Annotated in this window: 51 protein-coding genes; 30 read left to right on the top strand and 21 right to left on the bottom strand. The window is 75.1% G+C overall.

Annotated elements, in window-relative coordinates:
• The first annotated feature begins 83 nt into the window (after nucleotides 1-83).
• Together BM048_RS15855 and BM048_RS15850 are read left to right on the top strand one after the other, a co-directional pair.
• Nucleotides 84-935, top strand: coding sequence for a DUF2382 domain-containing protein (locus BM048_RS15855; protein WP_090034521.1), 852 nt, complete (start codon nucleotides 84-86; stop codon nucleotides 933-935).
• Nucleotides 936-1,146: 211 nt separating this feature from the next.
• Complete coding sequence (locus BM048_RS15850) at nucleotides 1,147-1,926, top strand: mechanosensitive ion channel family protein (RefSeq protein WP_090034519.1); 780 nt, start codon at nucleotides 1,147-1,149, stop codon at nucleotides 1,924-1,926.
• An 85-nt stretch (nucleotides 1,927-2,011) separates the two neighbouring features.
• Here BM048_RS15850 and BM048_RS15845 read toward each other — a convergent pair whose 3' ends face one another.
• A complete protein-coding gene (locus BM048_RS15845) occupies nucleotides 2,012-2,752 on the bottom strand; it encodes a TetR/AcrR family transcriptional regulator (RefSeq protein WP_090034517.1) in 741 nt (246 codons plus the stop codon).
• A gap of 225 nt (nucleotides 2,753-2,977) precedes the next feature.
• On the opposite strand from BM048_RS15845, the gene BM048_RS15835 reads away from it, so the two are divergent.
• The 5 genes from BM048_RS15835 to BM048_RS15815 all read left to right on the top strand — a co-directional run bounded on the left by BM048_RS15835 (nucleotide 2,978) and on the right by BM048_RS15815 (nucleotide 12,337).
• A complete protein-coding gene (locus BM048_RS15835) occupies nucleotides 2,978-4,903 on the top strand; it encodes a glycerophosphodiester phosphodiesterase (protein ID WP_139224503.1) in 1,926 nt (641 codons plus the stop codon).
• Between the two features lie 171 nt (nucleotides 4,904-5,074).
• Entirely contained in the window at nucleotides 5,075-6,586 is a 1,512-nt protein-coding gene (locus BM048_RS15830; RefSeq protein WP_090034513.1) for a C2 family cysteine protease, read from the top strand.
• Nucleotides 6,587-6,664: 78 nt separating this feature from the next.
• The gene (locus BM048_RS15825; protein ID WP_090034511.1) at nucleotides 6,665-8,200 is read left to right on the top strand and encodes a DUF3375 domain-containing protein; all 1,536 of its coding nucleotides are present in this window, start codon (nucleotides 6,665-6,667) and stop codon (nucleotides 8,198-8,200) included.
• The gene (locus BM048_RS15820) at nucleotides 8,193-8,981 is read left to right on the top strand and encodes a DUF4194 domain-containing protein (RefSeq protein ID WP_090034509.1); all 789 of its coding nucleotides are present in this window, start codon (nucleotides 8,193-8,195) and stop codon (nucleotides 8,979-8,981) included. The genes BM048_RS15825 and BM048_RS15820 overlap by 8 nt, the downstream gene beginning before the upstream one ends.
• 2 nt (nucleotides 8,982-8,983) lie before the next feature.
• Complete coding sequence (locus tag BM048_RS15815; RefSeq protein ID WP_425319178.1) at nucleotides 8,984-12,337, top strand: ATP-binding protein; 3,354 nt, start codon at nucleotides 8,984-8,986, stop codon at nucleotides 12,335-12,337.
• A 2-nt stretch (nucleotides 12,338-12,339) separates the two neighbouring features.
• Here BM048_RS15815 and BM048_RS15810 read toward each other — a convergent pair whose 3' ends face one another.
• On the bottom strand, nucleotides 12,340-12,645 hold the full coding sequence (locus BM048_RS15810) for a type II toxin-antitoxin system Phd/YefM family antitoxin (RefSeq protein WP_239078991.1): 306 nt from the start codon (nucleotides 12,643-12,645) through the stop codon (nucleotides 12,340-12,342).
• A 121-nt stretch (nucleotides 12,646-12,766) separates the two neighbouring features.
• Here BM048_RS15810 and BM048_RS15805 point away from each other — a divergent pair, with 121 nt between their 5' ends.
• Nucleotides 12,767-13,717 carry an ABC transporter ATP-binding protein gene (locus tag BM048_RS15805; protein WP_090034503.1) on the top strand — a complete coding sequence of 317 codons (951 nt, stop codon included), beginning with the start codon at nucleotides 12,767-12,769 and terminating at the stop codon, nucleotides 13,715-13,717.
• A complete protein-coding gene (locus tag BM048_RS15800) occupies nucleotides 13,714-14,709 on the top strand; it encodes an ABC transporter permease subunit (RefSeq protein WP_090034502.1) in 996 nt (331 codons plus the stop codon). The genes BM048_RS15805 and BM048_RS15800 overlap by 4 nt, the downstream gene beginning before the upstream one ends.
• Before the next feature lie 9 nt (nucleotides 14,710-14,718).
• Here the strand turns inward: BM048_RS15800 and BM048_RS15795 are convergent, their stop codons facing one another.
• Both BM048_RS15795 and BM048_RS15790 read right to left on the bottom strand, forming a co-directional pair.
• Complete coding sequence (locus BM048_RS15795) at nucleotides 14,719-15,510, bottom strand: GntR family transcriptional regulator (protein ID WP_090034501.1); 792 nt, start codon at nucleotides 15,508-15,510, stop codon at nucleotides 14,719-14,721.
• Between the two features lie 45 nt (nucleotides 15,511-15,555).
• The gene (locus BM048_RS15790) at nucleotides 15,556-16,911 is read right to left on the bottom strand and encodes an aspartate aminotransferase family protein (RefSeq protein ID WP_090034499.1); all 1,356 of its coding nucleotides are present in this window, start codon (nucleotides 16,909-16,911) and stop codon (nucleotides 15,556-15,558) included.
• Between the two features lie 350 nt (nucleotides 16,912-17,261).
• On the opposite strand from BM048_RS15790, the gene BM048_RS15785 reads away from it, so the two are divergent.
• The 5 genes from BM048_RS15785 (at nucleotide 17,262) to BM048_RS15765 (ending at nucleotide 24,052) form a co-directional block, all read left to right on the top strand.
• The gene (locus tag BM048_RS15785) at nucleotides 17,262-18,323 is read left to right on the top strand and encodes a phosphotransferase enzyme family protein (protein ID WP_090034497.1); all 1,062 of its coding nucleotides are present in this window, start codon (nucleotides 17,262-17,264) and stop codon (nucleotides 18,321-18,323) included.
• Nucleotides 18,324-18,385: 62 nt separating this feature from the next.
• Entirely contained in the window at nucleotides 18,386-19,840 is a 1,455-nt protein-coding gene (gene eat / locus BM048_RS15780) for an ethanolamine permease (RefSeq protein WP_090034495.1), read from the top strand.
• Between the two features lie 263 nt (nucleotides 19,841-20,103).
• Entirely contained in the window at nucleotides 20,104-21,855 is a 1,752-nt protein-coding gene (locus BM048_RS15775) for a hypothetical protein (RefSeq protein ID WP_139224501.1), read from the top strand.
• On the top strand, nucleotides 21,852-23,327 hold the full coding sequence (locus BM048_RS15770) for a hypothetical protein (RefSeq protein WP_090034491.1): 1,476 nt from the start codon (nucleotides 21,852-21,854) through the stop codon (nucleotides 23,325-23,327). The genes BM048_RS15775 and BM048_RS15770 overlap by 4 nt, the downstream gene beginning before the upstream one ends.
• Before the next feature lie 134 nt (nucleotides 23,328-23,461).
• The gene (locus tag BM048_RS15765; protein WP_090034489.1) at nucleotides 23,462-24,052 is read left to right on the top strand and encodes a DUF4190 domain-containing protein; all 591 of its coding nucleotides are present in this window, start codon (nucleotides 23,462-23,464) and stop codon (nucleotides 24,050-24,052) included.
• A gap of 94 nt (nucleotides 24,053-24,146) precedes the next feature.
• Here the strand turns inward: BM048_RS15765 and BM048_RS15760 are convergent, their stop codons facing one another.
• The gene (locus tag BM048_RS15760) at nucleotides 24,147-24,683 is read right to left on the bottom strand and encodes a hypothetical protein (RefSeq protein WP_139224500.1); all 537 of its coding nucleotides are present in this window, start codon (nucleotides 24,681-24,683) and stop codon (nucleotides 24,147-24,149) included.
• A 118-nt stretch (nucleotides 24,684-24,801) separates the two neighbouring features.
• On the opposite strand from BM048_RS15760, the gene BM048_RS15755 reads away from it, so the two are divergent.
• From BM048_RS15755 to BM048_RS15725, 7 genes are all read left to right on the top strand, one after another.
• Nucleotides 24,802-25,131, top strand: coding sequence for a hypothetical protein (locus tag BM048_RS15755; RefSeq protein WP_203708961.1), 330 nt, complete (start codon nucleotides 24,802-24,804; stop codon nucleotides 25,129-25,131).
• Complete coding sequence (locus BM048_RS15750) at nucleotides 25,128-25,715, top strand: NUDIX hydrolase (protein ID WP_090034555.1); 588 nt, start codon at nucleotides 25,128-25,130, stop codon at nucleotides 25,713-25,715. The genes BM048_RS15755 and BM048_RS15750 overlap by 4 nt, the downstream gene beginning before the upstream one ends.
• Nucleotides 25,716-25,855: 140 nt before the next feature.
• Nucleotides 25,856-26,563: a hypothetical protein gene (locus BM048_RS15745; protein WP_090034486.1), complete on the top strand. Its 708-nt coding sequence runs from the start codon at nucleotides 25,856-25,858 to the stop codon at nucleotides 26,561-26,563.
• 32 nt (nucleotides 26,564-26,595) lie between these two features.
• A complete protein-coding gene (locus BM048_RS15740) occupies nucleotides 26,596-28,740 on the top strand; it encodes a sensor histidine kinase (protein WP_090034485.1) in 2,145 nt (714 codons plus the stop codon).
• Nucleotides 28,731-29,411 carry a response regulator transcription factor gene (locus BM048_RS15735; protein WP_090034484.1) on the top strand — a complete coding sequence of 227 codons (681 nt, stop codon included), beginning with the start codon at nucleotides 28,731-28,733 and terminating at the stop codon, nucleotides 29,409-29,411. Before BM048_RS15740 ends, BM048_RS15735 begins: the two co-directional genes overlap by 10 nt.
• Before the next feature lie 56 nt (nucleotides 29,412-29,467).
• Nucleotides 29,468-29,764, top strand: coding sequence for an Rdx family protein (locus BM048_RS15730; protein WP_090034483.1), 297 nt, complete (start codon nucleotides 29,468-29,470; stop codon nucleotides 29,762-29,764).
• A 19-nt stretch (nucleotides 29,765-29,783) separates the two neighbouring features.
• Nucleotides 29,784-30,545, top strand: a complete 762-nt coding sequence (locus tag BM048_RS15725; protein ID WP_090034482.1) for a DUF899 domain-containing protein — start codon at nucleotides 29,784-29,786, stop codon at nucleotides 30,543-30,545.
• 21 nt (nucleotides 30,546-30,566) lie between these two features.
• Here the strand turns inward: BM048_RS15725 and BM048_RS15720 are convergent, their stop codons facing one another.
• Nucleotides 30,567-31,571: an RDD family protein gene (locus BM048_RS15720; protein ID WP_090034481.1), complete on the bottom strand. Its 1,005-nt coding sequence runs from the start codon at nucleotides 31,569-31,571 to the stop codon at nucleotides 30,567-30,569.
• 270 nt (nucleotides 31,572-31,841) lie between these two features.
• Nucleotides 31,842-32,570, bottom strand: a complete 729-nt coding sequence (locus BM048_RS15715) for a hypothetical protein (RefSeq protein ID WP_090034480.1) — start codon at nucleotides 32,568-32,570, stop codon at nucleotides 31,842-31,844.
• A gap of 147 nt (nucleotides 32,571-32,717) precedes the next feature.
• Here BM048_RS15715 and BM048_RS15710 point away from each other — a divergent pair, with 147 nt between their 5' ends.
• The 4 genes from BM048_RS15710 to BM048_RS15695 all read left to right on the top strand — a co-directional run bounded on the left by BM048_RS15710 (nucleotide 32,718) and on the right by BM048_RS15695 (nucleotide 35,230).
• On the top strand, nucleotides 32,718-33,848 hold the full coding sequence (locus BM048_RS15710; protein ID WP_090034479.1) for a sensor histidine kinase: 1,131 nt from the start codon (nucleotides 32,718-32,720) through the stop codon (nucleotides 33,846-33,848).
• A 36-nt stretch (nucleotides 33,849-33,884) separates the two neighbouring features.
• Nucleotides 33,885-34,532 (top strand): response regulator, encoded by a 648-nt coding sequence (locus BM048_RS15705; protein WP_239078987.1) that lies wholly within the window; start codon nucleotides 33,885-33,887, stop codon nucleotides 34,530-34,532.
• A 75-nt stretch (nucleotides 34,533-34,607) separates the two neighbouring features.
• Nucleotides 34,608-34,829 (top strand): type II toxin-antitoxin system Phd/YefM family antitoxin, encoded by a 222-nt coding sequence (locus BM048_RS15700; protein WP_090034477.1) that lies wholly within the window; start codon nucleotides 34,608-34,610, stop codon nucleotides 34,827-34,829.
• Nucleotides 34,820-35,230 (top strand): type II toxin-antitoxin system VapC family toxin, encoded by a 411-nt coding sequence (locus BM048_RS15695; protein ID WP_090034476.1) that lies wholly within the window; start codon nucleotides 34,820-34,822, stop codon nucleotides 35,228-35,230. The genes BM048_RS15700 and BM048_RS15695 overlap by 10 nt, the downstream gene beginning before the upstream one ends.
• Nucleotides 35,231-35,978: 748 nt before the next feature.
• Here BM048_RS15695 and BM048_RS15690 read toward each other — a convergent pair.
• The 12 genes from BM048_RS15690 to BM048_RS15635 all read right to left on the bottom strand — a co-directional run bounded on the left by BM048_RS15690 (nucleotide 35,979) and on the right by BM048_RS15635 (nucleotide 47,955).
• Nucleotides 35,979-36,365, bottom strand: a complete 387-nt coding sequence (locus BM048_RS15690) for a VOC family protein (protein WP_090034475.1) — start codon at nucleotides 36,363-36,365, stop codon at nucleotides 35,979-35,981.
• The gene (locus BM048_RS15685) at nucleotides 36,331-36,666 is read right to left on the bottom strand and encodes an ArsR/SmtB family transcription factor (protein WP_090034474.1); all 336 of its coding nucleotides are present in this window, start codon (nucleotides 36,664-36,666) and stop codon (nucleotides 36,331-36,333) included. Before BM048_RS15685 ends, BM048_RS15690 begins: the two co-directional genes overlap by 35 nt.
• A gap of 268 nt (nucleotides 36,667-36,934) precedes the next feature.
• On the bottom strand, nucleotides 36,935-37,516 hold the full coding sequence (locus tag BM048_RS15680; protein WP_090034473.1) for a hypothetical protein: 582 nt from the start codon (nucleotides 37,514-37,516) through the stop codon (nucleotides 36,935-36,937).
• Between the two features lie 347 nt (nucleotides 37,517-37,863).
• Nucleotides 37,864-39,027: a Wadjet anti-phage system protein JetD domain-containing protein gene (locus BM048_RS15675; protein ID WP_090034472.1), complete on the bottom strand. Its 1,164-nt coding sequence runs from the start codon at nucleotides 39,025-39,027 to the stop codon at nucleotides 37,864-37,866.
• Nucleotides 39,028-39,104: 77 nt separating this feature from the next.
• Nucleotides 39,105-42,497, bottom strand: a complete 3,393-nt coding sequence (locus BM048_RS15670) for an ATP-binding protein (protein ID WP_090034471.1) — start codon at nucleotides 42,495-42,497, stop codon at nucleotides 39,105-39,107.
• Entirely contained in the window at nucleotides 42,494-43,309 is an 816-nt protein-coding gene (locus BM048_RS15665; protein ID WP_090034470.1) for a DUF4194 domain-containing protein, read from the bottom strand. Before BM048_RS15665 ends, BM048_RS15670 begins: the two co-directional genes overlap by 4 nt.
• Nucleotides 43,306-44,763: a DUF3375 domain-containing protein gene (locus BM048_RS15660; RefSeq protein ID WP_090034469.1), complete on the bottom strand. Its 1,458-nt coding sequence runs from the start codon at nucleotides 44,761-44,763 to the stop codon at nucleotides 43,306-43,308. The genes BM048_RS15665 and BM048_RS15660 overlap by 4 nt, the downstream gene beginning before the upstream one ends.
• Nucleotides 44,764-44,856: 93 nt before the next feature.
• On the bottom strand, nucleotides 44,857-45,117 hold the full coding sequence (locus tag BM048_RS15655; protein ID WP_090034468.1) for a type II toxin-antitoxin system RelE family toxin: 261 nt from the start codon (nucleotides 45,115-45,117) through the stop codon (nucleotides 44,857-44,859).
• Complete coding sequence (locus BM048_RS15650) at nucleotides 45,114-45,437, bottom strand: type II toxin-antitoxin system Phd/YefM family antitoxin (protein ID WP_203708962.1); 324 nt, start codon at nucleotides 45,435-45,437, stop codon at nucleotides 45,114-45,116. Before BM048_RS15650 ends, BM048_RS15655 begins: the two co-directional genes overlap by 4 nt.
• 98 nt (nucleotides 45,438-45,535) lie before the next feature.
• Entirely contained in the window at nucleotides 45,536-45,967 is a 432-nt protein-coding gene (locus BM048_RS15645) for a hypothetical protein (protein WP_090034466.1), read from the bottom strand.
• Nucleotides 45,968-46,063: 96 nt separating this feature from the next.
• Nucleotides 46,064-47,350: a vWA domain-containing protein gene (locus BM048_RS15640; RefSeq protein WP_090034465.1), complete on the bottom strand. Its 1,287-nt coding sequence runs from the start codon at nucleotides 47,348-47,350 to the stop codon at nucleotides 46,064-46,066.
• Nucleotides 47,351-47,355: 5 nt separating this feature from the next.
• Nucleotides 47,356-47,955 carry a dual specificity protein phosphatase family protein gene (locus BM048_RS15635; protein WP_175499586.1) on the bottom strand — a complete coding sequence of 200 codons (600 nt, stop codon included), beginning with the start codon at nucleotides 47,953-47,955 and terminating at the stop codon, nucleotides 47,356-47,358.
• A gap of 320 nt (nucleotides 47,956-48,275) precedes the next feature.
• Here BM048_RS15635 and BM048_RS18315 point away from each other — a divergent pair, with 320 nt between their 5' ends.
• The 4 genes from BM048_RS18315 to BM048_RS15615 all read left to right on the top strand — a co-directional run bounded on the left by BM048_RS18315 (nucleotide 48,276) and on the right by BM048_RS15615 (nucleotide 53,030).
• Nucleotides 48,276-48,617 carry a sigma-70 family RNA polymerase sigma factor gene (locus BM048_RS18315; protein ID WP_090034463.1) on the top strand — a complete coding sequence of 114 codons (342 nt, stop codon included), beginning with the start codon at nucleotides 48,276-48,278 and terminating at the stop codon, nucleotides 48,615-48,617.
• Between the two features lie 95 nt (nucleotides 48,618-48,712).
• On the top strand, nucleotides 48,713-51,409 hold the full coding sequence (locus tag BM048_RS18535; RefSeq protein ID WP_090034462.1) for a helicase domain-containing protein: 2,697 nt from the start codon (nucleotides 48,713-48,715) through the stop codon (nucleotides 51,407-51,409).
• Nucleotides 51,410-51,474: 65 nt separating this feature from the next.
• Nucleotides 51,475-52,617, top strand: a complete 1,143-nt coding sequence (locus BM048_RS15620) for a hypothetical protein (protein ID WP_090034461.1) — start codon at nucleotides 51,475-51,477, stop codon at nucleotides 52,615-52,617.
• 113 nt (nucleotides 52,618-52,730) lie between these two features.
• Complete coding sequence (locus tag BM048_RS15615; protein WP_139224495.1) at nucleotides 52,731-53,030, top strand: hypothetical protein; 300 nt, start codon at nucleotides 52,731-52,733, stop codon at nucleotides 53,028-53,030.
• 60 nt (nucleotides 53,031-53,090) lie between these two features.
• Here BM048_RS15615 and BM048_RS15610 read toward each other — a convergent pair whose 3' ends face one another.
• On the bottom strand, nucleotides 53,091-54,767 hold the full coding sequence (locus BM048_RS15610) for a nuclease-related domain-containing DEAD/DEAH box helicase (protein ID WP_090034459.1): 1,677 nt from the start codon (nucleotides 54,765-54,767) through the stop codon (nucleotides 53,091-53,093).
• Between the two features lie 202 nt (nucleotides 54,768-54,969).
• On the opposite strand from BM048_RS15610, the gene BM048_RS15605 reads away from it, so the two are divergent.
• Nucleotides 54,970-56,076 carry an HNH endonuclease signature motif containing protein gene (locus BM048_RS15605; protein WP_090034457.1) on the top strand — a complete coding sequence of 369 codons (1,107 nt, stop codon included), beginning with the start codon at nucleotides 54,970-54,972 and terminating at the stop codon, nucleotides 56,074-56,076.
• 217 nt (nucleotides 56,077-56,293) lie between these two features.
• Here BM048_RS15605 and BM048_RS15600 read toward each other — a convergent pair whose 3' ends face one another.
• Nucleotides 56,294-56,800 carry a very short patch repair endonuclease gene (locus BM048_RS15600; RefSeq protein WP_175499585.1) on the bottom strand — a complete coding sequence of 169 codons (507 nt, stop codon included), beginning with the start codon at nucleotides 56,798-56,800 and terminating at the stop codon, nucleotides 56,294-56,296.
• Nucleotides 56,801-57,009 lie beyond the last annotated feature (209 nt).

Here is a 57,009-nt window from a genome sequence, read left to right as displayed (position 1 = left end):
CACCCGAGAGACGCCTTTACGTTGTAAGTCGGCGGGCCCGCCCGGGCACCGCCTCGTCAGCAGCGACAGAGAGCGAGCGACGCATGATCGACACCAGTGAGATCCAGGCCCTCATGACGTCCGGCGCGACGGTCGTCGGCAGCGACGGGGACAAGATCGGCAAGCTGGGCCAGGTCTTCCTGGACGACCAGACCGGCGAGCCCCAGTGGATCACCGTCTCGACGGGCTTCTTCGGCACCAGCGAGTCCTTCATCCCGCTGGACCAGGCCACGGTCCGCGGTGACCAGATCGTCGTGCCGTTCGACAAGGACAAGGTCAAGGGCGCGCCGCGCATCGACGCGGACGGCCACCTGTCCGAGGCCGAGGAGGACGAGCTCTACACGTACTACGGCGTCGGCGGCACCTCGGCCGGCTACGGCACCGCGGACTACGCGACGACGGGCACCGCCGGCTACGGCACGACGGGGACCTCGGACCTCGACGCCGCCGGCACGGTGGGCCACGACACCAGCGGCCCGACGACGGACGACGCCATGACCCGCTCGGAGGAGCGTCTGAACGTGGGCACCGAGCGCGTCGCCACCGGTCGCGCCCGCCTCCGCAAGTACATCGTCACGGAGAACCAGACCGTCACGGTGCCCGTGACGCGCGAGGAGGTCCGCCTGGAGCGCGAGCCGATCACCGACGCCAACGTCGGCGACGCGCTCGCCGGCCCGGACCTGTCGGAGGAGGAGCACGAGGTCGTCCTCACCGAGGAGCGTGCCGTCGTGACCAAGGAGACCGTCCCGGTCGAGCGCGTCCGCCTCGACAAGGACGTCGTCACCGACACCGAGACGGTGAACGAGACCACGCGCAAGGAGCGCATCGAGCTCGAGGGCGACGTCACGTCGGCCACGGACGGCCGTGCTGACGGCACGGGCACCCGCGGGATCTGACCCTGACCGGTCCGGCCGTCGCCAGGACGGCCGTCGACCACCAGGAGCACGACGGGCGGAGGGCGGGGCGCGCACGACGCGCCCCGCCCTCCGCCCGTTCCGGTTGCGGGCCTGACTTACGCCGTAAGGCTGTCATCCGTCGGTCCCTCGGGCCGACGCCGGGGCGCGCACCGACGCCGCACCGGCGAGGTCCGAACCAGGAGAACAACCCATCCGCGACGCCCTCGAGGACGCCCTGGCGACGGTGGCGGTCTTCGTCCCGAAGCTCGTCGCCTTCCTCGTCATCCTCGTCATCGGCCTGATCGTCGCGAAGCTCATCTCGAAGGCGCTCGACAAGGTCCTCGACCGCGTCGGGTTCGACCGCCTCGTCGAGCGCGGCGGCGTGAAGAAGGCCCTGGCGCAGAGCAAGTACGACGCGTCCGACGTCGTCGCCAAGATCGTGTACTACGCGCTCGTGCTCGTCGTCCTGCAGGCCGCGTTCGGCGTCTTCGGCCGCAACCCCATCGGCGACCTGCTCGCCAGCATCATCGCGTTCCTGCCGAAGCTCGTCGTGGCGATCGTCATCGTCGTCGTGGCCGCCGCGATCGCCACGGCCGTCCGCGAGCTCATCGTCGGCACCCTCGGCGCCCTGTCCTACGGCAAGGTCCTCGCCAACATCGCCGCGGTGTTCGTGCTCGGCCTGGGCATCATCGCCGCGCTCAACCAGGTCGGCATCGCCACGACCGTCACGACGCCGGTGCTCGTCGCCGTGCTGGCGACGGTCGGCGGGATCCTCGTCGTCGGCGTCGGCGGCGGGCTGGTCAAGCCCATGCAGTCCCGGTGGGAGGCCTACCTGACCAAGGCGGAGGCCGAGGCCCCGAAGGCCAAGCGCCAGGCGGAGGCCGCCCCGTCCGTCCGCGACCAGGCCGCCGGCCTCGCCGCGAGCGCGCAGGGCACGACGGGCACGACCGGCACCACCGGCGCCACGGCCCGCTCGCCGCGCCTGCCCTGACCCGTCGCGGCGCCGCACGGCGCCGACCGGTCCGCCCCGCAGCCCCTCCTCGACGGACCCGTCCGTCGGGCGAGGGGCTGCGGCGCTACTGGCTGACGAGCAGGTCGAGGCGGTCGAGGAGGCTCTCCAGCGCCACCTCGAACTCCTCGTCGTCGTGGTTCTGCGACAGCAGCTCCCGCAGCCGTTCGGTCTGCGGGTAGTCGCGCAGGTCGGTGTCGTCCTGGGGGACGTCGGCGTCCCCCTCGTCGAGGGGCTCCTCCACCGGCGCGGTGCTCGCGCCGCGCGAGGCCGCCTCGAGCAGCAGGTGGCCGAGCAGGAAGCTCGAGAACGCGCGGTAGGCGGCGACGGCTGCCTCGTCGGAGAACCCGCGCGAGGTCAGGGCGCCGAGGAAGTCCTCGACGACGTCGAGGCTCCGCAGCGGGGGCCGCAGCCACGGCGCGGCCGGGTGCCGGGTGGCGACGAGCGGGAAGGCGTTCGGGTGGTCGTGGGCCAGCGCCCGCACCCCGTGCGCGAGCCACTGCAGGTAGCCCTGCCAGCCGTCCGCCGGCGCCAGCTCGTCCGCGGGGTCCAGGCGCAGGCGGCCGACGAGGTGGTCGACCACGGCCTCGAGCAGGTCCTCCCGGCCGTTGACGTACCGGTACAACGACATGGCCTCGACGCCGAGCGACTGACCGAGGCTGCGCATGGTGAGACCCGGCAGGCCCTGGGCGTCGATGTAGGCGATCGCTGCCTCGACGACGACCGGCCGGCTGAGGGGGGCGCGATCCGTCGTGCGTGCGGGGAGACGGGACCTCGAGGGCGCCCCGTCCGGCGTCGTCCGTGCCATGCCCGCCCCTTCCCGCACCGCCGTCGCGGCGCCGTGCCAGTCTGCCGCCGCACCGGCTGCGCGGCGACCGCCGGACGGTGGACGCGGCTCAGCCGTGCCGGGAGGCGAGCGATCGTCGCCGCGGCGCCGACCGCTCGCCGGGAACCGTTCTCCGGCACGTCCCAGCCCGTTCACCAGCGCTTCCTAGCGTCGGGGCCCTCCCCACCCCCGCACCCAGGAGGACCTGTGCCCGCCCCCGGTCGTACCCGCACCGCCCCTGCCGCAGCCGCCGCCGCGCTCGTCGCCGGCGTCGTCGCCGTGCCCCTCCTCGCCCCGTCCGCGGCCGCCGCGCCCGCCGCGCCGGCCGCCGCCGCACCCGCCGCCCCCGCGCTCGTCGCCTCGGCCGCCGTCGGCGAGGTCGCCTACGCCCAGGACTTCGACGACGTGGCCGACGGCGCCCTGCCCGCCGGGTGGCGCGCGGCCGCCGGGAGCTGGGCCGTGCAGGACGGCCGCCTCGTCGGGCAGCCCGGGAGCATCACGCGCATCACCTTCGGGCCGCACCTGGAGAACTACCGGCTCGAGGCGACGGTCCGGTTCGACGCCGTCAGCAACGCCACGCGGTGGCTGGCGGCGGTGCTCGACATCCCCGCGTCCGGTGCCGTGCCGTGGTCGCAGGCCGCCATGCGCACGACGACGACCGCCGGCAACGGCATCGAGCTCGCGCAGCGGACCGCCGCGAACACCTGGGACGTGCCGTTCACGACGCCCGCCCCCCGCGACGCCGGGGTCGGCCGCGACGTCCGCATCGCCGTCGAGGTGCAGGGCGGCCGCGCGACCTGGCTCTACGAGGGGCAGGAGGTGCTCAGCGGCCGCATCGCCCGGAGCGCCGACGGCGTGCTCGGGTTCTCGGCGGACGGCGCGCGCGTGAGCATCGACGACGTGGTCGTCACCGAGATCGCGCCGTGGACGCCCGTGCTCGACGGCGACGAGCTGCCGGTGACGGTGGCGCACCGCGGGTACTCCTCCGTGACGCCCGAGAACACCTTGGCCGCGTACGAGGCGGCGGTGCGCTCCGGCGCCGACTACGTCGAGATCGACGTGCAGACGGACGCCGACGGCGTGCCCTCCGTCGTGCACGACAACACCGTCGACCGCACCACCGACGGCACGGGCGACCTGTCGACGTTGCCCACCCGGACGGTCGAGGGCCTCGACGCCGGCTCCTGGTTCAGCCCGGCCTTCGTCGACGAGCCGCTGCCCACGCTGGCCGAGACCCTCGCGCTCGGCGCCCGCGGGACGACCCCGATGCTCCTGGAGATCAAGGGCCCGGAGACGCAGGCGCAGGTCGAGCGCATCGTCGACGTCGTCCTCGCCTCCGCCATGGCCGACCGCGTTGTCGTCCAGTCCTTCGACACGAGCATCCTGCGCTGGGTGAAGGCGTACGCGCCGCAGCTGACCACGGGCTACCTGGGGAACGTCGCGGCCGACCCCGTGGCGCACGCCCGCGAGCTGGGCGTCGGGCTGTACAACCCGTCCGCGGCCTCGCTCGCCACGCGGCTCGACGCCGTCGAGGCGCTCAACGCCGCCGGCATCGGCGTCTTCGTCTGGACCGTCGACTCCGCCGCCCAGTGGCGGCAGTTCGCCGAGGCGGGCGTCGACGGCGTGATCACCAACCGCCCCGGCGCGTTCGTCGGCTGGAAGTCGGCCGTCGCGCAGGAGCAGCCGGCGCCGGCGCCGGCCGACGAGCCGACCGTCACCGTGCTCGCCCCCACCGCCGCCGCCCGGGTCGAGCGGGGCGACGAGGTCGTCCTGGCCGCTTCCGCGACGGACGCCGACGAGGTGACGCTCACGCTCGACGGCGAGCCGGTCGCCAACGGTGCCTCCGTGCCGGCCGCCGATCTCGCGTTCGGCGAGCACGTGCTCGTCGCGCGCGCCACGGGTGCCGGCGGCACGGCAGAGGCCACGACGACCTTCTCCGTGACGGTCACGGCCGAGGGCCTGCGCAGCCGGCTGGCGGCCCTGCCGGTCACCACCGGGCAGCTGCAGCAGCTGCTGACGGCGCTGGACGCCCGGGACTGGGCCGGCCTGACCGACCGCGTCACGCGCCTCGTGCCCGACGAGGCCGTGCGTGCGGAGCTCGTCCGCCAGGTGGAGGTGCTCGCCGCGGGCTGAGCCGTCCCCCGTCGGCCTCCGCGGACGCCCGTCCCCGCACCCCGGGGGCGGGCGTCCGTCGTGCCGGGCGACGTACCGGGTGACACGTCAGGCGACGTATCAGGGCGGGCACCGCCGTGCTCCTCCTGGTCACCGGCACCGGCAGCGGTGCCCCGACCGAGAGGCAGCACCATGACCACCACCGCACCGCGCCGGGCCACGGCCGCCGCCGCCCGCCGCGCCGCATCCGGCGACCGCGCCCGCGACCGCGACCGCGACCGCGACCGCCAGGACACCGGGGCCGCGCCCTTCGTCACCGCGCGCAACCCCTACGCCCTCACCGAGCTCGTGCTCGGCCACCCCGTCGACTGGGCGGCCGTGACCGACCCGCTCGGCCTCGTCGAGGACACGCTGCTCACCCCGCGCGAGCAGCTCTTCGATCCGCGCTGGGGCTCGCCGGTGTACCTGGGCTTCGGGCTCGGGGAGCGCGACGAGGTCGTCCCCGTCGAGCTGCCCCGTGGCGGCAAGGCCGTGGAACCCGAGTCCGAGGACGCTCCCCGCCTGCCCGACGAGCCGCGCACGCTCGCCGACCTGCGTGCGGTGCTGGGCGACCTCGACGCGGTCACGCTGCGCGCGGCGCGGCCCACGCGGGCCGGCGGCTGGACCGTCGAGGTGGCCCCCGCGGGGTCGCCCGTCAGCAGGCTCGTCGACACCGTGGTGGACCGGTCCGTGCTGGAGCGGCTGCTGCGGCTCGTCGTGCTCGACACCGGCTGGACCCCGGCCGGCGCCGAGTGGCGGGACACGGGTCGCTTCTTCGACGAGGCGGCCGAGTTCTCCGACCCGGTCCAGGGCGGCCTCGGCGACTGCTGGCTCATCGCCGCGATGTCGTCCGTCGCCTGGGCGCTGCCCGGGCGGATCGCCGACGCGGCCCGCGCCACGGGCGTGCCGAACGACCGCTTCACGCACCGCTTCGAGTACCGCGACCCCGGCGACGGCTCGCAGCGGGTCTTCGAGGCGTCCGACGAGACCCTCGTCTGGTCCGGCACGACGAGCCCGCTGTACGCCCGCAGCGCCGAGCCCGGCGAGATCTGGCCGGGCGTCGTCGAGAAGGCCTTCGCGCAGTGGCGGCAGGGGACGACGCACGACCACCCGGACCTCACCGTCCTCAACGGCGGCGACCCGGTGTGGGCCAGCGCGGCCCTGTCGGGACGGACGCCGCAGTACACGTGGCACGCCGGCACCACGGCCGCCGCGCTGCGCACGCTCGTCAAGAGCCACAGCCGGTCCTACCGGACGGTCGACCCCATGACCGCGTGGACCTACGGCACCGCCCCGGACGGCCTGAGCTACGCCGACGCGACCATCGTCGGCAACCACGCGTACTCCGTCCTCGGCTGGACTACGGGGACCGTCCTGCGCCGGGCGTTCGACCGGCTGCTGGCCCGCTCGTCGTCGGCCGCCCGCCTGGCGTTCGAGCCCCAGGGCGCCGCGCTGCTCGACCTGCGCCTGCTCACCCGCGACTACGTGATCCTGCGCAACCCGTGGGGCAGCACCGAGGCGACGGTGGGGGCGCGGCACGGGGCGATCACCGTGCGCGACGAGGGATTCTGGCGCTCCATCGACCTCGACGTCGTCGACGGGGTCTTCGCGATCGACTTCCCCACCTACCAGCAGTACTTCGCGGGGACGGGGGTGGCGGTCTGACCTCCCGCCCGGCCGGGGCCCCGGACGCCGCCCGGGGCGGGCACGGGTGGGCACGGCGCCGCGTACGCTCCTCCCCCGATGAGCACAGCGACGGTGGAGGGCGCCTACGAGGGGGCGCTCCGGGCGTTCCGGAACCCCCTGCTGGGTCTCCTGCACGGGTCGTCGGCACCGTTCGTCGTCACGGTGCTGGCGCTCGTCTTCACCGCGCAGCGCCCGCAGGTGCCGGTGGCCGAGGTGCACGCGGAGATCGACGCGGCCCTGGCCCGGCTGCGTGCGGCGGGGTACGGCGAGGACGGTACGGCCCCGCTGCCCGCCGGCGTGGCGCGCGACCTCTGCCGCGGCTGGGTGCGCGCCGGCTGGCTCACCCGCCAGGCGCACGAGGGCGTGGAGGTCTACCAGGTGTCCGCGCACGGGGTGGCGGCGCTCGAGGTCGCCGGGCGGGTCGGCGGCGTGCGGACGCGCGTCTCGCAGTCGCGCGTCCGCACGCTGCTCGACGCCGTCGAGGGGCTCGCGCAGGACGCCGACCCCGACGTCATGACCCGCATCGCCCGGATCGACGCGGAGATCCGCGAGCGCCAGGAGGAGGTCCGCCGGCTGGAGCGCACGGGTGTCGTCGAGCCCGTGCCCGACGACCGCCTGCTCGAGGAGGCGGAGAACGTCCTGCACCTGGCGCGCGAGCTCCCGGCGGACTTCGCCCGCGTCGTCGAGACGATCGTGCAGGTGCAGCGGGACGTCGTCACCGACCTGCGGCAGGACGTGCGGCCCACGGGCGAGGTGCTCCGCGAGTACCTGCAGCGCGGGCGCGACCTCATGGAGTCCACGCGCGAGGGCCGGGCCTTCGCCGGGGCGCTGGCGCTCATCGGGCGCGCGGAGCACATCGACGCGCTCGCCGCGCACCTGCGCACGATCCTCGGGCACCCCTTCGCGGCCGGCCTCACGGCGTCCCAGCGGCGCGAGCTGCGCGACGTCGCGCGCCGGATCGAGCAGGGCGTACGCGACGTGCTGGAGGCGCAGCAGCGGGCCTCGCACGTCATCACCACGCAGATCCGCACCCACGACCCGCTGCGCGACCGCGAGGTCGACGCCCTGCTGCGCGAAGCCATGGCGGGGCTGCAGCGGTGGATGCCCACCTCGCGGCGCCGGGAGCCGGTCACGCCGGTGCGACGCATGCCGGTGGCGGACGTCGCCCACCTGCGGCAGCGCACCGACGACCTGCGCCCCGCCGCTCCCCCGGCGCCGCTGGAGCCCGTGGTCGTCGGGGACGTGGCCGACGACGACGCCCGCGCGTGGGGCGGGCCGCACTACGTCGAGCTGGAGCGGCACGTGGCGGGGCTCGTCGCGGGCACGTCGGACCGCGTCCCGGTCGCCGAGGCGTTCACCGCCGCGCCGGAGGGCCTGCGCCGCCCCGTCGACCTGCTGGGGCTGCTCGAGATCGCGCACCGGCACGGCATGGTGGAGGGCGACGAGGTCGTCACCGTCGAGGCGGTCCGGCCGGACGGCACCCGTCGGCGGTTCGCGTTCGGCGCGGTGGCGCTGGCGGGCCCGGCGAGCGCGGGCGGGGACGACGACGAGCACGACGACGAGGGCGCACGGGACGAGGGACGGCATGACTGACACCACGGACGTCGACGTGACCGGCGACGTGGCCGACGACCTCGGCACGGTGGACGACCGTGTGACCGACGTCGACGGGTTCATCGAGCCCGTCGCCATGGAGGACGACGCCGCCGAGCTCTTCGCCGGCGACCGCGGCACGCTCGAGCCCGACGTGCGGCGCGTGCTGGTCCGGCTGCTGCAGCGCCGGTTCCTCACGGCCGAGCGCAGCCCCGCCCAGTGGCGCACGCTGCTCGAGCACCAGTCGGTGCTGGAGTCCCGGCTGCACGACCTGTTCGTGCGCCTCGTCGTCGACCACGACCGCGGGATCGCGTGGAAGGAGCAGGTGCGCTCGGGGGAGCTGGACGTGCCGATCCTCCTGCGCGACGAGGCGTACACCCGCGCCGAGACGCTCGTGCTCGTCCACCTGCGCTCGGTGCACCAGCACGAGGCCGCGTCCGGCGGCACCGCCGCCCGCGTCGACCTCGAGGAGGTCGAGCAGGGCGTGCTGACCTACTTCGACCTGCGCGACGGCGACGTCTCGCGCGCCCAGCGCGAGATCCGCGACGCGGTGACCCGGCTCGCCGCGGAGGGCCTGCTCGACGAGGAGTCGACCGGCCGCTACCGCATCACGCCGCTGGTCGAGGTCGCGCTGGACACCGCGCGTCTCGTCGAGCTGACGCGGTGGTTGGCGGAGCAGACCGCCACGCGGGAGGCCGGCCCCTCGTCACCGGGGACGGTCGCGCCCGACGAGGACCTGCCTGACGAGGACGCGAGCGACGAGGAGGACCCGCAGCCGTGACGATGATCGAGACGCTGTGGGGCCTCGTCCCCGAGCGATCCACCGGCCAGCAGTGGGTGGCCGAGAGCCTGCAGCTCGTCAACTGGGGCGGGTACCACGGCCACCACCGGGTGCGCTTCTCCCCGGGCGCGACGCTGTTCAGCGGCGGGTCGGGGTCGGGCAAGTCGACGCTCATGGACGCGTCGATCGCGCTGCTCATGCCGCACACGACGCCGTTCAACGGGGCGTCCAACGGCGGCGTCACGGGCAAGCCGCGCGGCACGGAGCAGCGCAACATCCTGTCCTACGCGCGCGGCAAGCTCGACGAGACGCGGGTCGACGGGCGCACGGAGGTCCGCGTGCTGCGTGGCGACCGCGAGGACACGTGGTCGGCGGTCGCGATGACGTGGCGCGACCAGGCGGGTGCGGCCTTCACGGCGGTCCGCGCCTGGTACGTGCCGGCCTCCGCCCGCACGCTCGAGCACGTCGTCGCCGTGCGGGCCACGTGCGAGGGCCCCTACGACCTCACCGCGCTGGAGGAGGCGGCCGCGCACCGGCTGGACCGGCGCCTCGTCGCCCGCACCGGCCTGACCTGCCTCGACACCGACCGCGACTACACCGCCCGGCTGCACACGGCCCTCGGCATCGGCGCAGCCGGCGACGGCGCCAAGGCCGTCGCGCTGCTCGGCCGCATCCAGGCCGGCCAGCAGATCACCACGGTCGACGCGCTGTACAAGACGATGGTGCTGGAGGAGCCGACGACCTTCGCCACCGCCGACGCGGCTGTCCAGCAGTTCGACGAGCTGTCGGCGACCCGCGAGCGCATGGTGACCGCGCGGCAGCAGGTGCGGGCCCTGGCGCCGATCCGCGAGCACCGCGCCGCCATCGACGCGGCCCTCGACCGGCTCGCGGTCCTCGACGCGGTCGGCCGCTTCACGGACGCCTCGTCGCCCGCCGCGCTGTGGCTGGCGGGGCAGCGGCTGGACCGGCTGCGCGCGCTCGAGACGGACCTGCAGCGTCGGCACGCCCGGTCGGTCGAGGAGGCGGCGGAGCTGGGCGAACGGGTGGCCGCCGCGCGCAGCGAACGGGCGGCCGTCCGGGACGTGCTCGTCGCGACCGGCGGGGACCGGCTGCGGCGCGCGCAGGACGAGGTCGACCGGCTCTCGGCGCGGGTCGAGCCCGTGACGGCGGCGCGGGCGCGGCTGGAGCGGCAGCTCGCCGTGCTCGACGAGCCGGTCGCCGACGCGGGGGCGTTCGCGGCCCTCGTCGGGCGGGCGCAGGCGGCCCTGGCGGACACGGGCGGGCGTGACGCGCTGCGGACGCGGTTCGGCGCGGCTGCGGCGGAGCAGGCGCAGGCGCGCGACGCGCTGGCCGCGGCCCGGGCCGAGCGCGACGCGGCCCGCACGCGCAAGGACAGCATCCCGTCCGACCTGCACCGGGCGCGGGCCGCGCTGGCCGAGGCGGCGGGCATGACGCCCGCGGAGCTGCCGTTCGTCGGCGAGCTCGTCGAGGTGCGCACGGAGTTCGAGCCGTGGCGGGCGGCGTTCAACCTGGCGCTGGGCGGGTTCGCGACGGAGCTGCTCGTCGACGCCGCGCGCCTGCGGGCGTTCCGCACGGCCATCGACGCGGTACCCACGGCCCGGCGCATCCGGTTCCGTGGCGTCCCCACCGGCCGCCGCGACGACGTCGTCCTGGCCGACCGCACCCTGCCCGCGCGGCTGGACTACCGGCCCACGCGTTTCACGGGGTGGCTGCAGCAGGAGCTCGCGGACCGGTACGCGTACGTGTGCCTGGACTCGGCGGCGGAGCTCCCGTCGCACACGAAGGCGCTCACCATCTCCGGCCAGACCTCCGACGGTGCCCGCGGCGCGCACGGCGGGCAGGGCGTGGCCAACGTCCTCGGGTTCTCCGGCGCACGGCGGCTGGGCGAGCTCGAGGAGGCGGTCGTCGCGGCGGAGGCGCGGCTGGCGGCCGCCGTCCGGGCGCTCGACGAGGCCACGCGCGCGCTCGACGCCTGGGAGGGGCGGCAGGCCGCGCTCGCGGCGGTCGTCGAGGTCCGCTGGGACGACGTGGACGTGGACGCCGTGCACGCCGAGCTCGCGCGGTGGACGGCGCTCGTCGTCGAGGCGACGTCGGGGGACCCCGAGGTCGTCCGCCTCCAGACCCGGCTCGACGCGCTGGAGCGGGACGTCACCGCCCTCACCGAGGCCGCGGGCGTCGCGAAGGCGCAGGCTCGCGCGCTGGAGGAGGCGTGGCAGCGCACCGCCGACGAGGTCGACGGCGCGCAGCGGACCCTCGACGCCGCCGAGGCCGCCGGGACCCAGGTGCGCGCCGAGCACGCCGAGCTCCTCGCCGGCCTGTTCGCCGCCGAGGTCCCGGCCGGCGCGACGCCCGAGGAGGCGCGCACCCGCTTCGACGCGGCTGTCGAGGGCGCGGCGGCCCGCCTGCGGGACGAGGTGCGCCGGGCGCAGGAGGTGCTCGGCGCCCGCCGCCGGGACCTCCGCACGGTGTTCGAGACGTTCGGCGAGCGGTGGCCGAACCCCAACCTCGGCACGGACCCGGGCACCTCCTACGACGACCACGAGCGCGTGCTCGCGGACCTCGAGGCCGACGGCCTGCACGAGCTCGAGGCGGAGTGGCGCGACAGCCTGCTGCGGCTGTCCGGCGCGGACCTCACGCAGCTCGACTCCGACATCTCGACGGCGGTCCGGGACATCCGCGACCGCATCGAGCCGGTCAACGAGATCCTCGCCGGCCTGGACTTCGCCGACGAGCACCACACCCTGCGCATCGAGCTGCGGGACACCGCGTCGCCGGTGCGCACGCGCTTCCGCGCCGACCTGCGGGCCGTCCGCACGGCCATCGCGGAGGCGCGCACGGACGAGGACCGTCAGCGCGCCTACGCCCGCATGGCGAAGGTCGTCGACCGGATCCGCCGCACGGCCCCCGAGCTGCACGAGCTCATCGACGTGCGCACCCACGTCCGCATCAGCGCGGAGAAGGTCACGCGCAGCGGCGAGCACGTGGCGGTCTACGACCACATCGGCGAGAAGTCCGGCGGGGAGTCGCAGGAGCTCGTCGCGTTCATCGTCGGGGCGGCGCTGCGCTACCAGCTCGGCGACGCGGGGGCCGAGCGCCCGCGGTACGCGCCGGTGTTCCTCGACGAGGCGCTCATCAAGGCCGACGCGCACTTCACGGGCCGCGCCATCGCCGCGTGGCGGGGCCTGGGGTTCCAGCTGATCATCGGCGCGCCGAACGACAAGCACAGCGCCATCGAGCCGCACGTCGACGCGAGCTACGTCGTCCTCAAGGACGCGACGGGCCGCTCCTTCACACGGCTCGTCGTCGGGTTGGAGGCGTCAGGCACCGCGACCTGACGTCAACGGCTGGCGTCCTCCTCCGACGGCGCGGCGAGGCCTCCGCCCGCCTCGAGCTCCGACTTCAGCTCGTCGAGAGACGTGGTGCGGCCCTCGTCGTACGCGAGACGAGCGGCCCTGCCGTCCACGAGCGCGCCCGTGGCGACGAGCTCCACGGACTCCTCGAGGGCTGCCAGATCGTCGACGGAGATCAGCACGGCTTCCGCCACGCCGTGACGTGTGAGGACGACCCGCCCCCGGGTCGCCCGCACCTCGGCGACGAGGTCCCCGAGCCGATCAGCCGCGTCCTCGAGCGGCAATGACCGCATGCGATCCACGACGCGAACCTACCCGGCGCTGGTGACGCTGCCACGCCTTCCGAGAACCGGGCGCCGTCCCGGTCAGGACGGCTAGGTTGACGGCCAGCCGACGACGACAGGAGGCCGCCGCGTGGACGTGACGGAGGGGTTCGCGATCACCACGCGGGGTCTGCGCAAGACCTACCGCGGCCGACGCGGCGTGCACGTCGCGGTCGACGACCTGAACCTGCGGGTGCCGGTCGGCGGGGTGCACGGCTTCCTCGGGCCGAACGGGTCCGGCAAGACGACGACCATCCGCATGCTGCTCGGGCTGGTCCGCGCCGACTCGGGGCACATGCGCCTGTTCGGCCAGACCGTGCCGGACGCGCTGCCGCAGGTGGTCGGGCGCGTCGGCGCGATCGTCGAGAGCCCGACGTTCTTCCCGGCGTTCTCCGGGCGGCTGAACCTCGAGCTGCTGGCCGGGGCCATCGGCGCCCCGCGCACCCGGGTGGACGAGGTGCTCGACGAGGTCGGCCTCCTCGACCGCGCCCGCGACCGGTACAGCGGCTACTCCCTGGGCATGAAGCAGCGCCTCGCCATCGCGGCGACCCTGCTCAAGCAGCCGGACCTGCTCATCTTCGACGAGCCGACCAACGGCCTCGACCCGGCGGGCATCCACGAGATCCGCGGGACGATGCGCGCCCTGGCCGACCAGGGGCGGACCGTGCTCGTCAGCTCGCACATCCTCGCGGAGGTCGAGCAGGTGGCCGACACCGTCTCGATCATCGCGCGCGGGCGGCTGCTGGCGACCGGCCCGCTGGCGGAGGTCGTCGGGCGACGAGGGGCCGCCGCGCGGGTCGTCGTGCCGGACGCGGCGGCGGCGCGGGCGGTGCTCGTCGCCGCCGGGATGCAGGTGGAGCACGACGGCGACGGCCTGCGGGTGCTCGGCGAGGAGGACCCCGGCCGGATCACGTGGGCGCTGGCGCAGGCGGGGATCTTCCTGCAGGCGCTCGTGCCCGAGCGCGCCGGGCTGGAGGAGGCGTTCCTCGCGCTGACGGCGGGGACGGCCTCCGCGTCGGGCGACGAGGGGGTGCCCGCGTGAGCCGGCTGCTGCGGGTCGAGCTGCGGCGGCTGCGCGCGCGGCGGCTGGTGCTCGTCGCACACGTGGGCGTGCTCGTCGTCGTCGGGCTGCTGCTGGCGTCCCTGTGGAGCAGCGTCCAGCCGCTGTCGGCGGCCGAGGTGCGGCAGGCCGAGGAGTTCTACGCCCAGGCCGCCGAGGAGTGGGAACGCACCGGGGAGCAGCAGGTCGCCGACTGCCGCGAGCAGGAGCGACGGGAGGAGGAGATCACCGGCCGGGACGCGGACTACCACTGCGAGGACCTCGAGCCGCGGCCCGAGTGGTTCCTGCCGACGCCGCCCACCCTCGCCGAGTCGCTGCGGTCGGCGCTCGGCAGCATCGCGCTCGTCCTGGGGCTGGCCGCGCTGGGCATCGGGGCGACCTTCACGGCCGCCGAGCTCAGCACCCGGTCGATGAGCACGTGGCTGACGTTCGAGCCGCGGCGGCTGCGGGTGTACGGCAGCAAGGTCGCGGCGGCGGCGCTGGGGGTGGTGCCGCTGGCCGTGGTGACGACGGCGCTCGTCGTCGGCGGGGTCGTGGCGGTGTACGTGGCTCTCGACGTGCCGGCCGCCGGCGGGGCGGCTGACGGGGTGGGGAGCGCGACCGTGCTGCAGGCGCTGCGCGTCGTGGCGCTGACCGCGGTCGCGGCGGCGGGCGGGGCCGCGCTGGGCATCCTGCTGCGGCACACGGCCGCGGTCATGGGGGCGGTGCTGGGCTGGGTCGTGGCGTTCGAGGCGATCCTCGTGACGCAGCTGCCGCACCTGTCGGTGGTCTCGCCCCGCGTCAACGCCACGGGCTGGGTGGACGGCGGCACGGCGTACTACACGGAGACGTGCACCACCGGCGCCGATGGGACCATCTGCGAGGGCGTCGAGCACGCGATCGGCGCCGGCCAGAGCGCCCTCGTCCTGAGCGTCGGCCTGGCGGTGCTGGTCGCCGTCGCGGCCCTCGTGTTCCGCCGGCGCGACGAGGGCTGAGCCACCGGGTCAGCCGCCGGCGCCGGCCGTCCGGGCCAGCGCGACGTAGCCGACCTTGCGGGTGTGCAGCCGCGTCCGGTCCGCCCGGAACAGGTCGACCGCGTACTCGAGCGGCACACCCGTCCCCGTGCGTGCCACGCGGACCACCCGCACCACGGGCGCGCCGGCCGGGATGCCCAGGTGGCCGGCCTGCTCGTCGTCCGCCTGCACCACGTCGATCGTCTCCTCGGAGACGTCCGGTCCGAGCCCGTAGTGCTCGTGCAGCACGCGGTACAGCGACGTCGACAGGTCGTGCTGCAGCAGCCCGGGCGCCAGGTGCGCGGGCACGACGGACGTCTCCAGCGACCACGGCACGCCGTCCGCGCTGCGGGTGCGGACCACGCGCACGACGTGGGCGCCCGTGCGGACGCCGCCCCCGTCGTCGTCCAACCGGAGCGCCCGCACCTCGGTCGGCGTCGCCGTCGCCAGCCGTGCGGACAGCACCGCCGTGCCGCACGTCATGCCCTGCCGCCGCAGGATGTCCGGCACGGACTCGGCCGTGTCCACCTGCCGCTCGATCTTGCCGTCGGAGGCGAAGACCCCGCCCTCGCGACCGATCTTGCGCCGCACGCGGCCCTCGCGCTCGAGGACCTCCAGCGCTCCCCGCAACGCCGAACGCGGGACGCCGAGCCGCTCGGCCAGCCGGCGCTCGTCGCCGATGCGCTCGGTCGGCCGGTACCCGCCGTCCGCGACGAGGCGCCGCAGCCGCACGACGACGGACGCCACCGCCGGCGACGGCTCCCGCTCAGCCGGGTCGGCCACGGTGACCTCCGCACGCCGGGGCCGCGAGCGCCGCCCGCGCGCCCGTCAGGCCCGCAGGGCCGTGAGGGTGTCGTCGAGGGCGCCGACGAGCCAGTCGATGTCCGCCTCCGCGAACGTGAGGGCGGGACGCAGCTTGAGCACGTTACCGCCGGGACCCGCGACAGAGGTCAGGACGCCGCGCTCGCGCAGCTCGTCGACGACCCGCAGCGCCAGCGCCCGGTCCGGCGTCCGCGTGGCGCGGTCGGTCACCAGCTCCAGCCCGACGAACAGCCCGGCGCCGCGCACGTCGCCCACCGCCTCGTGCCGCGCACCCAGCCCCCGCAGCTCCTCGAGGAGCCGGCCGCCGAGCTTCAGCGCGCGCCCCTGCAGGTCCTCCGCGCGCAGGGTGTCGAGCACCGCCTGCGCCGCCGCGATGGAGACCGGGTTGCCGCCGAAGGTGTTGAAGTACGGGAACCGCTCGGCGAAGGCAGCCAGCACGTCCGGCCGCGCGGCCATGCCGGCCACGGGGATGCCGTTGCCCATGGGCTTGCCCGTCGTCACGACGTCTGCGTCCGGCGTGTGCCGCGCGAAGCCCCAGAACGCCTCGCCCGTCCGCGCGAACCCGGGCTGCACCTCGTCGGCGACGAACAGCCCGCCCGCCGCGTGCACGGCGTCCACGGCTCCCTGCAGCGCCCCCGCCGGACCGGGCTGCACGCCGTCGGAGGAGAAGATGCTGTCGACGAGCAGCGCGGCGACGCCCAGCCCCGCCGCGTCCAGGTCCGCGGCCGCCGCCACGACGTCCGCGACGAAGCGCGCGGCGGCGCCCTCGCCCTCCCGGTACGGGTCCGGCGCGGCGACGAGCCGCACGAAGTCGCCGATCACCACGCCGGACCCCAGCGCCGGCGACACCTGCGCGGTCAGGTCCGTGGCCCCGTGGTACGCCTCCGTCGTCACGATGACGCCCTGGTGCCCGGTCGCGGCGCGCGCCACCCGGATCGCCAGGTCGTTCGACTCCGAGCCCGTGCACTGGAACATGACGTGCCCGACCCGCTGCCCCTCCGACGGCGTCGGCATCGTCACCAGCAGGTCCTCCGCGTACCGCAGGATCGCCTCGTGCAGGTAGCGCGTGTGCGTGTTGAGCACCTGCATCTGCCGGTGGACCGCCTCCACGACGGCCGGGTGGCAGTGCCCCAGCGAGACCACGTTGTTGTAGACGTCCAGGTAGCGGCGGCCGTCGGCGTCCCACACGTGCGACCCCTCACCCCGCACCAGGTGCACGGGGTGGGAGTAGAAGAGGCGGTACGCGGGGCCGAGCAGCTCCGCGCGGCGGCGGGTCATCGCGAGGGTGCGCTCGTCGGCCGCGGTGCCCGGCGCGTCGGGGCGGAACGCGTTGGTGTCCATGATGCTCGACAGCTGTGCCACGGGAGGTCCTCTGTACGGGGGGGGTGCGCGCGGTGCGCGGGATGCGCGGTGCGCCTTCTGCCTGAGGGAGCCGCCCGGCCCCTCCCCGCCGGGTGCCCCCGGCGTCGGCACCATCCTGGGCGCGCACGCCCCGCTCGTCGGGCGCCCGCCGTGACATCGACGTAACGGACGCCACCACGGGTGTGAACGGTTCGTTGCCGCGCCCGGCCCCGGTAAAACCTGCGTTGCGGCGGCCCCGCGGGGCTGGACGGCGAGCCGCGCGCCCCGCCAGGGTGCGTCCCGAGCCGCCCGCTCCCCTCCCGCAGGACCGTCCCGCCCACCGGCGGGCGCCAGGACTGCCGAGGAGCACCATGACCGCCACCGCCGCCGAGCCGGCCCCGCCCGTCGGGGCGCCGTCGCTCGCCGCCTTCGACGCGCTGACCAAGGGCGCGCCCGCCCCCTACTGGCTGCACCGCGGCGTCTGCGCCGCCTGGGGCCTGCAGTGCGAGCGCGTCGACGTCACGCTCATCACCGTCTCGGAGAACGCGACGTTCCGCCTCGACCTGGACGGCCGGCCCGTCGGCGTCGTCCGCGTCTCGCAGCCCGGGTACGTCGGCGGGCCGGAGGCCATCGCGTCGGAGTTCGCCTGGCTCGGGTCGCTGCACGACCTCGACGACGTCGACCTCATCGCCCCCGTGCCCACGCAGCGCGGCCCCTTCCACGCCGTCGTGCGCGACGACCGCGGGCACGGCTGGACGGTCGTGTCGACGCGGTTCGTCGAGGGGACGGTGCTCGAGGACCTGGCCGACCCGACGCCGTACTACCGGACCATCGGCCGGTGGAGCGCCCTGTTCCACCAGCACTCGCGCACGTGGCAGCCGCCCTACGGGTTCACGCGCTTCACGTGGGACCTGCCCGACATGGTCGGGCCGACCGCCCGCTGGGGCCGGTGGGAGGACGCCGTCGTCGACCCGGGCCAGCACGCCCTCCTGGCCGGCGCGCAGTCCCGCGCCCTGTCGCTGCTGGCCGACCTCGAGCGCACGCCGGCGACGTGGGGCCTCATCCACGCCGACCTGCGGCCCTCCAACATCATGGCCGGGACCGACCACCTCACCGTCATCGACTTCGACGACTGCGGCTGGTCGTACTACCTGTACGACTTCGCGGCGTCGCTGTCCTTCGTCGACGCCGAGCCGTACGCGCCGGCCATGGCGCAGGCCTGGGTGGCCGGCTACCGCGAGGTCGCCCCGCTCACCGCGGCCGACCTGCGGCACGCGGGGGCGCTGGCCATGCTGCGCCGCCTGCAGATGCTCGGCTGGACCACGACGCACCGCATCGACGCGCTCCCGCCGGCCCTCCAGGACCAGCTCACCGGCGCGCTGCTCTGCGCCGAGCGCTTCCTCGCCAGCCCCACGTGGCTGCTCGACGCCTGACGCGCATCCCCTCCTCTACCCCCCGCTCGCACCCGCTCCCCTTCCCCCTCGGAGGACCCCTCATGTCCGCAGTCCTGGACCGCCCGGCGGGCGGCAGCTCGTCGGGCGACTCGCCCGCCGGTGACGACTACTTCGCGCAGCGCTCGCTGCGGAAGGGTGCCGCCGGCTGGCTGCTGCTCGCCGGCCTCGGCATCTCCTTCGTCATCTCCGGCGACTTCTCCGGGTGGAACCTCGGGCTGGCCGTCGGCGGGTGGGGCGGCATGCTCGTCGCCTTCGTCCTCATGGGCGTCATGTACACGTGCCTGTGCCTGGGGCTGGCGGAGATGTCGTCGTCGCTGCCGACGGCGGGCGCGGGCTACGGCTTCGCCCGACGAGCGCTCGGCCGGCTGGGCGGGTACGTCACCGGCGTCGCGATCCTCGTCGAGTACGTGCTGGCGCCCGCGGCCATCGCCGTGTTCATCGGCGGCTACGTCGAGTCGCTCGGGCTGTTCGGGCTCACGTCGAGCTGGCCCGTGTACCTCGCGTGCTTCGCGCTGTTCATCGGGATCCACCTCGTCGGCGTCGGGGAGGCGCTGAAGGCGATGTTCGCCATCACGGCGGTCGCGCTGCTGGCACTGCTGGTGTTCGGCGCGGGCGCGATCGGCGCCTTCGACCCGGACAACCTCTTCGACATCGTGCCCGACGAGGCCGCGGCCGGGTCCTCCGCCTTCCTCCCCTTCGGCTGGGCCGGTGCGCTCGGGGCGCTGGTGTTCGGCATCTGGTTCTTCCTCGCCATCGAGGGCGTGCCGCTGGCCGCGGAGGAGGCGAACGACCCGGCCAAGGACATGCCGCGGGCGATCCTCGGCGCCATGGGCGTGCTGACGTTCACGGGCCTGCTCGTGCTCGTGCTGGTCCCGGGCATCGGCGGCGCCGAGGCGATGGGCTCGTCGGGCTCGCCCCTGCCGGACGCGCTGAACGCCGCGGGGTCGCCCGCCCTGGCGACGGTGCTCAACTACGTCGGGCTCGCCGGGCTCGTCGCCTCGTTCTTCTCCATCGTCTACGCGTACTCGCGGCAGCTGTTCGCGCTGTCGCGGGCCGGGTACCTGCCGCGGTGGATGTCGCGGACGAGCAGCCGCAAGACCCCGGTCTGGGCCCTGCTGGTGCCCGGCGCCATCGGCTTCGTGCTCGCCGCGGTCATCGACAACGGCGACCAGCTCATCAACATCGCCGTCTTCGGCGCGGCCGTGTCCTACGTGCTGCTGAACCTCTCCCACATCGTGCTGCGGATCCGCGAGCCCGAGCTGCCGCGGGCCTACCGGGCACCCGGCGGGGTGGTCACCACCGGCATCGGCCTCGTGCTCTCGCTGGTCGCGGTCGCCGCGACGTTCGTCGTCGACCCGCTGGCCGCCGGGATCACCGCGGGGGTGATGGTGGCGTTCGTCGCCTTCTACCTCCTGTGGTCGCGGCACCACCTCGTCGCCAACGCCCCGGAGGAGGAGTTCGCGATGCTCGCGGGCGCGGAGGCGGAGCTGCGCTGACCCGCAGCTCGTCGTCGGGCAGCACCGGGTGGCGCCCTGGTGCGGAGTGCGCGGCAGGCCCCGGCGTGCCCTGAGCGGCACGCCGGGGCCGAGCGCGGCCGGCACCCCGCTCCGCACCGGGCCGCCACGCACCGGCCGCGGGTGACCGGAGGGCGGCCGCCGCCGAGCCGGTGACCTCGCACGCGCATGTATCAGGGCGGCGCCGCGGCTGCTCCTCCCCGTCAGCACCGGACGGACCGGTGCTGGTGACGACGGAGGACACCATGCCCGGAGACGACCTGCCCGTGACCGGTGCCGTGAGCAAGGCACTGCTCGACGCGCTGGACCAGATGCACGACGCGGTCACCGCGTCGCTCGTCAACCCCGACGGCTCGCCGTCGACCACCGCGGTCTACATGCAGCTGCCCATCGGCCAGCCCGTGGACCCGAAGATGTACGCCAACCCGTGGACCCCGGCGGGCGGCAGCGCCTACGCCGCCGTCAGCAGCACCGGCGTCTTCGCGCCGCCGCCGGTGACGACCGCGCCGACCGGCCCGGAGACCGCGCCGACCCCCGCCGCCCAGGCCGCGGCCGCCGGCCCGGACCCGAGGCTCCAGCTCGCCATCTCCAGCGCGTTCAACACCGCCCGCCGGGTCGACGACATGCTCATGGTCACCGACAACGGCGTCGCGGTCGCGTGGCCGCAGCGCACGGTGAGCATCGAGTACTTCGCGGCGCTCAAGGGCATGCAGGCCGAGCCCATCCCCGAGCCGGCGCAGGACGTCAAGGACCGGATCGCCGCCGCGCAGGCGACGCTCTACCTCCAGGACGCCAACGGCAACCTCACGGGCTACACGCCGCTGTACACGCAGTACCGGCGCAACCTCAAGACCCTCGCCGACGCCCGCGCCGCCTTCGCCAACGCCTACTCGCGGGCGATGAGCGACCCCGTGTCCGGCCAGTCGTGGCCCGTGACCAGCGCCTCGCTGCAGGACGCCGTCGACCAGGCCTACAACGACCTCAAGGCGATGGGCGGCCAGAAGATCGAGGACGCGCTGGCGACGCTGCAGTCCATCGGCGGCAACGCGGCGGCCTCGCTCATCGCCAAGGCCAACCAGCTCTACGACGCCTACAGCGTCGGGCTCGGCGGGTCGGTCGCGGTCAAGGTGCCGTGGTCGTACATCGACCCGGTCTCCTGGTGGGACCACACCAACCGCGACTTCGGTGTGCAGCGCGTCGTGACGTCCTCCTCGCACTACGAGGCGTCGTCCGGCCACGGCTCGCACCGCTTCTCGTCGAGCTTCTACCGCAACCGGTCGTCCTCGACGTCGGGCAGCGCCGGGTTCTCGATGTTCGGCTTCGGCGCGAGCGCCAACGCCGGCTACCGGTCCGACTCGCACACGGACGGCTCGTCGGGCGAGGAGAGCTCCTGGAACCACTTCGAGGACAAGAGCTCCACCGCGACGCTCGAGTACGAGTGGTTCGTCGCCAGCATCGAGCGGCCGTGGCTGCTCGGCGACCTCTTCCACATGGACGGCTGGTACCTGACCGGCCAGAAGAAGGGCGCGATCTCCGACGGCACCATCGCGGGCCAGATCGGTGACGTGCCCAAGCTCCTGCCGATGATCCCCAAGGCGTTCGTCGTCGTGCGGAACGTGAAGATCACCTGCGACGACTTCGGCAGCGTGGCGGACGCGTGGGAGCAGGCGTCGTCGTCGAGCAGCGGGTCCACGAGCTCGTCGAGCACGTCCGTCGGCGGGTCGGTGGGCTGGCTCGGGCTCGGCGGCAGCGTCCAGCACCAGAGCTCCGCGTCCGACGGGGCGTTCTCCTCCGGCGCGGACAGCTCCGGCGGCTGGCGGTTCACGCGCAGCGGCTCCGGCGGCACGCTCGAGCTGCTGGGCTCGCAGATCGCGGGGTGGATCGGCCAGATCCAGCCCGAGGCGCCGCGCAAGGACGACCCGAACCTCGCGTCCGACGAGGACGTCCCGGCCGACCCGGTCCCGGCACCCGTGCCGGAGCCGGCCCCGGTGCCGTGAGCGACGAGCTCGTCGCCCTGGGGCAGCAGGTCACCGACGCGATCCTGGCCGCGTACGACCCGGACGGGCACGAGGGCGTCGCCCTGGCGATGCACCCCGGGCAGGCCGTGGCCGACGACCTGGTGCAGGGCGGGCAGGTGAACCCCCTGCGCCTGTCGGAGTGGGTGGCCGACCAGTACGACTACCCCCTCCTGCTGCGCACGGACGACGCGACGAGCGTGCCGGGCACGACGATCGGGTCACGGGCGGCGAAGGGCATGTACGTCACCGCGGCGCGGTACGGCACACCGGCCGTGCCCGCGAACAGCCCGGCGTACAGCCGCATCGCGGACCTCATCGGGTCGGCGCGCATCGCGCTCGGCGGCAACCCGGCGGCGCTGCCCTTCGGAGTGGAGCCCACGGACTTCGCCGTCGCGACGGAGGCGCCGTGGCGCACCTTCGAGACGGCGCTGACCGTCACCGAGAGCACCACGACGACGACCCCCGCCCCGCCCCGGCCCGTCGACCCGGTGCTGTGGAAGATGCGCCGGGTGGACGAGGCGCTGCTGGAGCGGCTGCCGGCGGCCGAGGCCGTCGCGGTGGCCCGGCGCGAGGACGAGCGGGTCCTCGTCGAGCTGCCGCCGCCGGAGCAGGCGGTGCGGACCGTCGACCTCGCGGACGTGCTCGTGCAGCCCGTCGCCGAGCGGGTGCAGCGGACCGGGGGCCTGCGGCTGGAGCAGCTCGGGCGTTTCCGGGCGCTCGCGCCGGAGGTGGCGTCCGTCGTCCCGAAGCGCGTCGCCGTGGCCGACGCCGTCCCGGCCGGGGTGCGCCTGCACGCGCTGGCCGGGCCGGCCCTGGCCCGCTCCGCCGTGACGGCGGCCGCCGTGGGGCGGCTGCGGCTGCACGACGAGGTCGTCGTCGCGGAGCCCGGCCCCGAGCCGGACGAGCGGCCGGTGCGGGGGGTGCTCCTCGACCGGATCCGCCTGCGGGACCGGCTCGCGCACGTCGAGCTCGCCGACGTGCGCGAGCAGCCGACGGTCACGCAGACCACCACGACGGGCACCGAGCTGCGGGTGCGGTTCTCGTTCTGCTCGGTGGTCGTCACGCGGATCGGTCCCACCGGGACCCGCTGGTGGAACGAGGAGCTCCTGGCCGACGAGGACTGGTACGTGCCGGGCCTGCGACGCGGCTCGATGGTCCCCGACGTGCCGGGCGACGAGCAGGGCATGTACCTGCCGCGGCAGCTCGTGCTCGTCAAGGACGTCGAGATCACCGGGACCTGGACGGCGGAGGCGCAGGCGGCCTTCGACCGGGCGGCCGCGTACGTCGGTCCGTTCCTCGTCCAGCCGCCGGCGGCGGTCACCACCGACGGGTCGACGACGCTGACGGTGCAGCTGGTCGGCGAGGGCATCCAGGTCGTCGGGGAGCTGTGCACCCCGCTGCCGGTCCTGCCGCCGAAGGACGACCCGTCGCTCGCGCCGGCGGTGCCCTGACGCCCGACGAGGGACGGCTGCGGCGACGGGTAGCGCCGCCCCTGCGCTGGTGGGAGGCTCAGCCGACCCCCGGGTGCAGGTGCGCAGGTGCAGCGCCCGGGCCGCAGCCGTCCCGACCGACCGGAGGAACGACAGTGAGCTACGACAACAGCGGGTCCACGCCCCCGCCGCCGCCGCGCGGCTCCGGCCAGGAGCCGTGGGAGGTCCAGCCCGGCGCCGAGAGCCGTGGCGCGGGCGAGACGTACGGCCAGCCGTCGGCGGCGCCCTACGGCCAGTCACCGGCGTCGGGCGGCTACAACAGCACGGGCGGCTACGGCAGCTCCGCGGGGTCGTCGCCCGCCATGGGGCCTGCCGGCGGCTACGGCCAGCCGCAGCCCCCGCGCAGCAACGGCATGGCCATCGCTGCCCTGGTCCTCGGCATCCTGGCGATCCTCGGCTGCCTCATCCCGCTCGTGAACATCCTGTCGATCGTCCTGGGCATCGTCGCCGTCATCCTCGGCGTCGTCGCGGTCCGCCGCAGCAAGCTCGTCGGCGGCCGCGGGCTCGGGATCACCGGCATCGTCCTGGGCGCCCTGGCGATCGTCGTGTCGGCGGTCGTGCTCGCGGCCACCATCGCGGCGTTCGGCAGCCTCGACCAGGAGCAGCTCGACCAGATCGTCGACCAGTTCGAGTCGCCGCCGGCCGAGGGCGCGGGCTTGCTCGACGGCGGTCGCGTCTCGCTCTGACAGCCGTCCGGCCGGCTTCGCGCCGCGTCGGGCGGGACACCACGGGCCAGGTCCTCGAGGCACCAGTCGTGCCGGAGGTCCTGGCCCGTCGTCGTCAGGCACCAGGGACGGCCGAGCGACGAGCAGCGGCAGCCCTCCGGCGCCGGAAGGGCAGCGTCGCGAGCTGGACGAGCGGCCCGAGGACGCACAAGGAGCCGAAGGCGAACACGGCTCCGGCTCCGACGGCCGCGGGCCACCGCAGGACCGCTTGGGTCCTCCACCCCGACGAGTGCGCCTCCACACCGAGTGCCACCGGCGACCTCCTTGCCTCGGCGACGACGACGTCCAGCTCGTCACCGATCCTGAGATGCGCACCGGGTGCTCGTAGCGCCATGCGCCGGTCGCCGGCGACGACGCGGACCTCGTCGTCGCGCACCCGGTACGTCACGTCGACGACCGTCGCCGGCACCGCCTCCCCTTCGGCGACGACGGCCATGTCGGTGACCATCTCCTCATCGCACAGCAGGCCCCCCGCGACACCGATGACGACCGCGACGGCCAGCATGACGCGGAAGGTCCGACGCCCGACCCCCTCGTCAGCACGAGGCGGTACGGGCGCGGTGGTCGGGGCAGGTGCGACGTCGATCGACATGGCCCGGAGTGTGGACCGTGGCCTCTCGACGCCGCCGGACGGCCTGTGGACGACGGCGACGCCGGCGATTCGGAGATGGTCGGCGACGACGGGGCTCGCGCACGGCATGCTGGCGCCCATGGCATCGAGGTGGTCCATCGCGTCGGAGGACTCCGTCCTGTGCATCGGCTCCCGCGGGTCGGTGCTGTCGATCGGGTCGGTGGGGTCGATCGCGTCGGTCGGGTCCGTGGGGTCGTCGCTGTCGCTGTTCGGACTGGGATCGACGCTGAGCGTCGGCGCGGTGATGTCGGCGCTCGGGGCGGGGACGGTCATGTCGTCGCGGCGCGTCGGCGCGGTGATGGGTCGGTCGCGCCCCGGCGGACGCGCGGGGTGGGTTCTGCTGCAGTCGGCGCTGGTCGGTGCGCTCGCCGTGGCCGCCGCAGCGCCGGCGTGGCGGCGGGACCGATGAGCCTGGTGGCGGACGGGGTCTCGTCGCCCGACGAGCGTGCCGCCCGCACGGCGGACCTGCTGGCCGCGTGGGAGCCGACGGACCCGGACCAGCGGGCCGAGCGCGACGCCTTCGTCGCCTTCACCCGCGAGCGCGGGGCAGCGGCCCTGAACCGCGACGGCGGGCCGGAGCACCTGACGGCGAGCACCTTCGTCCTCACCCGCGACCACCGACGGGTGCTGCTCGCCCTGCACCGCAAGGCCGGGCTGTGGCTGCAGCTCGGCGGCCACGTGGAGCCGGGCGACGCGAACCTGCCCGCGGCCGCGCTGCGCGAGGCCCGCGAGGAGGGCGGCATCGCGGACCTGGAGCTGCGGGCGGACGCGCCGGTCGACCTGCACCGGCACCCGCTCGGCGGCGCGTTCGGCCGGTGCCGCGCGCACTGGGACACGGGCTGGGTCGCGTTCGCCGACGAGGTGCCGCCGCTGACCAGCGCGGAGAGCCACGAGGTCGCGTGGTGGCCGGTCGACGCGCTGCCGACGCCGGTCCCGCACGACCTGCACGTCCGGCTGGGGCACGCGCTCACCGCGGCCCGGCTGCGGACCTGACCGCACGATTTCGGCGCATGAGGCAGGCCGGACCCCTGGCCGTCCCCGGCGAGGACCGGCGTCCCTGGTGACCGGGACGTCGGGACCCGGACGGTAGGGCGGGCCGGGGACGTCGCCCCGGCCCGACCTCGGGAGGCCGCATGACCACCACCCCGCCCTCGTCCGCCACGCAGGCGCCGGCTCCGGCGGCTCCGCAGGTGCTGCACCTCGACAGGGCGCAGGACGACGCCGACCCCGTCGTCGGCCTCCGCCGACGCCTCACCACGGCGCTGGCCCTGGCCGCCCCGCCCCTGCTCGTCCTGGGGAACGCCCTCATGCCCGCGCTGCCGCGGGACCCGGCGCAAGCGGTCGCCGCTGTGCCGGCGGTGGCGGACCGCTACCTCGCGGCGGCCCTGATGTACGCGCTCGCCTCGTTGCTGCACGTGCCCTTCGTCCTCGCGCTCTGGCGGGTCGGGACCCGCCGCGGCGCGTGGCTGAGGTTCGGCGGGGGTGCGGTGCTCGTGCTGGCGATGGTGCTCAACGCGCTCTCCCTGGTCCTGTGGGGCTACCTGCTGTGGGGCTCGGCGCGCGCCGGCCTGCCGGACGAGCTGCAAGTCCGGCTCGGGGCCGCCCTCGACGGCTCGGCTGCCACGCTGCCGGTGTCGTTCCTCGCCGTCCCGCTGGCCGTGCTCGGCATGCTCGCCCTCGCTGCGGGGCTGCTCCGCTCGCGCGTGGTGCCGCACTGGGCGGTGGGCCTGTGGGTCGTCGGGGTGCTGGCGTCCGCGTCCGTCGGCGCGGGGCCGCTGGCGCTCGTCGGGCTCGTCGGGGCGGCCGGGGGGGCCGTCCTGGTCCTGTCGACCCGCCGTTGACCCGTGCCGTCGAGGAGCACCACGCTGGGTCGATGACCGCGGGGGCCACGGCCGACGGCACGGCGACGGTCCCGGCTGCCCCCGCACGGCCGGCGCAGCAGACGCCGGCCGACCGGGCGGCACGGCCCTCCGGCCGACCGCCACGGGTGTGGCCGGCGCCCGTCGCCATGGCGGCCGTCGTCGGCGCGGCCGTCGTGACGGCGACCGTCGTCGCCCCCGAGCCCCGGCCCGTCCCGGAGGTCCTGCTCGACGGGCACCTCCTCGGTGACGCCACCATGGCCGTGGCCTGCACGGTCGTCGCGGCGCTGCTGCTGACCCGCATGCCTCGGCACCCCGTGGGGCTCGTCTTCGCCGGCATCGCGGCGTCCGACGGGCTGTCCGTGGTCGCGTCCGCCGTCACGGCCGGCACCGGCGGAGGGCTGCAGGTGGCGGCCGCGTGGGTCGCCGGCTGGGCGTGGGTCCCCGGGCTCGTCCTCGCGGCGGCCGTGCTGCCCCTGGTCGTGCCCGACGGCGCGGGGACGCGGTGCCGACGCACCCTGCTCGTCGGCGCGCTCGCCTGCGGGGCGGTGCTCACGCTCGCCGTGGCGACGACGGGCACGGTGGCCCTCGGCCCCGGCACCCAGGTGCCCAGTCCCGTGGCCGTCCCCGGGGCGGACGTGCTCGTGCTCGTCGCCGAGGCCCTCACGGCGGCGGCGGCGGTGCTCGCGGTCGTCGTGCTGCTGCGCCGCTTCCACCGGGCGGGACCGACGCTGCGCCGACAGGTGGCACCCCTCCTCGTCGCCGGGGCGGTCGCCCTCGGCACCGTCCTCGCGGCCCCGTCGCTCGGTCGTGCGGGGACGGTCGCCCAGGACGCGGCGCTGCTGCTCGTGCCGGCCGCCGCGGCGGTGAGCGTGCTGCGGTACCGGCTGTACGACGTCGAGGTCGTCGTGCACCGGACGGTCGTCGGGCTGGTGCTGTCCGGCGGGGTGGTGGTGGCGTACGTCGTCGTCGTCCAGGTCGTGGCCGAGCTGCTCGGGCTCAGGGGCGGGGTCGCGTCGGTGGCGGCCACGGCGCTCGTGGCCGTCGGGTTCGCACCGGCCCGCGTCGCCGTGCAGCGCATCGTGTCCCGGCTGCTGGGCGGTGCCGCGGGCGACCCCTACACGGCACTGCACCGCACGACGCAGCTGCTGGCCGGCGGCGCCGACCCGCGGGGCGCGCTCGCCGTCGCCGTCGAGGACCTGGCACGCGGCCTGCGCAGCCCCGGCGTCCGCGTGGTGCGCGGCGACGAGGTGCTCGTGGGGAGCGCCGAGGGCGCAGCCGGGCTGGTCGCGGACCTGCGCAGCGGCGAGGACGTCGTCGGCCGGCTCGAGGTGGTCGCGCGGCCCACCGGCGAGGGGTACTCCCGGACCGAGCGGCGGCTCGTCCTCGACCTCGCGGCACCGCTGGCCGCCGCGGTCTCCGCCGTCGCCCTCGCGGGGGACCTGGCCGCGGCCCGCGACCGCCTGGCCCGCGCGCGGGAGGAGGAGCGCCGCGCGGTGCAGACCCGGCTGCACGACGACGTCGGTCCCGCGATGGCCGCGCTGCTCGTGCAGTCCGAGGTGGCACGACGACGGCTGGACCGCGGCGACCTCGATGGCGCCCGGTCCGTGCTCGACGAGCTGCGACGCACCGCCGCCGGGGCCGCCGCCGACGTGCGGGGCGTCAGCGACCACCTCGGGCCCGACGCGCTCGACCAGGTCGGCCTCGTCGACGCCGTGCGCGCGCTGGGGCGGCGGCTGTCGGACGACGACCTGCGGGTGACCGTCGAGGTCGCCGACGACCTGCCGGCGCCGCTGCCGGCCGCCGTCGAGGACGCCGCCCACCGCATCGTCGCCGAGGCGCTGACGAACGTGCGCCGGCACGCGAGGGCCACCGGCGCCGTCGTCCGGCTGGCCCCGGGCGGTGACGCCCCCGGTGCCCGGCGTGCGCCGTCCCTCGTGGTCGAGGTCCGTGACGACGGCATCGGGGCCGGTGCCGCCCGGCGCCGTGGTGGCGCCGGCGTCCCGTCGATGCGGGCGCGGGCGGAGGAGCTCGGGGGAACGGTCGACATCGCGTCCGCGCCCGGCGGCGGGACACGGCTGCGGGCGGAGCTGCCGGTTCGCCGCGTGCACACCCTCGTGCGGGTGGCGCCCGACGACCGGGAGGTGCCGTGGGCCTGACCGCCGTCCTCGCCGACGACCACCCCGTGTACCGGCGCGGGCTGGCCATGCTGCTCGCCGAGGAGGGTGTCGAGGTGCTGGCGCAGGCCGCCACGGCGGCGGAGTGCCTCGCGGCGGTCGACGCCGCACCTCCCGATGTCGTGGTGCTGGACCTGCACCTGCCGGACCGCTCGGGCGTCGAGGTCGCGCGGACGCTCGCCACGTCCCACCCGACCGTCGGCGTCCTCGTCCTGAGCATGGACGCCTCGGACGCCAGCACGCTCGCCGCCCTGCGCGCCGGTGCGCGGGGGTACCTGCTGAAGGAGTCCGCGGCGGACGGCATCGCGCGAGCGGTTGGTGCCGTCGCCCGCGGGGAGCTGCACCTCGACGCCCTCCTCGCCGGTCGTGTCGCGGGGCTGCTCGCGTCCGCCGGCGCCTCGGCGTCCTCCCCGCAGGGGCTGGCGGACATGTCGCCTCGCGAGCTCGAGGTGCTCGCGCTGGTCGCGGAAGGTCTCGGCAACGTCGAGATCGGCCGCAAGCTGTTCCTGGCAGAGAAGACCGTGCGCAACCACGTCACGGCCCTGCTCGCCAAGACGGGTGCGCCCGGTCGACCCGCGCTCGTCGCCCTGGCCCGTGACGCCGGGCTGGGCGGGTCGCCCCGCCGGGATGCGGCCCAGCGCGCACGGTCGTGAGCCCTCCGGACGGAGGCGCGGGCACGCAGCGGCCGGCCGTGCTGGAGGATGGCCGCATGAGCGGACCCGTGGTCACCATCACCTACTGCACGCGCTGCCGGTGGCTGCTGCGGGCGCAGTGGTACCAGGGCGAGCTGCTGTCGACGTTCGAGCAGGTGCTCGGCGGTGTGACCCTCGTGCCGTCGACGGTCGACGGCGGGGTGTTCCGCATCGACGTCGACGGCACGGCGCTGTGGAACCGCAAGCGCGACGGCGGGTTCCCCGAGATCACGGACCTCAAGCGCCGGCTGCGGGATCTCGTCGCGCCGGACATGGCGGTGGGTCACGCCGACCGCGCGGCGGAGCCTTCCTGAGCCTTCTGGCACGGGCGCGATGAGTCCCGGCGGCCGGTGCCCTGACCGATCGTGTGCCCGCCGCCAGGGAGGACGCCAGTCCACCGCTGCTGCCCACCACACCGCCCTGCCGCCCGTCGTCGACGCGGACACCTGGTCGGCCGCGCTCGCCGACCTGCGCCGCCGCGAGAAGGCGGCCACCCGCGAGCTCGACGCCATCGCCGCGCAGCGCCGCCGGCTGCCCATGGTCCGCCTGCCCGAGTACACGCTCACCGGCGAGGACGGGCCGGTCCGGCTGGTCGACGTCTTCGAGGGCCGGCACCAGCTCATCACCTACCACCACATGTGGTCGCCCGGCGCGGAGTGGCAGTGCAGCGGCTGCACCGGATTCACGTCGCAGTACACGCGACTGGACTTCCTCGAGCCGGTGGACGCGCGCTTCGTCGTCGTGACGCAGGGGCGGCTCGACGAGGCGCTGGCCTACCGCGAGAAGGTCGGCAACCGGATGACCTGGTACTCGACCGCGGACAGCCCCTTTGGCGCCGACATGGGCGCCGGTCCCGACGAGGGGTACGCCGTCAACGTCTTCCTGCGCGACGGCGACACCGTCTACCGCACCTGGCACACCGACGGCCGCGGCACCGAGCAGCTCAGCCACACGTTCCCGCTCGTCGACCTGCTGCCCTGGGGCCGGCAGGAGGACTGGCAGGACTCGCCGGAGGGCTGGCCGCGGCTCGGCGGTGCAGGCGCGGGGTGGCAGGGCTCGCGGGACGTCGCGCGGCTGTACGGCCCGCGGGACTGAGTGCGAGCGCGCCGTCGCAGGTCAGGTCTCGGTGGCGCGGAGGGCGAGGCGGCAGTTCGCGACGACCTCGTCGTCGACCTTCAGCGTGCTGGCGAGCCGCCAACCACCCGCCGGTGCACCCGCTCGGTCGAGGGAGACGATGGCGCCGCCGGGAGCGAACGGGCTCCCCTCCCACGTGAACTCCGCCGGATCGCCGCCCAGCGTCGTCTCGCCGACGAGCGCACCGGCTGCGTCGCGCACCGTGGTGTGGACACCGACAAGCCGGCCGTCGAACGCGTCGTCGGGCCAGGACCACCGCACGGTCGTCGGCGCGAGCGGGGACGTCCGGCGGACCCACCACCGCCACTGGGTCAGCGAGGTCGCGGCGTCGGTGGTCGCTGCGGTGCCGACGACGGCGCCACCCGCGGAGCTGCACGCGAGCGCCGTGGCGTCGCTGGTGCGGACCGTCGTCGACCACGGCACCGTGAACCCGGCTCCCAGTACGACGACGACGAGGGCCGCCACGGTGACCCGGCGGGCGGCGACCGGCGCGAACGGGCCTCGATTGCGCACCACCGACCCACCCCGGACGACGAGCGTCCGCGCGAGGCTGTCGGCGAAGGTCCGCCGCTCGGGGTTCACCGCCGCGCGCACGTATCCGAGCAGCAGGAACCCGTCGAGCAGGTGCGCCAGCTGCCGCAGCAGCACCCGCACGACACCCACCGGCCGATGGGTCGTGTCGTCGACGACGGCCACGTCGAGCAACCTCTTGCCCGGCGTCTGCCCGGTAAGGCCCTGGAGGACTAGCAGCACCGCGAGCGCCACCCACGGCCCGGGCGCCGTCGGCCCGGCCGGCAGCACGAACGGCGGCAGCACCACCGACGTCGGCAGGGGCGCCTGCACGCCGTCACCGGCCACCCACCACGTCACCCCGGCGAGGAGCACGGCGTCGAGTACCCGCGCGGCCAGCCGCCGTCGGCGCGAGTCCAGGCCCGCGATGGCGGGACGGCGCTCGTCGCCCGCGTCGTCGGGGCCGTCAGCGATCACGCGCTGATCGTGGCAGAGCGCCGCGCATCGCGGCGGGCCCTGCCCGGTGCGGGCCGCGACCGTCCCCGACGATCGCGGCCCGCGGCACCATCACGGTGCGAAGCGGATGCCGGCCTCGGCCGCGGTGGCCGCGGTCGCGACCAGGCCTGTGCTGACAAGCAGGACCAGCAGGGCACGCAGACGGTTCTTCATGATGACTCTCCTCCTTCGGGGTGACCGGGACCGGGATCGGCCCGGTGCGGACCGGCGCACGCAGGCGCCGGTCCCGTTTCAGGGGGCCGCACGCCGCAGCGCGACGGCAGTCGGTGCGGCGGCGACGGCCACGGCGCCCAGGCCGAGCGCCTCGACGAGCAGCGTCTGCCCCGACAGCCCGAAGACGGCGACGCTGCCCAGCGTCGCGAGGACCCACTGCCACGGCCGCGCCCAGCGCGCGCGGGTGGCACCCGCCAGCAGCAGCGGCCAGCCGACGTGCACCCCGACGAAGAACAGCAGCACGGTCGCACCGGCGAGCGGGTCGGCCGTCTCGGACCGGGCGAGCCCGTCGAGCAGCTCCGGCGCCGGCGTCCCCGCGGGCGGCAGCATGCTGACCATCAGCGAGTTCACGACCGCGAAGCCGCCGGCGCCGACCGCCCCGAGCACGAGGAGCACCGCCCCGGCCAAGGTGAGCCCGCTCCCCCGGCCGCGCCCGACGACCCGCAGCAGCCGCAGCGCGCCGGGCACGGTGACGACCGTCCCGACGAGCAGCAGCGCCGCCCACGCCTGCCACGCGCCGGCAGCGTCGCCGATGGCGGCGGCGATCTGCCCGGCGTCGTCGCCGGGGACGTCGGGGTGGACGGCGCCGGCCACCGCGAGCACCACGGGCCCGAGGAGCAGTGCCAGGGCGGCGGCCCGTGGTGCGCGGACGTCGGCGAGCCGGGGCGTGGGCCCCCGGAGGCCGAGGTCGAGGTGACGTGTCTCGTCGGCCTCGAGGGGACGGCTGGTCAACGGGGTGTCGGTCATGGCGGGTGCCTTCGGGTCGTCGCCGGTGAGGAGCGGACGTCGGCGACGCTAGGAGCGCGCCGGCCGCTGGCACCGCCCCCGTCCTGCGGAGACGTCTCGTCCTTTCGGCGGAGGAGGGCCGGCAGGGCGCGCCGCTACCGTGGGCCGATGGCCGGGCCTCGCGCGGGGCGCACGGCGTCGGTGCTCGCCGACGCCGGGCCGGTGCTCGTGCTCGGTGCGGCGCTCGTCGTCGAGACACTGAGCGAGCGGCCGCTGCGGCCGCTCGAGGCCGTGCTCGCCGCCACCGCCGTCCTGGCCCTCGCGCTGCGCCGGTCGCACCCCGTCGCGGTCGTCGCGGTCGTCGGCACGGCGGTCGTCGCGCTGCTGGCATCGGGGCCGCCACTGCTCGCGACGAACCTCGCGCTGCTCGTGGCGGCCGGCTCGGGCGTCGTGCACGCCCGCCGGCGCAGCGCGGTGACGGCCGTCGTCGGGCTCGCCGTGGTCGCGTGGACCGGCGGCTTCCTGCTCGACGACACGCCCGACCTGGGCAGCGACGCCGTCTCGAGCGCGTGGATCGCGGTCCCGCTCCTCGTCGGGGGCGTCATGCGCCGGCAGGCGTCGCGGACGCGAGCGGCCGAGGAGGAGAGCCGCGCTGCCGCCGCCGTGCTGCGCGCCGAGCGGGAGCGCATCGCGCGCGAGCTCCACGACGTGGTCGGGCACACCCTGGCCGTCGTCGTCCTGCACTCCCGGGCGGGGTCGGCGGCGCTGCGGCAGGGCGACGAGACCGCGGCCGCGGAGGCCCTGGCCGTCGTCGAGACCATGGGCCGCGACGCGCTGGCGGACGTGCGACGCCTCGTGGCCCTCGAGCAGACTCCCGCCGACGAGACCGCCGCGCCCGGCCTGTCCCAGCTGGACGCCCTCGTCGCGCGCGTGCGGCGTGCCGGGCTGCCGGTCGTGGTCGGCGTCGCCGGCGACCTGACCCGCCTGCCGCCCGGCGTCGACGCGGCGGCGTACCGGCTGGTGCAGGAGGCGCTGACGAACGTGGTGAAGCACGCCGGGCCGGATGCGCACGTGCGCGTGGCGGTCAGCGTCGGCGGGGGGGCGGTCGAGCTCGAGGTGGAGGACGACGGCGCAGGTCCGCCGGCGTCTGAGGCGGGAGCGATGGGTGCCGCGGCGGGCGGGCACGGCCTCGTCGGGATGGCCGAGCGCGTCGGCCTGTACGGCGGCCGGTTCGAGAGCGGGCCGCGAGCGCCGCACGGCTTCCGGGTGCGCGCCGAGCTGCCGCTGGCCCCCGCATGAGCGCCCTTTCGGTCGGAGCCCGCGCGGACCGTGCGGGTGCTGCTCGCCGACGACCAGCGGCTCGTGCGCGCCGGCCTGCGGCTGCTGCTGGACCTGGAGCCGGGGCTGGAGGTCGTCGGCGAGGCGGCCGACGGGGTCGAGGCGGTGGCGGCGGCGCAGTCCGTCCCGCCGCCCGACGTGGTGCTCATGGACGTGCGCATGCCGCGCCTGGACGGCATCGAGGCGACCGCGCGCATCCGGCGGCTGCCGCACGCGCCGCAGGTCCTGGTGCTCACGACCTTCGACGCCGACGAGCTCGTCTACCGCGCCCTGCAAGCCGGCGCGTGCGGCTTCCTGCTCAAGGACGCCCCGCAGGAGCACCTCGTCCTGGCCGTCCGCGCGGCCGCGGCGGGGGTGCCGACGGTGGCGCCGACGGTCGTCGCGCGGATGGTCGAGCGCTTCGCCGGCCCCGCCCCTGCAACCGGTCGGTGGCCGGCGCTCGACCGGCTGACCGCGCGCGAGCGGGACGTGCTGCGCGCGATGGCCACGGGCGCCTCCAACGCGGACATCGCGCGGGCGCTGCACCTGGGCGAGAGCACCGTGAAGAGCCACGTCGCGCACGTGCTCACCAAGCTCGACCTCACGAGCCGGTCGCAGGCGGTGGTGGTGGCGTACGAGTCGGGGCTCGTCGCGCGAGGCGCATAGCGGCACGCGCACCTGGAGTGACGCGGCGGCCCCCATGCGGTTGACCACGCCAGCCTGGTCTGGTTGGTTCGACGGGTGGTGACCGTGAACGTGCAGGAGGCCAAGACGCGCCTCTCCGAGCTCCTCAGCCGGGTGGAACGCGGGGAGGAGGTGGTGGTCGCACGCGCCGGCACCCCCATCGCACGCCTCGTGCCGGTGGACCTGTCGTGGCGCCGGCCGTTCGGGACGATGCGGTTCGAGGTGCCGGCGTCGTTCGACGAGCCCCTGCCCGAGGGCGAGCTCGCGGCATGGGAGTGACCTTCCTGCTGGACACGCACGTCGTCCTGTGGCTGCGCGGCGACCCCACCCGCGTCCATCCGGAGCTGCGTGACGTGCTCGGGGACCCGCGCAACCGCCTGCTGGTCTCGGCGGCGAGCGCGATGGAGGTGGCGACGAAGACCCGGCTCGGGAAGCTGGAGATCGGGCGCTCCCTGATGCCCACGTGGACGGCGTGGCTCCGCGAGACCGCGGCCGAGGAGCTGGCGATCTCGGGCGAGCACGCCCTGCTCGCCGGCTCGATGCCGTGGGAGCACCGTGACCCCTTCGACCGGCTCCTCGTCGCGCAGGCCCTCGTCGAAGGGGTGCCGCTCGTCTCGTCGGACGCGGCCATCCGTGCCGTCCCGGGCCTGCGGACCGTCGACCCGACGACGGGCCGGTAAGGCACCAGCCGCTGCTCGGTGACGGAGCACCGCATGGTCGGTCCTGCGAGCGCGCTGGCCACCGTCCTCAGCGGATCGGCGCGATCTCGATCGAGGTGGCCTCGAGTGTCGTCGAGGACGGCCGTCATGATCGGGGCTCGTGCGGCGGACCGGCGCAGCGGGTGCCGCCAGGAGAGGAGGCGGCACTCTGGCTCGGTCAGGCGTCGGTCGGGCGCCGGCCCTGAGGTAGGCGGTGAGGGAGGTGCTCAGCGAGGCGAGCCGGTCCGCGCGGGCCTGCACCTCGTCGCGCAGCTGGGCGATGCGCTCGAGGATCGGCGGGCAGCCCGACTCCGTGCGGCCGCCGAGCGTGCAGGGCAGCATGTCCTTCATCAGCGGTCGGCATCCCGATCTCCAGCAGGGAGCGGATGCCCTCAGCAGTCGCGACGGCGCTCTCGGGGTAGTCCCGGTACCCGTTCGCCGGCACGGACCCGATGCACGCGACGCAGCCGTCGCCCCTCGTGCGCGCGGAGACGAGGGCGACGGCCGCCGTCATCGGCCGGGAGGCCGGGCCGGCGGCAGTGGCGGTCCTGGCCGCCGCCACGTCGCCATCGGTGCACCCCGGACTCTTCTGGGGCCCCGCCGGCTTGCGCTCGGAGCCGGACGTCCTCGGGTGCCCTTCGCCGCGATCGCGACCGACGAGCACGCGGCCGCGGGTCTCTGGGAGGCGTCCGCCCGGCTCATCGGGGTCGACTACCAGTCCTGAGCGGCGTCAGCGCATCTGGGCGATCTGGACGAGGTTGCCGCACGTGTCGTCGAGCACCGCGGTGACGACCGGCCCCATCTCCACCGGCGGCTGAGTGAAGCGCACGCCCAGTGCCTCGAGCCGGGCGTGCTCGGCGACGACGTCGTCGACGGCGAAGCTCGTGATGGGGATGCCGTCGGCGACGAGGGCCGCCGTGTACGCCTTGGCGGCCGGGTGGTCGTCGGGCTCGAGGACGAGCTCGACACCGTCCGACGCTTCGGGCGAGACGACGGTCAGCCAGCGGTGCTGCCCCAGCGGCACGTCGTTCTTCGGCAGGAAGCCCAGCACGTCGGTGTAGAACGCCAGCGCCTTCGCCTGGTCATCGACATGGATGCTCGTCAGGTGGATCTTCACGGTGCTCCTCAGGGTGTGCGTCGTCGGGCTGCAGGAGGTCCGCCCACGGCGCGAGCGCCTGCCGCAGCGGGGTGAGGTCGAGGTGGTGCACGAGCGTGCGGCCCACCTTGTGGCGGTCGACAAGACCGGCCTCGGCCAGGACGTCGAGGTGCTGAGACACGGCCTGCCGGGTCGGCGTCAGGCCGTGGTGCTGCGCGAGCCGCGTGCACAGCTCGAACAGCGTCTGACCGTCACGCACGCGCAGCTCGGTAAGGAGCGCGCGCCGCGTCGGGTCCGCGAACGCCCGGAGCGGATCGGGCACTCACCCACCATAGGCAAGCAGGCGATTGCCTGTCGAGGGCCTCCGACGGCCAGTGATGTCGATGGGCGCCAGCTCACCACCGAGGCCGGCGGGACGGGGTGGACGATCGTCTCGACGGGCAGACCCTCCGGCGGGCCGGACGCCAGCTCGTGCTGCAGGCCGTCACCGTGGCGGAAGAGTGGTCCGTCATCTACGTCCTGGGCCCGACGCCCGAGCGTCCGAGCCGCCCCGGATCGTTCCAGTGCGACGAGATGCCGGACCCTCTTCGTCAGGCCGGACGTCGGCTCCGCAGCGCGTCGCGGAAGGCGAGCACGCGGTCCGGCACCTCGGGCTCCCAGTCCTCGGGGTCGTCGTCGACGTGCTGCCGTCCGCAGTCGTGCCGGTAGTCGTCCTGGTCCTGGTACATCTCCTCCAGGGGACCGTCCGCGACCCGCTGCAGGAGCGGCGCGAGGTCGACGAGGTACCCCTCGCCATCGGGAACCGCCGTGAGGACCTGCCCGTCCGTCGCGGACCCGAGCATCGCTCCTACCGGCCCGGACAGGCCGTCCGAACGCAGCGTGAGCCGCACCGGCGCGGACGGCAGTGCCGCGACTGCAGCGACGGTGTCCTCGACGTGCCGGGCGTCCTGGAGGTCCTCGAGCGCGAAGAGGGTGTCCTGGACCGGTCCGCCGACCCGTGTCTCGGGGTGCATGGCGACGATCGTCCGGACGCGGCGCATCGTGCGGTCGAGCAGGTCGAGAGCGGGCAGGACGTCGGCGAGCCGGTCCTCGTGCGACAGCTCGCCGGCCGCGAGGGTGACGTAGGCGAAGGCGTCGAGGACGCGGTGCAGGGCGTCATGGGCGGTGGTCATGGTTCCTCCTGAAGCGGGTCGGTTCGGGGAGGGCCGCGTTTCACACCCCTCCCTCCTGTACTCAGGAACGCGTGCGTTCTGGCATCGCGGCTCCCACTGACGAAGCCGCGCCAGCACCGTTCCGCCGCGCGCTCCTTCTCCTGAGTCACCGATCTGGAGAAACGGCCGGCGCCGCACCCGCGCATCCGGGCGACCGGCGCTCGGGCGAGTGACGCGGACGCCGAATCGCACCCAGATGCACGAACGTGCGGCACCCCGTCGCGCTCGGACGTGTCGCCTGTGGCGCCCCCGCTGTCCGGTTCAGGTGACCGCACGGCACGCGGGACCGAGCCGCCGGCAGCGGCTGCTCAGCGCCCCGGATCGAGACGCAGCGCTCGCAGGCAGTCGGGCCACGGGAGTCGCTCCTGCTCGAGGCGCACGTGCCCCAGGACGGCCAGCTCGTCGCGGGCGGCAGCCTCGGCGGGTGTCAGCCGGGTCAGCTCCCCGGTAGCGGGGATCGGCTCGGGCACGCACAGGTCCCGGTGGGCGCGCAGCGTGGACAGGTCCATGAGGACGCTGTCGACGTGCGGCAGGTGCGCCCGCACCCGGTCGAGGATCGAGAAGCCGTGGCTGTCGAGGTCTCCCCAGTAGGTGACGGGCGCGTCCGCGAGCCACGGCACGTCGCGGAGCCGGTCGACGGCGTACCCCGAACCGTGCACGGCCACCACTCCGGGTGCGTCCGGCAGCGGCTGCAGGCAGGCCAGGTTCTCGACGAGGACCACCCGCCGCACCGGCAGCGCCAAGCGGGCGAGCCCGGCCAGGTCCGTCGCGAGGTCGTGCAGGCCGCCGGGGCGCAGGGTCGGGTCGAGGACGCGCACCCGTACCAGCGGAGCGGGCTCGACGAGGCCGAGGTCGGAGGACCCGGTGCGCGCCGCGACGAGCCCAGTGACGATCCCCCGGTGCGTCTCCACCCACTTCGTGTGCACGCCGGGGACGGGCACCTGTCGCACCAGCAGACCCGAGCGGGGGTGGTCGACGAACCAGTCGACCACGGCCACGAGCCGCGCCAGCTCCTCGTCGGGCAGCTCACCGAGCACGGGGGCGTGCCGACGCATCGCCTCGGCGAGCAGCGACGAGCGGCCCCAGCGCTGGACAAGCCCCTCGCACCGCGTCACCAGACGGTGCCACTCCTCGGTCGTCCCCGCCGCGGCCGCCACCGTGGCTGCGTCGCCGAACCGGACCCGGACCGGGACCTCCTGCCGCCCGAGGCCCGACCACGCCCGGACCTCCCAGCGGATCGTCACGTCGCCGGTCATACCCGGGTCCCGCCACGCGGCAACCCAGGCGACGGCAGCGCCGGGGTCCGCGAGCGCCGCCCGCTCCGTCGGCGGGTGCAGCGGCACGTCGAGCACGGCCTCCGACCGGCCGCCCACCCCGTCCCCGTCCGCGTCGCCGACCGCCGCCGGGACCGCCTGCGCCACCGCCCACCGCGCCCCGTGCCGGCGGAAGGCGGCCCGGGCGCGGTCCCGCACCTCGTCGGGAGTGACGGGAGGACGACGAGGAGCGCCTCCGCCCGTCCCGGCGGCAGCGGCGGACGACCGTCGGAGCCTCACCCCGCGTCCACCAGCTGGCCGTCCCGCACGCCGACCAGCCCGACGTGCGAGGCGCGGAAGTCCGTGCAGGTGACCAGCCCGATGCCGCCGACGTACTCCTCGAGGGTCTGCAGCAGCTTCAGCGGCGTCGCGAGCACCATGTGGAACCCGAACTCGAGGAAGACATCCATGGCCATGGCGGTGAAGCGGCTGTCGGCCTTGTCGAACGCCTCGTCCAGGACCACGGTGCCGTACCCCGGCACGGCCTCGTCGTCCCCGGCGAGCTGGTAGCGCAACGCCGCCGCGAGGCAGAAGACGACGAGCTTCTGCCGCTGCCCGCCGGACAGCCCAGCCGCGGAGTCGTGGACGTTGAGGACGGTGCCCTCCTCGTCGACCTCGAGGCCGACGAAGGTGACGTGGCGTCGGGTGTCGAGGCACTGCGCGCGCCAGGCGCGGTCCGCGGCGTCGGAGGACTGCAGGCGGCGCATGAGCCGTGCCATGACCGCGAACCGCGCCTCGGCGGCGACACGGTCCTCCGGCGCCCAGGAGCCCTCCGAGATCGTCCGCAGGTCCGCCAGGAAGTCGACGACGGCAGGCGTCCGGCTCTCCTGCGGGCGGATCTGCAGGTACCGCCCGCGGTCGAAGGCCGAGCGCCGCAGCGACCGGTTGACGGGGTCGATGCGGTCGCGGATCTCGCCGAGGGCCCGCAGCACCGTCTGGCGCAGGACGCCGACGTTGCGTTGCGACTGCCGCCCGAGGAGCTCGAAGAACCGGGTCTCGAACTCCGGCAGCCGGTCGGCGCGCAGCCGCCGCAGGACGTCGAGGTAGCCCGGGCGATCGTCGACATGCCCCGTCAGGTCACCGGCCAGCCCGCGCCAGCGGTCGCGGAACGACCCCTGCAGCGCGACGATCTGCTGCTCCGCCTGCGCCCGCCGCTCGAGGGCCGCGGCGCGCTCGTTCTCCAGCGCTCGCTGGACCTGCATGCCGACGTCCGACAGGTTCTCCGACGTCAGGGCGCGGCGCCGTTCGCGGTAGCGGCGGTGCAGCTCGTCGCGGACCTCCGGGGCGACGTGCGCGTCGTCCGCGTCGGCGAGCCCCTCGTGCCGGCGGGACAGGGTCCTCAGCTCGCCCCGCAGGTCGGACACCCGCTGCTGGGTCTCGTCCTGGACCTTGCGGGCGCGGCGGGCCTCGTCCTGCGCCTGGGCGAGCGCGTGCTGGGCCGCACGGAGGTCCTCGCTCGCGGCGAGCAGCCGCGCGTGGGCGCGGCGGGCCGCCTCGAGCCGGCTCTCGGCGGCCGAGACGTCGAGCTCGTCCCACGGACGCTGCTCGACGACCGACAGCGTCTGCTCCCGCCGGACCGCCGCCTCGTCGTCCCCCTGGGCGCGGCGCGCGGCCTCCGCCGCCCGCGCGGCCACCCCCTGAGCCGTCCGGAGCAGACCGAGCAGGTGCTCGACCTTGTCGGCGTTGTCCCATCCGAGGACCCAGCCCTCGCGGTCGTCGACGCGCCGCCGGTCGTCCTTGTCGAAGCTGCGGGGTCCCCGCTTGACCTGCCCGGCACGGGTGAGGCCGCGGTCGACGAGGTGCAGGTCCGCGACCTGCTCGACGCACTCCAGGTCGTAGGTGCGCGACAGCGTGCTCCCCAGCCAGGGGGCGAACGCCCCGGGCCTGACCTCGACCCGACGGACGAGCGAGCGCTCCCCCACGCTGCGCGGCGGCCCGGCGACGTCGGGCGCCACGACCTCCAGCCGGAGGCGGGCGCCCAGGTGGGTGGCGTCCACCGCGGCCACCACGGCGTGCCGGTGCACGGCCGGCACGAGCAGCACGACGGCCAGCGGCCGCAGCGCGCGCTCGATCGCCCCCGCCCACGCGGCGTGCTCGGGGCGCACCTGCAGCAGCTCGCCCGCGAACGGCAGCTCGCGCTCCCCGATCCCCGCCGCGGCGGCGACCCGACGACGGGCGTCGATCAGGCCGGCGTCGAGATTGGATCGCACCCGCCGCAGGACGTCGAGCTCCCGCTCCAGCCGGTGCACCTCGCCGGCCGCCGTCGAGTCGGCGCCGTAGGCGTCCCGGAGCCGCTCGCGCCGGGCCGTGGCCCCCGTGGCCAGCTCCGCCCGCTCGCGGGCCGCCTGGGCGCGCAGCTCCGCCCACTCCGCGGCGGTGCCGGGCATGGCGACCCCCACCGCCTCCAGGGCGGCGGCGACCTCGAGGCGGGACGCCGCGACCTGCCGCAGCGAGCCCTCCGCCGTCGCCACCGCGTCCGCGGCTTCCCGCACTGCACGGCCCCCGCGCTCGTCGAGCGCCGCCTCCGCGCCGAGGACGGCCCGGTCGGCGAGGGCCCGCTCCACCTCGGCACGCACGCGGTCGGCGTCGGCGATCTCCAGGGCCGAGCGGGTGCGCTCGGACTCCTCCTCCACCAGGCGGCGGCGCCAGGCGTCCGTCACGACGGGCAGCACGTCCCGCAGCGTCTCGGCGTGCCGGAGCGCGTGCTCGGCCTCGTCGTACCCGGCGGACAGGGCCTCGAGCGGGGCGAGGTGCGCCACCTGGTCGCGCGCCTCGACGACCGCGGCGTGCGCCTGCGAGAGCTCGGCGAACTGCTCCACCGCGGTCTCGGCGAGCCGGAACGTCGCGGGCTCGTCGAGCATGTAGCCGCGGAAGAGCTCGTCGAGGCTGCCGAGGTTCTTCGCCGCCTGCGTGCGGTGGAGCAGCTCGAGCGCGTTGTCCCCCCGCATGCCGAGCAGCCGCGTGAAGCGGGCGGCGAAGACGCTGTGGCGATCGGTCACGGTCGCGTCGGGGTACGCCTGCTTCAGCCGGCGCGCCTCGAGCCCGTTCGCCGCATAGGGCGCGAGGTCGAGCAGGCCGAGCGGTGTCGTCGTCAGCAGGTGCTGGTCCGACACCTCGGAGGCGGTGGCCGCGCTGCGCCGCATGTGCAGGAGCTTGACCAGGTGCACGGGCGGCCGGGCGGTGCCGTCGGCGTACCGCAGCAGGATGCCGCTCCACGTCGCGCCGGTGCGGAGGTGCTGGCTCACCACCTCGCCGGTGAGCTCGTCGGCCTGGCGGCTCCACGCCCCGCGGACGTAGGAGGCGACGGTGCGGTCCTGGCCTTGCTGCCCCGCATCCGCGGCTGCGGCGTTGAAGCGCAGGCGGCCGCGCGGCGTCAGCACGGCCGCGACCGCGTCGAGCAGCGACGACTTCCCGGAGCCGGAGTGCCCCGTCAAGAGGAAGCCGGAGCGCGCGACGTCCACGACGTGGTGCCCGTCGAACGTGCCCCAGTTGACCACCTCGACGCGGTCGAGCCGCCACTGGCCGGGGTGCTCGGGCCCCGGAGGGCCTACCTCTCGGCCCGGGTCGTCGTCGGGCTCGCCGTCGAGGGCGAGGACGTCCTGCCGGCCGCCCGTCGGCAGCGCCGTCACCGCACGCCCTCCTCGCCGATGACGTCCCGCCCGTCTGCGTCGTTGCCGACATCGGCGGCTCCGCCGGCTCCGGCCGACGCCGCCTCCGCGTGGCCCTGCACCTCGTCGCCCGATCGCTCGTCACCCGGCACCCTGTCGCCGACGGACGCACCTCCCGGCCCTTCGAGCAGGCGCCGGTACTCCCCCTGCACGGCCGCCACCTGCTCCGCCCCGAAGACCAGCCGCAGGACGGGCGAGACCTCCCAGCGCCCCTCGGAGGACGTGCGCTGCAGCAGGCCGTAGTCGTCGAGCTTGCGCCAGGAGGCCCGCACGCGCTTCGCGAAGCCGGCGGCGTCCGTGCTGGTCGCCGCACGGTAGACGGCGAGCTGCTCGACGACCTCGTCCTCGCCGACGATCACCCGCTCGCCGCCCGCGGCGCGGACGAGCAGCCCCCGCAGGTGCAGGAGCATCGCGGTGTCCATGAACGTCAGACCGACGCTGCGCACCACCGTGGGCGCGGCGAGGGCGTCGTCGTCGACGTTCCGCACGAACGCGACGCCGGCCTCGTGGTCGACCACGAGCCCGAGGAAGAGGTCGGCCAGCCGGGAGCGGACGGCGGGCTCGTCGACGAGGAGCGCCGACCACAGCTGGGCCTGGCGTTCGGCGGAGAGGTAGGGCCCGCGCACCAGGGCGACGAGCGCCCGCCGCGACGCCTCGCGCAGCGTGCCCGTGTCGTCCGCCCAGAGCCCGTCCCCGCGGGGCGCGTCGTCGAGCCCGGCGCCGGCCCCACCGTCATCACGAGGACTTGTGGTCTCCTCGACCGCCGCGCTCACCGGACCACCTCGGCGGTCCGCCGCACGAAGAGGTACCGCGGCACCGTGCCGCACCGCTCGACCCCGGTCGTCGACGTCCACGCCACCGTCTCCTCCTCGCCCTCCAGCCGCGTCCCCTGCTCCTCCGCCAGCACGAGCAGCCCGACGACGCTCGCCACCCCCTGCGTGGCGGGACGGGCGGCGAGCACCTCCCCGATCGTCGCAGTCCCCTGCGTGACCAGGACCTCGTCGACGTGCGTCTGCAGCTCGCGCAGGTCGATCTCGGACGCCCGCGCCAGCTCCCGCAGCGCGGCCACGTCGACCGGCGGCACCGCCGCCGGCAGCACGTCGGCCGCGACGCGGGCGTCGGCGGGGTCGTGCAGCACCAGGGCGGCGACCGACCCCACCGGCACCGAGGACAGGTCGAGCGTCAGGTCGAGCCGACGGAACGGCGGCACCCGCTCGGCGACCGCGAGCGCGTCCCGCTGGGCGTCCTGCAGGAGGCGGTGCAGGTGCCGCTCCTCGCCGAGCTCGCGGCTCTGCACGAAGCGCCGCAGGCTCCGGCTGAAGGACGTCATGACGTCGTGCACCTCGGTGCTCGAGTCCTGCAGAGTCGGCATGAGCCGCCGCAGCGACCGGCGCCCCTCGCCCAACGCCGTGGCGAACGGCCGGTCCAGCACCGCCGCGACCGTCCCCTCGACGTCGGCCGACAGCTCCGGATCCAGCATGAGCGCGTGGAACCCGTCGAAGCTCCGCCCGGCGTCGGAGTCGGCGAGGTGGTCCACGCCGCGGAAGACGTCGTCGAGGACCGCGCCGCGCTCGTCGGGGTCCTCGACCAGCCGACGCCGCAGCTCGACGTTGATGCGCTCGAGCTCGGCGCGCACCCGGGCGAAGTCCGCGGGCAGCTCCGCCGCGAGCGCCAGCAGGTCCCGCGCCTGCTCGAGCGCACGCTCCGGCGCGAGCACGTCCACCTCACCGGCCTCGACCTGTGCGATGCGGGCCTCGAGCCGGTCCCGCTCGGCCATGAGGGCGGCCAGACGCGACGAGGCGTCGGGATCCGTGGCCACCGCCAGCGCCCGCAGGCGTTCGACGATGGTGACGAGCCGCGACTCGGTCACCGTCCGCCGCGCCTCGGCCACCCCGGCGACGAAGCGCAGCGCCGCCAGGGCGCCGTCGGACAGCTCGAGCGTCTCCTCGCGCCCCTCGGCGGGCCGCCGCACGAGCCAGCCCTGGTCGGTCCACTCCTTGAGGTAGGCCTGCGCGGTCTGAGGCAGGGCGAACCCGTGGTCCCGGAGCACGACCAGGTCCTCCTCCAGGCGCTCGGCGAGCACCGGGGCCGCCAGGCGGCGCACCTCACCGCCGAGGTGCTCGCCGAGCACCCCGACCGCGACGGCCCGGTGGTCGGCGCGCAGCAGCGTCCACGCCGGCCCTTCGGCCAGGCGCGACGCCTCCAGCGTGCGGTGCAGCGCGGTCACGGCAGCGACGGTAGGTCACGCCACCGACAGCCGGACCCTCTCCGTCATCGCCGTCGCGGCTCACCAGGTCCGACCAAGGCCCACCCGTCTCCGTCAGGGCCGGTAGACGTCCGCGCGGTGGTCGACACGAGCCACGACGACCACCTTCTCCTCGTCGTCCACCTCGAACAGGATGCGGTAGGCGCCTCGGCGCGCGGACCGGAGGTGGTCCAGCGGTGGGTGCAGCGCCTTGCTCACCCGGAACGGGTTCTCCGCGATGACGTCCAGGAACTCGACGACCGCGGGCACGACGCGATTCGGCAGGCGGGTGATCTCGCGTCGCGCGCGAGGTGCGAGCTCGACCCGGTAGCTCACCCCGGAGGCAGCTTGCCGGCCGCACGCAGCTCGGCCTTCAGGTCGTCGAGCGACGTGGTCCTGCCCTCGTCGTGGGCACGACGCGCCGCCTCGGCGTCGGAGAGCGCACCGCCGGCCAGGAGCTCGAGCGTCTCCTCGAGCACGTCGAGCTCGTCGGCGGAGATGAGGACCGCCTCCGCCTCACCGTGGCGGGTGATCGTGATGCGCTCGTGCGTCTCGCGCACCTCGGCCACGTACGCCGAGAGCTTTGTTTTGGCGTCGTGGAGCGGCACCGACCGGACGTGGACCATGGCGAAGATACTAGTCCAACTTCTGGTCATGCCCGAAGGATGCACACTCGGCGGTGCGCGCGGCCGCGTCAGGGCAGCGCTATGTGCCGACGGGGCGCCGCACCGTGGAGCGGCACCCCGTCGGGCCGTCAGCGGACCGTGCGACCGTCGTTGAGGTGCCGGAGCCACAGCTCCTCGGGGGCGACCTCCACGCCGCTCCCCCGCAGCCCGTTCCACGGCACCCGCGGCACCTCGCGCAGCAGCACCTCCGTCGGGAGCGGGTCGTCGAGGTCGAGCACCACCTCCCACTCGAGGTCGACGTAGTGCGTCGACCCCGTGCCGTCGAAGAGCACCGCCCGCTCGGGCACCGACGTCGCCCAGCCCGCGGCCACGATGCCGCGCGGCTCGCTGCCCTGGCGGAGCAGGAACAGCCGGTCGCCCGGATCCACATCGCGGCGCTGCCCTGTGGACCAGTCACCGGGCACGGTTTCGCCGCGCCCGGTGCCCGACCTCAGGGCGTCCCACTCGTCCGCCGGCACCTGCCAGCGCCGCGGGTTGTAGGTCAGCAGGAAGGTCCTCATCGTCTCGTCCTCTCGTCGTGCCTCGTCGTGGTGATCGTCAGCGGTACGGGTCGCGCTCGCGGAGCGGCGTCGGCTCCCTCGTCCGAGCGAGGCAACTCACCCGCTCCGTCCGGTGGTCCTGCCCCGGGCCGTCGGGCTCGACGAGCCCGTCGCACCCCGTGCTCCCTCGGCCGCGTCCGCCCGCAGCCCCTTGGCCGCACGGCTCGTCGATCCCTGCACGGCCTCGTCGATGAAGCGGGCGAGCCGCTCACCCTCCGACCGCAGGTCGTCGAGCTCGCGCCCCGGGTCCGGCGCTCCGACGACGGTCCGCAGCTCCGTGAGCGCGGATCCGAGGACCGCCGTCGCGGCATCGACGTCGCCGTCGGCGAGGTGCGCTGCGGCGCGCCGCTTGGCCGACTGCGTGTCGCGGTGGAGGAGCTCGCGGCGGACCCGGGCGGCGACGGACGGGTCGGTGGCGACCTCCCCGAGCCGCACCGTTCGCGTCTGCTCGTCCTCCTCGAGACCGGGCAGCACAGCGCCACGCAGCTCGAGGTGGGCGACCTCCGTGCCCGGGCCTGTCCCCCGGCGCCCGCGCGTTGCCGTGAGGACGACGGAGCGGGTCTCCCCCGCGGTCAGACCGCCGAGCTCGACGAGGAGCCCGTCGTCGACCGTGTGCACGGGCAGCTCGTCGGCGACGACTAGATCGACCACGCCCTGCGCACGCCGGACGCGCAGGACGGCTCCGACGACGACCTGCTCCGTGGCCCGGTCCAGCACCCGGGCGAGGAGCGGACCCGCCTCGGCGGCGTGCTCCGCGAACAGCTCCTGCCCTCCGCCCGCCCGGGCGACGGCACCGAGCAACCCTTCGTCGTAGCCCAGGCCGAGCCCCAGCGTCGAGGTGGTGACGCCGTGCTGCGCGTGCCGGCCGACGAGGCCGCCGAGGAGCGCCGGCGACGTCAGCCCGCGGGTGGCGTGCCCGTCGCTGAGCACGACGAGGTGCGCAGGGCCGCCCGACGAGACGCGCCGCACCTCCTGCAGCCCCCGGAGCAGCCCGGCAGACACGTCCGTCCCCCCGCCCACGACGATGTCCTCGATCACCTCCACGACGGAGGCGGGGTCGGTCACCGGCTCTGCCGGCACGACGAGGAGTGCCTCGTCGTCGAAGGTCACGAGGCCGAACCGGTCGCCGGGCCGGAGCCGCCCGACGAGGTCGACCAGCGCGTCCCGGGCAGCCCGCATGCGCCGCCCCGACATGGAGGCGCTCCGGTCCAGCGCCACGACGACCATCACGGGCGCCCGTTCGACCGTGCCGTCGGGGACGGGAGCCGTCACGTCGACCAGGACGGTCACCTCGTCCCCCTGGTCGAGCGCCACGACGTCCAGCTGGAGCCGGCCGTTCCCCATGGCGCTCACGCCCCGAGCGGCAGGCCGGCCGCCTCGAGCTCGCGCTGCCGTCGGACGACGTGCCGCACGTCAAGGGGGTGCCGCTCGTGCCACTCTGCGAGCCGGCGGTGCTCACGGCGCCGGACTGCCGCAGCGGCGCCGTCGAAGCGCAACCACCAGTCGAGGGCGTCCGCGCTGTAGTGCGCGGCGGCGATCGGCCGGGCCGCCCGCAGGGCACGCATCGCGTCGAGGGTGTCCCAGCCGAGCGCCAGGAGGATCGCGTAGGCCAAGGAGGGGCCGCGGTCGACCCCCATGTGGCAGTGGACCAGGACGACGGCCTCGGTCGAGCGGGCGAGAGCCTCCATCGCGGCCCCCACGCCGCGGTCGAACCAGGCGTCGGGCATCCGCTGCCCTCGGTCGTCCTGGCCGTTGTGCACGTACACGAGGTCCGGCGCGTGCTTCGCGAAGAAGCCCTCGTCGGAGCACTCCATCCGGTTGTCGACGACGTGCGTGATGCCCTCGCCCCGGTAGTCGTCGAGGTCGGCGAGCATCGCGGCCGTCCCGAGGTGCACGGGGAGGTCCCCGCCGGTGAAGAGGAAGTCGGTGATGCGGCTGATGTTGGCCATCGTCGGTCCCTTGGTCTCGTCGTCCGAGGAGCGGAATTGCTCCTCTGAGGGCCTGGGCGGTGCCAGGGACCCGTCCATCAACACGTGCTGGTGGGGCGCCTCACGACGGCTTGGCCCTCGCCGATCGATCGCGGTGTGACGGAGACGAACGACGACGACCGCCCCGACCTCGACGAGGTCCGCGCCTTCGCCCGCAGGAAGGCCGCCGGGGACGGCCTCTTCGCCCGCCGGCCCGACCTGTCCGCCAGCGACATCGCGCAGGACGTCGCGCTCCAGTACGCGCGCCGCGACGAGGAGCCCGAGCACTGGCGCGGGGATGGGTGGCCCAGGCGGTGCGGCACCGCCTCGTCGACCACGCGAAGAAGAAGGCGGCGGACGTCCTCGACGAGGAGGCGATCGCCGCTAACGAGGAGCACGCGGTGGGCGCCAGCGCGCAGGTCGTCGCGCGCGAGCAGCTGCGCGACGCGCTCGCCGTCCTCTCGGAGCGCGAGCGCGTCGTCCTGCTCCTCTGGCTGGAGGGCGTCCCGAACGCGGAGATCGCCGAGCAGCAGGGCTACGCGAGCGCGGCCGTCGTCTCGACGATCGTCAACCGCGCCCGGCGGCGCATCCGGGAGGCGTTCCCCCACATGGCCGACGATCTCCGGCCCCAGCGCCCCTACTGACGTCGGCGCCCCTCATCGGGGGGGCGACGCCGATCGGGTCGGACGTCAGGCGCGAGCTGGCGCGTGCGAGCACGAAGAGCAGGGCGGGTCGAGGGATGCAGGAGCTGGAGGCGGAGCGCCGCTGGCACGGGTACGTCGAGCGCAACGTCGACGCGCGGGTGGCGCAGCTGCGAGCGCGCGACCCCCACGCCACGCACGCCGGCGCGGACCGGTACGCCCGCCGCGTCCTGGCGGAGCTCCTGGCCGACGACGGCGAGCTCGAAGCGCTCGTCGGCGAGGACGAGCGCTACTTCGGCCGCATCGACCACGTCGAGGGGCACGCGCTCTACCTCGGCCGCACGCGCGTGCGCGATCTGCTCGACGAGCGACCCGCCAGCCACGCGCACGTCGTCGACGACGTCGTCACGAACTGGCAGGCGCCGGCGGCCGCCGCCTTCTACCGCGCGCGGCCGGGCGCAGCGCACGACGTGCACCGCCGGCGTCGCTTCCGGTTCGTCGACGGGCAGCTCGTCGGCTACAGCGATGAGGAGCTGCTGCCCCGCCGCGTCGTCCCCTCCCCTCCCGCGGATGTCCCGGCCGGTGCGCCAGGACCCGGCGCGGATGGGGTCGAGCCGGTCCCGGAGCCGGCCGCGGGACCGGTGACGGCGACGTCCGCCGGCGAGGCGGGCCCGGGTGCAGAGCCGGAGAAGCCGGCAGGCGCCGCGGAGCCCATCGGCGGCGGCATCGACGTCCTCCTCGACGAGCTCGGACGCGAGCGCGACGCCTACATGCGCGACATCGTCGCCACGATTCAGGCCGAGCAGTACGAGCTCATGGAGTCCGACAACCGCACGCTCCTCACCGTCCAGGGCGCCCCCGGCACGGGCAAGACCGCCGTCGCGCTGCACCGGCTGTCGCTGCTGGCCTTCCGCGAGCCGGCGCTGCGCTCGTCGGGACTGGTGCTCGTCGGGCCCTCGGAGCGCTTCCTGGAGTACGTCTCCCGGGTGCTGCCGGCGCTGGGCGACGACCAGGTCCGCCACACGACCGTCACGGAGCTGACCACGCGCACCGCCGCGTGGACGGAGCAGGACCGGCGCGTGCAGCGGCTCAAGGGCGACCCGCGGCTGGCCGAGCTGCTGCGCCGCGCCGTGGACCGCAGCCTCGTCGTGCCCGACCATCCCCTCGAGGTCACGCTCGACGCCACCGTGCTCACGTTCTCCCGCGCCGACGCCCTCGCGGCGCTCCGGGCCGTCCTCGCCGACCCCGCTCCGCACCGCTCCCGCCACGGGCTGCTCGTCTCGCGCCTCGTCGCGACGCTCGGGCAGCGCTTCGTCGCCGGGCTCGAGGGCGGGTCGTTGCGGCGCAGCGGCGTCCGTGACCCCTATGGCGAGCTGCAGCGCGACCGGGCCCTGCAGGCCTACGCCGAGGAGATGTGCCCGCCGGTCGGCCCGGACGACCTGCTCGCCCGCCTCTGGTCGAGCTCGACGTTGCTGCTCGACGTCGGCCGGGGCCTGCTCGACGACGACGAGACGAGCCTGCTCTGGCGGTCCTGGGACGCGCGCCCGCGCCCCGAGGCTCCGCGCTCCCGCCGCAGTGCCCAGCAGCACCGCTGGAGCGACGCCGACCTGCCCCTCCTCGACGAGCTCGACGTGCTCGTCGACGGCGCCTCCCAGCGCGTCGGGCACGTCGCCGTCGACGAGGCGCAGGACCTCACCCCCATGCAGCTGCGCAGCATCGGACGCCGCGTGCCGGCGACCGGCGGCGTGACGCTGCTGGGCGACCTCGCGCAGACGACGGGTCCGTGGATGCACCGGTCGTGGGCCGAGCTCGTCGAGCACCTCGGCCACCCTGCGACGCACGTCGAGGCGCACCTGACCCAGGGCTACCGGCTGCCGGGCGCCGTGCTCGCGCTGGCCAACGCGGTGCTGCCGCACACGGGCGCGGAGGTGGCGGCAGCGCGAGCCGTGCGCGACCTGCCCGACAGCCTCACGGACATCCCTGTCGCCCCGGGTGCCGACGTGCTGCGCACCGGCGCCGACCTCGCCGTCGCGCTCGCGGGCAGCGCGCTCACCGCCCTGCTCGCGCCGGCGCGGCTGCTGGACCGGCTCGGCGACGAGGAGCGGGCGCGGTGCCTCGCGGCGGGAGTGGTGCTGACGACCGCCGAGGACGCCAAGGGGCTGGAGTTCGACCACGTCGTCCTCCTCGAGCCCGCCGCGTTCCTCGACGCGACGGAGGACGCGGACGGCTCGCCCGACGAGGCCGCCGCCGCCCGCGCGCTGTACGTGGCGACGACCCGTGCGACACGGTCCCTCGCCCTCGTGCACCGGCGACCGCTGCCCTTCGGGCTCGGGGACGTGGTCGCGGCTGCGACACGTGCGGCAGCGACTCAGCCCGTCCCCGCTCCACCGACGCCGGTGCACGCGCCCGCCATCGAGGCTCCCACCTCGCACGCGGTCGAGGCCGTGGGATCGCTGGTCCTCGTCGAGCGACCGGTCCCGGCACCCGGCGAGCGCTGGCCGTACGAGCACGGCGGCCGCGCCTACAAGCTGTCCGCCCGGCACGCGGACGTGCAGGACCCGACGCGGAAGGTGTGGCTCTCGTCCGTCATCGGGGCCGCCGCGGCCCGAGCCATCGCGACCGCTCTGCTGCAGCACCGGCCCGAGGGCGGGCGGATCCGCGTGCACGACGACGGTCACGTCACCACGCGAGCAGGCATGTCGAGCCCGATGGTCTACCTGGGGCAGGTCGACCCCCAGCTCTGGTTCGGGCCATCGGAGCTGCGTGCTAGCCACGTCCTGGCCTACTCCGACTGACCGGCAGCCCCTGTCCGCTGGCGCGTACCGTTCCGCGCGCTCTGTCGCAGTGCCAGGATCGGCGCGTGCCCGCCACTCCGTCCAAGGACCTCCTCGTCGCCCACGTCCGGGCACTGCTCGATGTCGAGCCACCCGTCGGCGCGTACGGCGTTCCGGACTCCGTGCCGATCGTCGCCTTCGGTGACGCACAGCACGCCCGCGTGGCGACGGTGGGGATCAACCCCAGCGACGCCGAGTTCGCCGGCGTGCAGCCACCGATCGCGCTCACGGCCTCGGCGCTCGGGACGTCGACGGGCACCCCTGCCACCGTCGAACAAGCCGAGCGACTCCTCGCCGTGTGCTCCGGCTACTTCCAGCACCACCCCTACTGGAAGTACTTCGCGCCGCTGGAGAAGGTGCTGCAGACGGGGACGGGTACGTCCTATTCCGACGGCTCCGCGTGCCACCTCGACGTCGTGCCGTGGGCAACCACGCCGGTCTGGGGTCAGATCACCGAGGCGACGACCAGGAAGGAGCTGCTCGATGCCGGCGCTCCCGTGCTGGCCTCCGTGCTCGAGGCGACGTCGCTGGAACTCGTGCTGCTCAACGGCAAGCAGGTCGTCGATCAGGTGCAGCACGCCGGGTTGGCGCAGCTCGACCTCGTGGAGTCGAAGCAGATCAAGCCGGAGGGTGCCCCGACGAAGCTGTACGTGGGCGAGATCGGCGGCGTCCGGGCACTCGGCTGGTCCACCAACCTCCAAGCACCCTTCGCCGGCGTCGGGGCGCATTTCATCGAGCAGCTCAGCACGTGGGTCAGCAACACCTCTCGCGGGGGTGCACGACCGCTGCTTCCGTCTGGAGTCGGCGTCGCCCCGGCCAGTCCCGCGCCTGCGACGGAGCAGCCCCTCACCGGGAGCGAGCTGGTCGCCCACCTGCACCACTGGGTCACGTCCTCGAACTCGCCCACGCTCGCGGACGTCGGCACCTTCGGTGGTGCGGCGGCCCTCCACGCCGTGATCGGCGGTGTCCCCGTCCACGTGAACGCCGACACGTCGCGATCCGCAGTCAAGGCCCTGCTTGCGGAGTCGGCGGCGGGGACGCTCGTCTGGCGCGTCGTGGCCAACACCAAGGGGAAGGTCAACAAGGTGACGTTCCAGGGCGACGGTGCGTCCACGCCGGGTTGGTACTGCTACACCGACGAGCCCCTGCCTGTGCCGGCGATCCTGTGATGGTCAAGGGCTCCCGCCTGCCCGCGCTCGGGTCGTAGCGTGGGCGAGTGCGAGGCGACGAGGCCCGTGTGGTCGGGCAGTTCGAGCGGTGGCTGGTTGCCGAGGGGTGGCAGGTGCACCGCGAGGTCGACTACTGCGACGTCGTGGCTCATCGGGGCGCGGAACGGCTCTTCGCCGAGGCGAAGGGCCGGACCGCCTCGATCGGGCTCGATGTCGACACGCTGTACGGACAGCTCCTCCGGCGTGTCCCCACCGTCGCCGGAGCCGGCGTCCGGCTCGGGGTCGTGGTTCCCACGGAGGGACGGACGGCGGCGCTCCGCGTCGCGGGGGAGGTACGCCGCTTGCTCGGCATCACCGTCTACGTCGTCGGCGAGTCCGGTGGCGTCACGCCACTCGGCCCGGAGGACAGCTGACGAAGGGGCCGCCGCTGCCGGTGAGGGCGAGCCGGGGCTGCCGCTCGCGATACCGGGCCGTCAGTCGTCGTCGTCCCCCTCGACGGACCACGGCGACGCATGCCGCAGCCGGGACCGCACGCCGTCGCCACCGATTCGCTCCACCTCGCCCCGCGGCCCGACAAGCACCAGGAGTACCCGGGCCCGCGACAGCCCGGTGTAGAGCATCGACCGCGCCCGCTCGGCGTCCCGGAACCCGTTGGCGACGAGAACCACCACCGTGCGCTCCAACCCCTTGAACCCCAGCACGTGCCCGTAGAACACGTCCTCGCCCGCGAAGAACCGGTCCCAGTAGACCGCGTGCCCGCCCATGTCCACGGCGTTGACCTGCTCCGGGTGGCGCCGCCCCGTGGTCAGCAGCGCGATCTGCCCCGGCTGCCACCCCTCGTCCAGCAGCGCGTCGACGACCACGTCGGCCGTTTTGACCGCGGCGTCAGCCGGCACGTCCACCAGCCGTACGGGCGCGCCGGCTGCCCCGCGTGGCTTCACCCTCGAGGTCCCGAACGACCCGAAGCACTGCGCGATCTGCTTCGTCGAGCGCAGGTTCTCGTCGAGCCGCACGGGCGGCAACGTGATCGGCGCCGACCCGTCCCGGTCGAAGATGCGCTGGTCCTCGTCCATGAACACCCACAGGCCGCCGGCCTCCCGGTCGCGCAGGCACCGCACCAGCGAGGGCCACCACAGGTCGGAGAAGTCCTGCGCCTCGTCGACGACGACGCAGTCGAACCGCTCGCGCTCGTCACGGGCGTCGGCCAGCTCCGCCAGCTCCAGCGGCAGCCGGCGCTCGTAGTAGTCGGCGTCGTCGTCGCTGCCGGGCGCCGCGCCCCACTGCAGCGGCAGGTCGTGGAACAGCCCGACGAACGCCGGTCGCTGCTTCACCGGCCACGTCGCGGTGATGCGCTCCAGGTACCGCCCCAGCCCCCGCGAGTAGCAGACCAGCGCCACACGCTCCCCCGCCGCCGCCCGACGCCGCGCCTGCTCCAGCGCCAACCATGTCTTGCCGCTGCCGGCCCCGCCGATGATGCGCAGCCGCTCGAAGCTGCGCAGCGTGTCCAGCATCCGCGCCTGGTCCTGCGTCATCTGCTCGACGCGGTCCTCGAACTGCGCCGCCGTCGCCAGCACCTCGACCTGCGACGGGAAGGCCCCCGCCAGGAAGTCGACCAGCGGCCCCACGTCCTCCACCGCCAACGGCGCGTTGCCCGTGCCGTGTACGTCGATCGCCCGCTTCACCAGCCCCGCGAGGTGCGGCAGGTCCGCCCGCCCTGCGACCGTGCCGACAGGCGACGACGCCGACTCCCACCACGCCGGCACGTGCGTGTGCGGCAGCACGACGAGGTCCGCCGCCCGCGCACGCCACGCCCCGAGCCCGTGCCGCCGCAGCAGGTCCCGCACCGTGTGCCGCGCCCGCCGCGCCTGGAACACCGGGTCGATCTCGTGCGCCCTGGTCCCGCTGCCCTGCACCCACTGCCCGTCCCGACGAGCGACGTGCCCGCCCTTGACCTCCACGACGCACAGCCCCACGTCCGGCCAGGCGACGAGCGCGTCGACCTCCCGCTCATCGGGCCCGTCGAGCAGCAGCAGGTTCACGAACACCACGACGTCGTCGGGGAGCTGGTCGCGCAAGGCCTCCCAGACGACACGCTCAGCGCCGCCGCCTCCCGCGTCCGATTCTGGGTCTCGCGGAACAAGGTGCGCCATCAGCGGCTCATGCTCGACGAGGACGTCATCACAGGCTCATCCGAACACGCCGACCCTCGCTTCCGCACCGATTCCCGCGGCTCTGATCGCTCCTCACCCGCGTCGGCGGCGCTTAGTACGGCGACCTCATTGGTCGACGAGTTGCGGACCAGGCGAGACGCCCCTGCCGTGGGCCTAGAAGCGGCTGTGCGGCTTCGGGCGGGTGCTCGAAGCTGTGCGGGCCGATTCCCTGCTCGCGACGAGCGCGGGCACATCCCGACGTGCGCTGACGGGGCCAGCCATCTCGACCTCGGAGAGGTCCGGTGACAAGCTCACGCTCATGGACGTAGCTACGCCGAGACGCGCCTGGCTGCTCATGGCAGCCGGCGACGACCGGGGTCACGGCGGCAACGAGGGCTACGACGACCAGATCGACGCCTACTACTCCTGGGACAGCAACGTCCCGAACCACCGGAACCTCTCGGTCGGCGACCCGATCGCGATCTGGGACAAGCAACGCCTCCTCGGCGTGTCGGTGATCGAGGAGATCCAGGCTGAGGCCGGCACGAAGCTGCTGCGGCGGTGCCCCACGTGCTGGAAAACGCGTATTAGCGAGCGCAAGAGCCGCTTACCACGCTACCGATGCATGCGCTGCAAGGCGGAGTTCGACGAGGCGGTGCCGGACGTCGTCCCGGTTACCGTCTACCGAGCCCGGTACGACGCCGCGTGGACCGCGCTCGACGGCGCGCTGAACGAGGACGACCTGCGCGCGCTCGCGAAGAATCCCGGCGACATCAACGCCATGCGACCGCTCGACTGGGTCGGCCTGACGGATGCGCTCGCGGCCAGGGGAGCGGTCCGGGCCGTCGATCGGCTCGTCGCGCGGGCCGACCTCAGCGTCTCGGGTGCGCCGTCGCGCCCGGGCGTCGAATTCGACCCGCCGCAGGGCCACGCCCACGCCTTCGTCCGCGTCCGACGCGGCCAGCGGCAGTTCCGCGATCACCTGCTGTCCGAGCAAGGCGGGATGTGCGCGTTCACCGGCCCAGCGCCGGAGCGCGTGCTGGAAGCGGGCCACCTCTACAGCTACGCCCAGCTCGGCACCCACTACCGTCACGGCGGGCTGCTGTTGCGGCGTGACATCCATCGACTTTTTGATGACGGCCTGCTGTCCGTCCAGCCGTCGCGGTTGTGCATCGACGTCGCCCCTGACCTCGCGAAGTTCCCCCAGTACGGCCGCCTTCACGGCGAGCGACTGACGCTGCAGCTGCGCAGCGAGCAGGTCGACTGGCTGGCTCAGCACTGGGAGGAGCATCGCACCTCGACCAGGTAGCGCCGATCGGCGGGAACGCCGCGGAGCCTCTCGAGCAGCGGAGCTGTCGCGCCCGGGTCTGCGCGTCGCCTCTTCCGCCCGGCCGCGACGATCGCTCGGAGTCCGTCGATGTCCGGCGTGTCGGTCGTCCGCGCGGCAATGACCACGATCACCGGGCGGCCGATCTGGCCGGGTACTCGGCCAAGCCTCAACACTCGGCGCGGAACACGTGGACGAGTCAACCGCCCGACCCCGGCTCCGATCGTGGGCTGGGCGTATCGCTCCGCTCAGCGTCCCTTCGGCCCTGTGCGATGCGGCGCGACGCAACTGCGTTTGCGACGACGTCGACCGCCTCCTCGAGGGGAACGTGCTCCCATATGCGCACGACCTCCCAGCCGAGGTCCTTCAGATGCGCGTCGGTGTCGGCGTCGCGCGCCATGTTCGTCGCGAGCTTCTCGCTCCACCAGGCGCCGTTCGCCTGCGGCTGCGTGCCGTGATCGGGGCAGCCGTGCCAGAAGCAGCCGTCCAGGAACACGGCCACCCGAGCCCGGGTAAAAGCGACGTCCATGGTGCGGCGCGGGAGGCCGGGCACCTTGTGCCCGACGCGGAACCGCAGCCCTCGCGCGTGGAGGGCGCTCCTCAGCGCACGTTCACGGGGGTTGTCTTTGCGCGGGACCGAAGCCATGCGGCGCGAGACGGCCGGGGTGGAGGCGCCGGGATGAGCCGCGACATGGAAGGTCGCCATGGGTCCACGATGCTTCACGCGGCGGCCCGGCGCCGTGTGCGTCGTGTTCGAGCCGGCTCGTCAGCCTGAACCGCTAGGTCCCGGCCGCGGTATAGCCGCTCACGGCCCCGTTCAGCCGGTCAAGTCCCCGGTCGTGGTGTGTGACGGCTGCCGCGTGACCTTCATTGGTTAGGCGCTGAGCGCCGGGAGTTGGGGCGGGGTGACCTCCT

Source organism: Cellulomonas marina, from assembly GCF_900111925.1.
In the GTDB taxonomy this organism is placed as follows: Bacteria; Actinomycetota; Actinomycetes; order Actinomycetales; family Cellulomonadaceae; genus Cellulomonas; species Cellulomonas marina.
This window is presented reverse-complemented; position numbering and strand designations above follow the sequence as displayed.

Excerpts from the sequence above, each read along its gene's own strand:
- BM048_RS15815 (WP_425319178.1), top strand. The coding sequence starts at position 8,984 with ATGATCGAGACGCTGTGGGGCCTCGTCCCCGAGCGATCCACCGGCCAG.
- BM048_RS15750 (WP_090034555.1), top strand. The coding sequence starts at position 25,128 with ATGAGCCTGGTGGCGGACGGGGTCTCGTCGCCCGACGAGCGTGCCGCC.
- BM048_RS15810 (WP_239078991.1), bottom strand. The coding sequence starts at position 12,645 with ATGCGGTCATTGCCGCTCGAGGACGCGGCTGATCGGCTCGGGGACCTC.
- BM048_RS15680 (WP_090034473.1), bottom strand. The coding sequence starts at position 37,516 with ATGACCACCGCCCATGACGCCCTGCACCGCGTCCTCGACGCCTTCGCC.
- BM048_RS15755 (WP_203708961.1), top strand. The coding sequence starts at position 24,802 with ATGGCATCGAGGTGGTCCATCGCGTCGGAGGACTCCGTCCTGTGCATC.
- BM048_RS18535 (WP_090034462.1), top strand. The coding sequence starts at position 48,713 with ATGCAGGAGCTGGAGGCGGAGCGCCGCTGGCACGGGTACGTCGAGCGC.
- BM048_RS15695 (WP_090034476.1), top strand. The coding sequence starts at position 34,820 with ATGGGAGTGACCTTCCTGCTGGACACGCACGTCGTCCTGTGGCTGCGC.
- BM048_RS15745 (WP_090034486.1), top strand. The coding sequence starts at position 25,856 with ATGACCACCACCCCGCCCTCGTCCGCCACGCAGGCGCCGGCTCCGGCG.
- BM048_RS15825 (WP_090034511.1), top strand. The coding sequence starts at position 6,665 with ATGAGCACAGCGACGGTGGAGGGCGCCTACGAGGGGGCGCTCCGGGCG.
- BM048_RS15640 (WP_090034465.1), bottom strand. The coding sequence starts at position 47,350 with ATGGGGAACGGCCGGCTCCAGCTGGACGTCGTGGCGCTCGACCAGGGG.
- eat (WP_090034495.1), top strand. The coding sequence starts at position 18,386 with ATGTCCGCAGTCCTGGACCGCCCGGCGGGCGGCAGCTCGTCGGGCGAC.
- BM048_RS15845 (WP_090034517.1), bottom strand. The coding sequence starts at position 2,752 with ATGGCACGGACGACGCCGGACGGGGCGCCCTCGAGGTCCCGTCTCCCC.
- BM048_RS15650 (WP_203708962.1), bottom strand. The coding sequence starts at position 45,437 with ATGACCAGAAGTTGGACTAGTATCTTCGCCATGGTCCACGTCCGGTCG.
- BM048_RS15775 (WP_139224501.1), top strand. The coding sequence starts at position 20,104 with ATGCCCGGAGACGACCTGCCCGTGACCGGTGCCGTGAGCAAGGCACTG.
- BM048_RS15610 (WP_090034459.1), bottom strand. The coding sequence starts at position 54,767 with ATGGCGCACCTTGTTCCGCGAGACCCAGAATCGGACGCGGGAGGCGGC.
- BM048_RS15785 (WP_090034497.1), top strand. The coding sequence starts at position 17,262 with ATGACCGCCACCGCCGCCGAGCCGGCCCCGCCCGTCGGGGCGCCGTCG.
- BM048_RS15760 (WP_139224500.1), bottom strand. The coding sequence starts at position 24,683 with ATGTCGATCGACGTCGCACCTGCCCCGACCACCGCGCCCGTACCGCCT.
- BM048_RS15740 (WP_090034485.1), top strand. The coding sequence starts at position 26,596 with ATGACCGCGGGGGCCACGGCCGACGGCACGGCGACGGTCCCGGCTGCC.
- BM048_RS15830 (WP_090034513.1), top strand. The coding sequence starts at position 5,075 with ATGACCACCACCGCACCGCGCCGGGCCACGGCCGCCGCCGCCCGCCGC.
- BM048_RS15855 (WP_090034521.1), top strand. The coding sequence starts at position 84 with ATGATCGACACCAGTGAGATCCAGGCCCTCATGACGTCCGGCGCGACG.
- BM048_RS15715 (WP_090034480.1), bottom strand. The coding sequence starts at position 32,570 with ATGACCGACACCCCGTTGACCAGCCGTCCCCTCGAGGCCGACGAGACA.
- BM048_RS15820 (WP_090034509.1), top strand. The coding sequence starts at position 8,193 with ATGACTGACACCACGGACGTCGACGTGACCGGCGACGTGGCCGACGAC.
- BM048_RS15730 (WP_090034483.1), top strand. The coding sequence starts at position 29,468 with ATGAGCGGACCCGTGGTCACCATCACCTACTGCACGCGCTGCCGGTGG.
- BM048_RS15635 (WP_175499586.1), bottom strand. The coding sequence starts at position 47,955 with ATGGCCAACATCAGCCGCATCACCGACTTCCTCTTCACCGGCGGGGAC.
- BM048_RS15725 (WP_090034482.1), top strand. The coding sequence starts at position 29,784 with ATGAGTCCCGGCGGCCGGTGCCCTGACCGATCGTGTGCCCGCCGCCAG.
- BM048_RS15645 (WP_090034466.1), bottom strand. The coding sequence starts at position 45,967 with ATGAGGACCTTCCTGCTGACCTACAACCCGCGGCGCTGGCAGGTGCCG.
- BM048_RS15600 (WP_175499585.1), bottom strand. The coding sequence starts at position 56,800 with ATGGCGACCTTCCATGTCGCGGCTCATCCCGGCGCCTCCACCCCGGCC.
- BM048_RS15710 (WP_090034479.1), top strand. The coding sequence starts at position 32,718 with ATGGCCGGGCCTCGCGCGGGGCGCACGGCGTCGGTGCTCGCCGACGCC.